Origin of the sequence: Microbacterium alkaliflavum (assembly GCF_044325405.1) — a bacterium.
Classification (GTDB): Bacteria; Actinomycetota; Actinomycetes; order Actinomycetales; family Microbacteriaceae; genus Microbacterium; species Microbacterium alkaliflavum.
In genome coordinates this window covers 207,243-264,913 of record NZ_JBIQWL010000001.1, presented here as the reverse complement: position 1 = coordinate 264,913, position 57,671 = coordinate 207,243, and the positions used below count along the sequence as shown (strand labels likewise).

The following is a 57,671-nucleotide window of genomic DNA, read 5'->3' as shown; positions in this document are numbered from 1 at the left end:
CCTCCACTTTCGTCGACCACCGGCAGACGTCTGCGCGCGACCGATCGCGGCCGGTCGCGCACAGACGGGTGGAGGGGGTCCTAGACCACCGGAAGGCGGGTGACGGCTGCACCGGGGTCTCCCGCGTACGCCCCGGCCTCGAGCGTGGCGACGCGGGCGGCGGGTGCGAAGCCGTTCGCGGTCCATCGCTGCAGAGGTCGGGTCGACCCGTGCACGGTCACCTCAGCGGTCTCGCCCGCCGCGAGGGCCACCGGCTCGAAGCCCAGCAGCACACGACGCGGGAAGTCAGGCGCATCCACGGTGCCGTAGAGCTGCACGACGTGGCGACCCGCCCGGCCGCCGGTGTTCGTGACCGTGACGCAGGCGGTGAACGCCTCCCCCGCGAGCGTCGACAACTCGACCGACTCGATCTCGAACGACGTGTACGACAGCCCGAACCCGAGCGGGAACGCAGCCGCGTGACCGTCGCGGTCGAGCAGGCGCTGACCGAACCACCGGTCGTACACGATGCTCGTCGCGGTCCGGTCGAAGAAGGGCAGGTGCTCCTCGGCCATCGGGATCGAGTAGGGCAGCCGGCCCGCCGCATCCGTCTTCCCGAGCAGCACATCGGCGAGCGCGTGCCCGCCCTCCGCACCGCTGTACCAGCCGATCGCGAGGGCGGGCACCGCGTGGCGCCACTCCTCCGTGATGACGGCGCCGGCGGTCACGACCACGACGACGGTCCGCGGGTTCGCGGCGACGGTGCTCCGGATGATGTCGACGTCGACCGGTCGCAGGCGCAGGCTCGCGCGGTCGCCGCCCATCGCAGTGCCCATGGCACCCGCGGCCTGCGAGAGGTCGAAAGCCGGCGCGCCCTCGGGCAGCGGCGGGAACAGCTGTAGCAAGGCGGGATCGGCCATCGAGTCCGCCCCCATGTACTCTCCCTCGTCCGCCGCGGTGTACCCGACGACGACGATCGCGACATCCGCGGATGCCGCGGCGGCGGCCGCGGCATCCGGATCGTCGTCGAGCACGCTCGTGATCCGCGCGTCCGGCAGGGCGGCGGTGAGGCCCTCCAGCGCGGTCACGACGTGCGGCGACCGCACGTCGGACGAGCCGTGGTCGCCCGTGTTGGCGAGGTCCGCGAGGCGTCCGATGAGGGCGAGCGAACGCAGCGTGTCCGAGAGGGGCAGCAGCGGCGCGCCCTCGACGGGCTCGTTCTGCAGCAGGACGATGCTCGCGCGAGACGCCTCGCGAGCCAGGGCGCGATGCTCGTCGCTGAACACGACGTCAAGGCCCGGCTCGGCATCCCGTTCCCGCGAATAGTGCGCCAGCTGGGTGCGGAGGATGCGGCGGACCGCACGGTCGACGTGCTCCCACGAGACCTCTCCCGCATCGAGCGCCGCAGGGAGCCGGTGCGCGCGCTGCTGGCGGAACGGCTCCTCCACGTCGAGACCCGCCTTCAGCGACAGCCCCGCGTCGCGCAGCCCGAAGATGAAGTCGGACACCGTGACGCCCTCGAAGCCCCACTCGCCGCGGAGCACGCCCTCCATGAGCAGCTCGTTCTGCCCGGCCCACTCCCCGTTCACCGAGTTGTACGACGTCATGATGCCGTCCACGCCCTCCTCCACGGCACGGCGGAAGTGCGGCAGGAAGACTTCGTGCAGTGTCGCGTCGTCCACCTGCACGTCGACCTGGAAGCGGGCGTTCTCCATCGAATTGAGCGCGAAGTGCTTGGCTACGGCCATGGCGTTGCGATGGATGCCGCGCACGAGGGCGGCGCCGAACTCACCGAGGAGGAGCGGATCCTCGCCGTAGGTCTCCTGCGCGCGCCCCCACGCGGGGTGCCGAGGGAGGTTGATGCAGACGCCGCCGAAGAAGTTCGCCCCGTGCGCGCGCAGTTCGCGGCCGATGGCGATGCCGATGCGCTCCTCGAGGTCGAGGTCCCATGTCGCTCCCCGCGCCATGGCGACGGGGAAGGCGGTGGATCTGCCGACGACGGCTCCGCGCGGGCCGTCGCTGAAGCGCAGGCCGGGGATGCCGAGACGATCCACGCGACCCATCTCGATGGGCCGGACGTTGTAGCCGTCCTGCATCATGGCGCCCATCGAGGACCAGAACTCCCCGTCGCCGTCCAGGAGCCAGAGCTTCTCGTCGGGCGTCAGCTCGGACAGGAGCCGCTCGGTCTCGGCGGCGAGATCACCGCCTCGGCTGAGCCGCTCCACGGCGGCATCGAAGATCTGCGTCTCGGTCGTCATCGACATGTCGTCTCCTCCTGAACAGGGCTGTCGGATCGGTGCTGGTGTGTCTCGGGGGTGAACGTGAGTGCGGCGACATCGCCCAGCTCTCCGCGGTCCGGGTGGAAGCGGAGATAGACGGCCTGGACACCGTCCACTGATGCCACGACCGGTGCGTGCAGGTCGATCCAACCGCGGCCGACATGCGGCGTGGCGACGACCACGGTCGCCACGGGAGCCGCATCCGGATCGCCGACGCAGACCTCGATCCGGCCGGTGCTGCGCGGATCGACGCTGAGAGTCACCGTCTGCGCTGCGCCCGCGCGGAAGTCGAGGTACTTGAAGCCCACGACGGACCCGGCGCGGGTGTCGGACACGACCTGTGTGAGTGGGCGACCGGTCTCCGGATCCACGGGAGCGGACGGATGCTCGCGCAGCACGATCGCCGGACGCCGGCGTCCGCGGCCCACGAGGTGGCACGCGATGTACGCAGGCCAGGTGCGGAAGGCGTCCAGGGGCGACGCGTCGAGGCCCTGCGAGGTGTACTCGGACTGCTCGAAGCCGCCGTCCGCACGCTGCCGCAGCGGCACCGCGCAGGCCTGACGGCCGTCGGCGGTGTGCCGGTGATAGACCTGGTACCAGGTGTCGCCGGCGCGGAACATCCCGCCGTGCGTGTTCCCCCGACGATCGGTGGCGCCGGGCTGCTCGTTCAGCCAGCCGTTGCCGAGGGCGACCAGCGGTCCCGCCGGTGTGAAGGGGCCGCTCGGGCTGACGGAGATCGCGTGGTACATGCCGGAGAACTCCTCGCCGCCCATGGCCCAGTACGAAAGGACGAAACGGCCGTCGACCTCGCGGATCGAGGGGCCGTTGACCATGACGGTCCTGCGCGCGCGACCGGAGCGCGCGGCGCGAATGGCGTCGAGCGGTGTCGCGCGCAGGATCGGGGTGATGAAGCGGCCGGTGTCGGGGTTGCGGATGACGGTGAGACCGTCTGCCGGGTCGAGCTCGATCACGGAGCAGTTCAGGAGGCCGAAGTAGAGGAACAGCCGGCCGTCGTGGTGAAGCATCGCCGGATCGTAGGGGTACTCCGCGATGCGCAGCCGGCCGCCGCTGAAGGCCCCCTTGCCGTCGCCGAAGACGCGCCCGTCCGGGTAGCGCAGCCGGCCCACGTACTCGAAGGGGCCGGTCGGCGACGGTGCGACGGCCAAGCCGAATCCGGATGCCGACAACCCGACGCCGTAGTACATGAGGTAGCGGCCGTCCACCTCGATCACATCGGGCGCGAAGAGGTGCGCGTTGATGCCGTCCTTGCCGCGGCCGACACGATCGGCGACGTAGGGATCCTGCATCCGCGGGTAGATCACACCGTCGAATCGCCATGCGGCCAGGTCGTCCACCGGAGCCGAGTAGCAGACGTAGTCGCCTGCGCAGACGCCCTTCGCACCGGCTCCCTCATCGTGCGACCCATAGAGGTAGACGCGGTCGCCGAAGACTCGCGGTTCGCCGTCCGGGATGAACTCGGTGGACGGCAGGAACGGGTTCACCGACCTCGTCTGGGTGCCGATCACATGCTCCATGTCGCTCCTTCGCGCTGGCTTCGGTACGGATGATCTTGTACCTACGCGCGTCAGTTACGCGCGTAAGTGATGATAGATTGACGAGGCCGCTGAGCGCAAACCGCGGCAGGACGGGAGGCCGCAGTGCCTGTTGCCAGTGTCGACAAGGTGACCAGTGCGGATGTCGCGCGCCTCGCAGGCGTCTCGCGGGCGACGGTCTCGTACGTCCTGAACGACAAGCCGGGCCAGACGATCTCGGAGTCGACGCGTGCGACAGTCCTCAAGGCCGCCGAGAAGCTCGGCTATCGCCCGAACACCGCCGCACGTCGCCTCGCCGGCGGCTCGGCCCGCCATGTCCTGCTGCTCGCTCCGCGCGTGCCCACCGCCGACCAGCTGAGCAAGCTCTCGTGGCTGCTCACCGACCTTCTGGCGGAGCACGGCATCGCGCTCTCGATCGCGTTCGACAGCGGGGATGCCGCATCCCTCGTCCGATCCGCGCGCGCGACGGGAGTGGATGCCATTCTCGCGATGCGGCCCTTCGAGCCTGGCGAGCAGGCCGCCCTCGAGGCCGTCGGGGTCAGCATCCTCTCCTCCACGGCCGCCGCCATGAGCGGGCAGGAGGTTCTCGCCGCCGCGCAGGTCGAGCACCTCGCGGCGCGCGGGCACACCCGCCTCGCGTTCGCGCGCCCTGCGGAGGAGGGGCTCGAGTTCTTCGTGTCCGGACGCGAGGCAGGCGCTCGCGCCGCGGCCGACGCGCATGGCGCCGAGATCGTGGACAGCGTCGCCTTCGAAATGGACGGGTCTGATGCGGCGACGATCATGACGACCTGGAAGGCTGCCGGCGTGACGGCGGTGGTCGCCTACAACGACGAGGTCGGGATGCGGGTCCTCCACGGAATCCGGATGGCCGGGCTGTCGTGCCCGGACGACTTCGCGGTCATCGGCGTCGACAACCTGCCGGTGAGCCAGGTGTCGGACCCTCCGCTCTCCAGCATCGAGATCCTTGCGGACCGTTACGCCGAGGCCATCGCCGCCGAAGTCGTGGGCGATGCACCGGTCGCCTCCGCGTCGGTCGACCCCGGTGATGTCCTGCGGGTCGTGGTGCGCGCATCCTCCTGATCTGCTGAGACGGCTTTGCACGATCGGCGATCGTGGCTTATGCTCACTTACGCGCGTCACTTACCCGCGTAAGGACTTGGGGTCCTTGAGTCACGCGGTCCGGTACCCGTCCGGGCTGGTCAGGGCATCCACGGCGGATGCCGAGAGGAACACTTCGACGATGACGTCTGACACTTCGGAACAGACCGACGACCCGATCGTCCCGATGACGGAGAACACCTTCGTCGCGGAGGCCGCGGGCCACGACGACCCGCCCGTACCCGTCAAGGGCCTGCGCCGCCTCATGTGGTGGATCATTCCGGGGAACCTCGGGATCTTCATGATCTGGGGCTCGTCGCTCTTCCTGCTGCTCCCGCAGCAGATCACCGAGCAGTTCGGCGACGCGAACAAGGTCGCGAACCTCGCGATCACCTCCACGATCGGCGCGTTCGTGGCGATGATCGCCCAGCCTGTGATCGGTCAGATCTCCGACCGCACCCGCTCCCGGCTCGGACGGCGCGCACCGTGGATCCTCATCGGCGGCCTCGCGGGCGCGCTGTGCCTCGTCGGCATGGCGTTCGCCACCTCGTTCGTCGGCCTCGTCATCGCGGCCACGCTGATGCAGATGTTCTACAACGTCGCGCAGGGACCGCTGAGCGCCGTGATGCCCGACCGCGTCCCGGTCAAGCGTCGCGGCACCTTCTCGGCGCTGACCGGCGTCGGCGCGATGCTCGGCGCCATCGGCGGCTCGATCCTCGGCTCGATGTTCTTCCACGACATCGCCGCCGGGTACATCACCTTCGCCGTCATCTCCGTCGTGCTGCTGAGCCTCTTCGTCATCTTCAACCCCGACTACTCCAGCCGCGACATCGAGGTCGAGCCGTTCAGGCTCCTCGACTTCCTCAAGACGTTCTGGGTCAACCCCGTCAAGTACCCGGACTTCTTCTGGGCTTTCACCGGTCGTCTGCTGCTGTACACGGGGTACTTCGTGGTCAGCGGCTACCAGCTGTTCCTCCTCACCGACTACTTCCACGTCGCGCACCCCGAGCAGGTGATCCCGCTCCTGAGCATGATCAACCTCGTCGGCATCGTCATCTCGACGGTCGTCTCGGGACCGCTGTCGGACCGCTTCGGACGCCGCAAGCCGTTCGTGTTCGTGTCGGCCGCCATCGTGGCGCTGGCCTTCGTGCTTCCGTGGATGTGGCAGGACCTGACCGCGTGGGTCATCATGACCGCCATCGCCGGCTTCGGCTTCGGCATGTTCCAGGCGGTGGACACCGCGATCATGAGCCAGGTGCTCCCGTCGGCCAAGTCGTTCGCGAAGGACCTCGGCGTCGTGAACATCGCCGCGACGCTCCCGCAGACCGTCGCCCCGGCCGTCGCCGGCGTCATCGTCCTGACGTTCGGCTACGCCGGGCTGTTCCCGGTCGCGATCGTGCTCGGCCTGCTCGGCGCCTTCGCGATCTGGCCCATCAAGTCCCTCCGCTGATCCGGCGGAACGGAGCGCCGCCGGCCGCGTGCCGGCGGCGCTCCGGCATCCGCTCGTTGATGACACCGGGGCCGGGCGCCGCAGCGCCGGGTCGTGGGCGATTCCGCGCCCGAACCCTCACTAACCTGAAATCGTGCGATTCGGAACCTTCATTCCCCAGGGCTGGCGATTCGACCTCGTGGGCATCGACCCCGCCGAGCACTGGGCAGTGATGAACCGCCTCGCGCAGCGCGCCGACGCCGGGCCGTGGGAGTCGCTCTGGGTCTACGACCACTTCCACACGACCCCCGTGCCGAGCGAGGAGGCGACCCACGAGGCGTGGACGCTCATGGCCGCGTTCGCAGCATCCACCAGCCGGATCCGGCTCGGGCAGATGTGCACGTGCATGGGATACCGCAACCCGGCCTACCTCGCCAAGGTCGCCGCGACCGTCGACATCGTGTCGGGCGGGCGTACCGAGATGGGCATCGGCGGCGGCTGGTACAAGCACGAGTGGGAGGCGTACGGATACGGCTTCCCCGAGATTCCGCAGCGACTCGGGATGCTGCGCGAGGGCGTCGACATCATGCATCAGGCGTGGACGACCGGGAGCGCGACGCTCGACGGCAAGCACTACCAGGTCGACGGCGCCCTCGTGCGCCCGCTGCCGCTCCAGGACGGCGGCATCCCGCTGTGGGTCGCCGGCGGTGGCGAGAAGGTGACGCTGAAGATCGCCGCGAAGTACGCGTCGTACACGAACTTCGCGGGGTCTCTCGACGAGATCGACCACAAGAGCGACGTGCTGCGCGGGCACTGCGACGCGCTCGGCCGCGACTTCGCCGAGATCACCCGGTCGTCGAATTTCAACACGATCGTGGGCGCCACCGAGGCGGAGGCCCACGACCGGCTCGCGGCCGTGAAGGCACGCCTGCTGCCGCACGTCGGGCAGGAGCGCGCCGACCACATCGAGCGCGACTACCTCGCCTCGCCCGCGTTCGGCTCGGTGGAGCAGGTCGCCGAGCGTCTGTCGGAGCGCGAGAGGCACGGCATCGCGTACGCGATCCACTACTTCCCCGAGGCCGCGTACGACCTCTCGGGCGTCGAGCTGTTCGAGCGCGAGGTCGTCGGCGCGCTCGGCTAGCGCTTCCCCCAGTCGGCGACCGGTCCGCCGTTCGGTCCGTGCGAGCGCACATAGGCGGCGTGGATGCGCTCGCACGCGACCTTGAGGCTCGTCGCCCAGCCGATCACCTCGCCGCGATAGACGGTCTTGTACCGGACGTCGGCCCCGTTCATGATGCGGCGGATCTCGACGGAGCCGTACATGCGGCCCTGCTCGTCGAGCATGCGCCACGTGCCCGTCGGGCCCTCGACGGCGCTCAGGATCGGGTGCCAGTCGGCCATCTGCGAGGGCGTTCCTTCCTCCGGCCGACAGGATCAGGCTAGGCCGATCCGCCGACATCCGGAAGGCTCCTCACCGCCCCTCGAGCGCTCCCCGGAGCACCCACCGCTCGAGCGCCGAGTAGGCCTCGTCGCGCGCGTCGGGGCGTGACAGGAACACGTCGTGGAGGGCGCCGTCGATGCGCGCGATCGTGACGCTCCGGCCGATGCGCGTCGCCGTGCGGGCGATGTCGTCGACGACGAGGACGGAGTCCGACGACGACATCGCAGCGGTCCACGTGAGCTGCAGCGACGACCGCGCCGACAGCAGCACGAGGGCGGGGCATCCCACCTCGATGCCGAACGCGACGCGGCGGTGGCCCTCGAGGACCGCGGCGAACCAGGCCGGATGCGTCGGGAAGCCGAACTCGGGCCGCCAGGTGTCTCGATACCCGTCGACGGGGAGCACGCCGACCTCGCGCTGCGCCCGCGTGTAGAACCCGAAGTCGACGGCGGCCTGCGTGCCGCGCGGATCCCAGCGGGCCCGTGCCTGCACGAGCGGCGCGAGCGCCTGGCGCCCCATCGCGCCGAGCTGCAGCTCGAGCCACGGACTGTTCAGCACGAGCGCCGCGACCTCGCCGTGGTGTCGCGCCGCCCACAGCGCGAGCGTGAGCCCGCCGGTCGAGTGCCCGAGCAGGACGAGGCGGCGTCCGCGCCGGTGACCGATGGCGTCGAGAGCCGCCGCGATGTCGGCGTCGTAGTCGTCGAGGTCGGTGATGAAGCCCGGCGTCTGGCCGTCGCGCAGGCTGCGCCCGTACTTGCGCAGGTCGAGCGCGAAGAACCGCGCCCCGAGGCCCGTCCAGAAGTGCGCCTGGGCGGGCTGGAAGAAGTAGTCCGACCAGCCGTGCACCGACAGCACGTCGACATCGTGCAGCGGACCCAGCACTCCGCGGAGAGGATTCGGGATGCTGCGCACCACCGTCGCGACGAGGTCGCCCTCGTCGTCCGCCCCCAGAGCCAGCGTCTGCTGCTCGAAGCCGTCGCCGAGGATGTCGGGCGCCCACTCGCCTGCCATGGGCCCAGCCTATGCAGACGCGCCGGGGCGCGGCATCCATCCCCTCTCGATCACGCCGTCGGACAATCGCGCCGATCTCGGCTCGATCCGGCGCAATCCTCCGACCTTCGCCGGATTCTCCGACGACGGCGGGCGTCAGTCGCGGGAGATGGTGACCATCTCCTGGCGCGGGACGACCTTGATGCGGGCCCGGCCGTGCGGCTGACCGAGGTCGATCTCGTGGTTGTCGAGGCGGTGCCAGCCGTCGAGGTCGGTCCAGAGCACGCCGCGCGAGGCGAGGAGCGCCGGGATCGCGTCCTCCGACGGGTCGACGGGCTGCCACCACGACCCCTGGTCGTTGATGAGGTGGCGGATCGTCTCCATCGCGTCGGACTTCGTGTGGCCGATGAGGCCGACCGGGCCCCGCTTGATCCAGCCGGTCGCGTAGACGCCCGGGACGCGCTGATTGGAGTCGGGATGCAGCGCCTGACCCTCGCGGTTGGGGATGACGCCGTGCCGCTCGTCGAACGGGACGCCGGGAAGCGCCGAGCCGAAGTAGCCGACGGCGCGATAGATCGCCTGGATCGGAAGCTCGCGGATCTCGCCCGTGCCGACGACGCCGCCCTCGCCGTCGGAGCGCGTGCGCTCCCATCGGAACGCGGCGACGCGGCCGTCGGCGTCCTTCACGACTTCGAGCGGCTTGGCGAAGAAGTGCAGGTGGAGGCGACGGGATGCCGTACCCCCGGCGTTGTTGACGGAGTCGCGCTTTCGCCACGACTGCAGCACGCGGTCGATGACCATGACCTGCTTGTTGCTCGCGATCGCGTCCTTGGAGGCCTCGTCGTAGTCGAAGTCCTCGTCATAGACGACGGTGTCGACGTCGTTCAGCTCGCCGAGCTCACGCAGCTCCAGGGGGGTGAACTTGACGTTCGCGGGACCGCGACGGCCGAAGACGTGCACGTCGGTGACGGGCGAGGCCTTGAGGCCTTCGTAGACGTTCGCCGGGATCTCGGTGGGCAGCAGGTCGTCGGCGTGCTTGGCGAGCATCCGTGAGATGTCGAGCGCGACGTTGCCGTTGCCGATGACGGCGACCGACTGGGCGTCGAGGGGCCATTCGCGCGGCACGTCGGGGTGGCCGTCGAACCAGCTCACGAAGTCGGCGGCGCCGTACGATCCCTCGGCGTCGATGCCCGGGATGTCGAGGTCGGAGTCGCGGATCGCACCGGTCGCGAAGATGACGGCGTTGTAGTGGTGCTTGAGGTCGTCGAGCGTGATGTCCTGACCGAAGCGCACATTGCCGAAGATGCGGATGTCGCCGCGGTCGAGCACTTCGCGCAGGGCCGTGATGATGCCCTTGATGCGGGGGTGGTCGGGCGCGACGCCGTAGCGCACGAGCCCGTAGGGCGCCGGAAGCTGCTCGAAGAGGTCGATCGAGACGTCGAACTTGCGCTCAGCCTTCAACAGGATGTCGGCGGCGTAGATCCCGGCCGGCCCTGCACCGACGATCGCGAGGCGGAGCTTGGTCATGGGGGTCCTTTCGGGGCTCGGCGCACCGCGCGCGTCAGCGCGCGATCGGGGCCGGGGTCAGCTGGAGCGGTCGGCGACGGCCTGCGCGAATCGCGTCAGGGCCTCGCGGACGGGTCCGTCGGGGATCGGGGCGAGCGCGTCGATCGCCTCCTGCGACCACCGGTGCGCGAGGTCGAGCGTGGCCCGCGTCGCCTCATGCTCGCGGAGGGCGGCGAGTGGCTCGTCGAGGAGCGCGGGGTCGCCCCCGTCGGCGATGCGCGCGACGCCGTCGTCGATGCGCTCGCGCAGCGAGGCGGACGACTCGTCGCCGAGCTGCCCGAGCAGCAGGTACGGCATCGTCGGCACGCCCGCGCGCAGATCGGTGCCGGGCACCTTGCCCGTCTCGTCGGGGTCGGCGGACAGGTCGATGACGTCGTCGAGCAGCTGGAAGGCGACACCGGACTTCTCGCCGAACGTCGCGAGAGGCTCTTCGAACTCGACGGGACCGCCGCCGAACGTCACGCCGACCTGCGCCGAGGCCGCGATGAGCGAACCGGTCTTGTCGGCGAGCACCTGCAGGTAGAACTCGACGGGGTCGTCGGAGTCCTGGGGTCCGACGGTCTCGTGCATCTGGCCGAGCACGAGCCGCTCGAAGGTGTCGGCCTGCAGCCGGATCGCCCGCTCGCCGTGGCGCGCCATGATCTGGCTCGCCCGCGAGAAGAGGAGGTCGCCCGTGAGGATCGCGATGCTGTTGCCCCACACCGCATGTGCGCTCGGGATGCCGCGCCGCTTGTCCGCGGCATCCATCACGTCGTCGTGGTAAAGCGAGCCGAGGTGCGTCAGTTCGAGCGCCGTGGCCCCCTCGACGACCTGGTCGGTCACGCCGTCGCCGAGCTGCGACGTGAGCAGGGCGAGCATGGGCCGCACCCGCTTGCCGCCGGCCTCGTAGAGGTAGCGGCTCGTCACATCGGCGAGCGGGTCGGTGATGTGGAGCTCTTGCCCGAGATTCTCGTCGACGCGGACCAGACCTGCCTCGACCGTCTTCAGCAGTCGACGAGACCTCGGTCCCGCGAAGACGCGGTCGGTGAGGCCCAGCTTGCTCGCGAGACGCGAGCCCGGCGCTGAGGGAGACACCCTGACAGCCTACCGGCCGCTCTTGCGGGCTCGGTGGAGCGCGACGATGCCGAACGACAGGTTGCGGTAGGCGACATCCGTCCAACCCGCCTCGCGCACCCATCCGGACAGCGTGCGCTGGTCGGGCCAGTCCTTGATCGACTCGTTGAGGTAGTCGTACGCCTCCGCGTTGGAGCTCACGGCCTTCGCGACGGTCGGGAGGATGCGGTCGTTGTAGAACCGGTAGAGCCCGTTGAACGCGCGCGACGGCGGGTGCGAGAACTCGCACACGACGATGCGGCCGCCGGGCTTGGTCACGCGCAGCAGCTCGCGCAGCGCCTTCTTGGGATCGTTGACGTTGCGCAGCCCGAACGACATCGTGACGGCGTCGAACTCCTCGTCGCCGAACGGCAGGGCCGTGGCATCCGCCTGCACGAACGTCAGATTCGGGATGCCGCCGTGCCGGCGCCGTCCCTCGGCGATCATGCCGGGCGAGAAGTCGGCCGCGACGACCTCGGCACCGCTCTTGGCGAGGCTCACGCTGGACGCGCCCGTCCCTGCAGCGAGGTCGAGGATGCGCTGTCCGGCGCGCGGCGCGACGGCCCTTGTCGTGGCGATGCGCCACAGCTGGTCGTTGCCGAGGCTGAGCACGGTGTTGGTGCGGTCGTACCCCGGCGCGACCTCGTCGAACATGCCGCTGACCCGCCCGGGGTCTTTGCCGAGGTCGGCGCGATGGGGCTCGTGGCCGGCGGAGCTGGAGGTCACCCGTCGAGTCTAGGCGTCCCCCGCTGCGAGCCCGAGGGCGTCGAGCCGTGCGAGCCAATGTCTGCGCGTCGTGTCGTCGAACGGCGCGTCGTGGGCGCGCACGCGCTTCTCGAGGTCGACGGCGAGCGCCTCGAGCGCATCGACGAGCCCCAGCGGGTAGCCGTACGCGACGCGGTGCTCGTCCCACTCGTCGCGGTCGTCGATCCAGATGCCGCGCCCGTCGCGCGTGTCGACGACGTCCAGGTCCATGTCGACGCCCGTCGGGTCGTCGCCGTCCCACCGCAGATCCCACGCGATGTCGATGTAGACGCGATATGTTCCGGGCGCCGCATTGAACGTGGCCGCGTAGTCGCCGCTCGGCGGAAGGAGTGTCACGTTGGGCACCTCGACGGCGAAGTCGCGCCCCGGGCGCCGGCTGCGCCATCCCGGAATCTGACCGAACCACTCGCCCCACCGGTCGGCGCCGAGGTAGACGCACTCGTGCACCCAGTGCTCGCCGCCGTCCCACTTGCGCCAGCGGAAGAGCACGCGCGTGCCCGGCTGGGGCCTGGCGGGGGGCGCATCTGCGGGCACGAATGCGAGTCTAGGCTTGAAGACGTGATCGACCCGTCCCGCCCGCCGCGACTGGTGGTCGAGACCCGGGAGGTCGATCCCGACCGCGACCTCCTGGCGTTCGCCGACCCGCGCTCGCCCCTCGCGTGGCTGCGCCGCGGCGACGGTGTCGTCGGGATCGGCGCGACGGTGGCCGGATACGAGGCCGGAGGCACCGGCACGCCGGGTCTCGAGGGCGCCGGCGACGACCGCTCCCCCGCCGACGCGTGGCGCACCATCGCCGCGGAAGCCGAGATCGACGATCCGCTCGGGCTCCCCGGCACAGGGCTCGTCGGGTTCGGCGCTCTCGCCTTCGATCCACGCTCGCGCTCCACGAGCCGTCTCCTCGTGCCCCAGGCCATCGTCGGCCGGCACGGCGGCCGCGCGTGGGTCACCCGCATCCGCTCGACGGTCGCGCACCTCGACGAGCCGGCCGTCCAGCCCCTCGGCTACGGCCCCTACTGGTCGGCGACGCTCGGACCCGGCGCCCTGAACCCCGCCGGATATCAGGCCGCCGTTCGGCTCGCCCTCGACGCGATCGGCCAGGGCGAGGTCGGCAAGGTCGTGATCGCGCGCGACCTCGTCGGCACGGTCCCGGCCGGCGCAGACCTCCGCCGCCTCGTCCGCGCGCTCTCGACGGGATACCCCGACACGTGGACGTTCGCCGTCGACGGACTCATCGGCGCGAGCCCCGAAACGCTCGTCACGGTGTCGGACGGAGCCGTCACGGCCCGGGTGCTCGCCGGGACGTTCCCGCGCGGAACCGACGCCGGGGGGGATGTCGAGGCATCCGTCGCCCTCGCCCACAGCGCGAAAGACCTCGACGAGCACCGCTACGCCGTGCAGAGCGTGCTCGACGCGCTCGGTCCGCACACGACGGAGCTGCGCGCCGACGAGGAGCCGTTCGCGCTCGAGCTGCCGAACCTCTGGCACCTGGCGACCGATGTCGCCGGCACATTGGCGGATCACGCCTCCGCCCTCGACCTCGTCGCGGCGCTGCACCCCACGGCCGCGGTCGCCGGAACGCCGACGGATGCCGCGATCGAGCTGATCCGCCGCCTCGAGCCCTTCGACCGCGGGCGCTACGCGGGCCCCGTCGGCTGGGTCGACGGGAACGGCAACGGCGAATGGGCGATCGCGCTGCGCTGCGCGCAGATCGGCGCCGCGCCGAGCAGCCGCTACGCCGAGTACAGCGACACGATCCCCGTCGTCGCGCACGCCGGCGCCGGGATCGTCGCCGGGAGCGACCCCGAGACCGAGCTGCTCGAGACCCGCGTGAAATTCCGGCCGATCGTCGACGCGCTGGCCTGAGCTCAGCGTCTGACGCGCTTCAGGCCTTTCCGGTCGCTGAGCCTGTCGAAGCGTCGAGACTGAGCGCGCGAGGAACTCCTCCGACGCACCTCGCGGGTGCGGGCTCGACCCCTCGACAAGCTCGGGGACCGGGTCAGACATCCCTCGCGGGTGCGGGCCCGACCCCTCGACAAGCTCGGGGACCGGGTCAGACATCCCTCGCGGGTGCGGGCTCGACCCCTCGACAAGCTCGGGGACCGGGTCAGACATCCCTCGCGGGTGCGGGCTCGACCCCTCGACAAGCTCGGGGACCGGATTTCGCAAGAAGTATTGCACAACAGTTCTTGCGAAACTACCATGGCGGCATGAGCGAGCGTCGCGTCATCCACGTCGAAGACCCGTCGGCACTCCGCGCCATCGCACATCCGCTGCGGCTCAAGATCATCGGAATGCTGCGCTCGGAGGGGCCACTGACGGTCGGGACCCTCGGCGAGCGCCTGGACGCGGCATCCGGCTCCATCAGCTACCACCTCGCGACGCTCGAGCGTCACGGGTTCGTGGAGAAGGCGCCCGAACTCGGCCGCGACGGACGCGAGCGGTGGTGGCGCGCATCGGCGGACTACACGACCATCGACGCGATGGAGCTGCAGGGCGACCCCGCCACCCGCGAGGCCGGTCTCGCGCTGCGCCGCACCATCGTCCAGGGGTACGCCGCCGAGACGATCGCGTACCTCGACGGCGAGGCCGACCTGGACCCGGAGTGGATCGAGGCCTCGACGCAGAGCGACGATCTGCTCTGGCTCACCGCCGACGAGCTCCGCCGGCTCAGTGCGGAGCTCGACGAGGTCGTGAGGCGCTGGCACGACCACAGCGACCGCGACCGCGAAGGCGCGCGTCCGGTGCGCGCCATCTACTCGGCGTTCCTGCGGCCATGAGCACCCGGGTAGCGGTCCGGCGCACGCCGCTCGTCGCGCTGCTCGCGGCCGACGGCGTCTCGCGCCTGGGCAACGCCATCACGACAGTGGCCATCCCGCTCGTCGCACTCGACATCGCCCACACACCCCTCGCCGCGGCCGCGGCGGGCATCGCGGCGACGCTGCCGCTCGTGATCGGCGGGGTCGTCGGTGGGTTCGTCGTCGACCGGCTCGGGTTCCGGCGGGCGAGCATCGTGGCGGATGCCGCGAGCGGCGCGACCGTGCTCGCCGTGCCGGTGCTCTGGGCCCTCGACGCGCTGCCCCTCTGGGCGCTCCTCGTGCTCGTGCTGCTCTCGAACCTGCTCGACGCACCGGGGGCCGCGGCCCGGTCGAGCCAACTGCCCGAGCTCGCCGAGCTCGCGGGCGTCGGGCTCCCCCGCGCCGCCGCCGCACAGGCGACCGTCGCGCGGACGGCGGTGATGCTCGGCGCAGCCGTGGCGGGCCTGCTCGTCGCGACCGTCGGCGCGGCACCCGCCATGATCGTCAACGGCGTCGCCTTCGCCGTCGCGATCCTGCTGACGCTGCTGTTCGTTCCGCGCATCGCGCTTCCCGAGCACGACCCCGAGCAGGCGGGAGGATGGCGCGACCTCACCGCCGGCATCCGCTTCCTGTGGAGCACTCCCCTCGTGCGCGCGGTCGTGCTGATGGTCGTGATCACGAACGCGATCGACGTCGCGGGGTACACGGTGCTCAAGCCGCTCTACGCGCAGGGGCTGGGGAACGACGGCGCCGCGCTGGGCATCATGATCGCGTGCATGTCGGGCGGAGCCCTCCTGGGTGCGGCCCTCTATGGGATCATCGGCGACCGCGTGCCGCGGCATCCCCTCTTCATCACGCTCTTCCTGCTCGCGGGGGTGCCGCCGTATCTCACGCTCGCGCTGCATCCGCCGTTCGTCGTCGTGGCGATCGTGCTCGTGCTGTCGGGGCTTGCGGCAGGACCGCTGAACCCGCTCATCGACTCGACGCTGTTCCGGCTCATCCCGGTCGGCATCCGCGCGCGCGTACTCGGGGCGATCACCGCGGGGGTGACGGCCGCGATGCCGCTCGGGAGCCTGCTGGCCGGCCTCGGCGTCGACGCGTTCGGCTTGACGGCGACGCTGCTGCTGGCATCCCTGTCCTATGCCGTGGCCGTGCTGTCGCTGGGCTTCGGGAAGCGCTGGAAGGGGTTCTGATTCCTCCCGCGAGCCGATACAGCGCGCGCGAGCCGATACAGCCCTGACCGTTCGTGCCGTATCGGCTCGTCAGAACCGTATCGGCTCGCGAAGAGGAGGCCGGAGCGGTCAGATCGAGCGCTGGTACGCCCGGATCGCACGCACCGACCAGAGGAAGGCGAGGGTGGCGAGCACCGCGAGCCCCGTGACCTGCCACCAGGCGTTCGACGGGTACGAGCCGTCGAGTCCCCCGCGTCCGACCTCGACGGCCCACGTCATGGGGTTCCAGCGCGAGACGTTCTGCACCCACTCGGGCATGAGGTCCTGGGGCATCATCGTCGTCGACAGGAACGTCGCCGGCAGCACGATGAGCTGCGACAGGCTGATGAGCGCGATCTGGTTGCGCGTCGTGAGCGCGATCGCCGTCGACATCGAGCAGAAGATCGTCGCGAGCAGCGTCGCGACGCCGAGCGCGACCGCCATCCCGACGATGCCGCCCGGGTAGCGGGCACCCGCGAGCCAGCCGATGCCGAGCACGACGAGCGACTGCAGCACGTTGACGATGAGCTGCTGCACGAGCTGCCCCGTGATGATCGCGGTGCGCGAGATGGGCGACGTGAGGTACTGGTCCATGACGCCCGAATTGATGTCGTCGATGTAGCCCGTGCCGGCCCACGCTCCCGAATAGAGCACAGTCATCATGAGGATGCCGGGCACAAGGTAGTCGATGTACCCCTCGCCCCCGAACTGCGGCAGGTCGCCGAGCGACGAGAAGACGGCGCCGAAGAGCGCGATCCAGATGATCGGCTGCACGAGCGACATGACGGGGCCCCACGCCTGGCGCCACGTCGAGATGAGCCAGCGCCGCAGCACCTGTCCCGTCTGGGTGAACCAGCCCGAACGGGCCGGTATCTGGGTCTGCAGCGGAACTGCGATGGCGGTCATGCTGCCGCTCCTGTCTGGATGGCGGCGGCCGTGGGCGCATCGCCGAACGTGTGGCCGACGAAGTGCAGGTACACGTCGTCGAGGGTGGGGTGGGATGCCGCGACCTGCCCGAAGCGGATGCCCGCGGCATCCAGCGCGGCGATCACGGCGCCGACGGCGGCCGACGCGTCGTCGGTGCGGGCGGCGAGGACTCCGTCCGTTCCGGATGCCTCGACCACGATGTCGCGCAGGCCTGCGACGCCGGCGACGGCGGCCCGCACGGCGGTCGGGTCGGGCTCGATGAGCGAGACGCGCAGCGAGTCGCCGTGGAGCGCGGCCTTGAGCTCGGCGGGCGTGCCCTGCACGACGGCGCGTCCGCCGTTGATGAGCAGCAGCTCGTCGGCGAGCCGATCGGCCTCCTCCATGTAGTGCGTCGTGAGCACGACCGTCAGCGCCTCCTCGCCCGACAGGCGCCGGATCTCGGCCCACATCGTGGCGCGCGCCTCGGGATCGAGGCCCGTCGTGGGCTCGTCGAGGAACAGCACGCGCGGGCGGTGGACGAGCGCTGCGGCGACGTCGAGGCGACGACGCATGCCGCCGGAGAACGTCGAGACGGGGCGACGGGATGCCTCGGCCAGGCCGAACTCGTCGAGCAGGCGCGCGGCCTGCTTCTTCGCGTCGACGGCGCCGATCCCCCGCAGCCGGGCGGAGATCTCGAGGTTCTCGGTCGCGGTGAGCAGCGGGTCGGTGCTCGACCCCTGCGACACGTAGCCGATCGAGGCGCGGACGGCGTCGGCACCGCGGAGCACGTCGTGTCCGCACACACGGGCTGTGCCGCTCGTGGGCTTCGACAGCGTCGTGAGGATCTTGGTCGTCGTCGACTTCCCGGCCCCGTTCGGGCCGAGCAGGCCGAACACGCGCCCCTCGGGAACGGTGAAGCCGAGTCCGTCGAGGGCGCGGACGGCGGGCTTGCGACCTCGGCCGGAATAGACCTTCCCGAGGTCTTCCGCGACGATCGCGGGTGTCTGGTTTTCGGGCATGGCGGGGCATCCCTTCTTTCTCTCCGAGGGTTGTGGTGGAGGGTTCTTGTCGAGGGCGCGTCGGCGCCGCGGGGTCAGCGTCTGCGGGGCGGGTACATCATCCGCGCCAGGACGAGCATCATCGTCGCGAAGCCCGCGACGAAGGCGAGGAGCGACCAGAGCCATCCGGCGACGAAGAACAGCACGGCCATGACGGCGAACGTGACGATCCAGATGACGGCCGTGTAGATGCCGAAGCGCGCCGCCGTTTCGGGCTCCTCCTCGAAGCGGTTGGGCGGGAAGTCGGCCGCCGCCTGGCGCGTCCAGGCCTTGTGACGGTTGGTCTGGGTCGCGCCGAGCCAGCTGAAGAGCGCGATGGATGCCGCGAGCAGCAGCACCGCGACGACGACGAGCCACAGCGACTCGAGGTCGGTCGCGAAGGCGGCGCCGAGCGCGACGGCCTCGAGCACGCCGAAGGTCGCAAGCCCGAACCCGATCGCGCGGCGGGGCGGGAGCGGGTGGTTGGTGGTCGTCTCCTGCCGGAGCGAGTCGCCGGTCACGAAGCCGAGCAGCACCGAGACGGCGAGGCCGAGGCCGATCAGGGCCGCGAGGCCGACCGGGACGACGCCGAACGCGCCGAGCACGAACAGGACGAAGGCGGTGGCGGCGACGAGGCTCAGGACGACGGTGCGCACGACGAAGCCGGGCTCGGGTCGCACGCGGTGCCGGCCCATCGCCTCGGCCGACGCCCACGGGGTCTTGCGCTGCGCCTCGGCATCGCTCGGAGCAGAGGTCTCCCCCAGCAGCTCGCGCACGTCGCCGAGCTCGGCGATCGCGCGCTGCGCGGCGTCGGCCGGCGCGACGCCGGACGCCTCGAGCTCGTCCACGCGGGCGACGAGGTTGGCGCGCACCTCCTCCTTGAGGTCCTGCGCGTCGGGGGTCATCTCCACGCCGCGGAACGCCTCATCGAGCAGGCGGTGGATGTCGGTGTTCATTGCTGTTCCTTCACGTCGAGGAGCGAGTCGATGATGCGGCGGGTGGCGACCCAGGCGCGGACGTTCTTCGCATAGACCGCGCGACCCGCGTCGGTGATGCGGTAGTACTTGCGCCGGCCGCCCTGCGTCTCGTCGCCCCAGTACGACTCGACGAGTCCGTCCTTCTCGAGACGGCGGTAGGTCGCGTAGAGCGTCGCCTCCTTGATCTCGTAGCCGCCGCCGGTGGCGTCGCGGATCGTCTTGTAGATCTCGAAGCCGTAGCGGTCGCCGCGCCGCAGCACACCGAGCACGATCGTGTCGGTGTGGCCGCGCAGCAGATCGGCCGCGAAGGCATCGTCCTGTGTCATGGCAAGTACTGTATCACATCAAGTACTTGTCGAGACAGAACTTCTTCCGAGTCCGGATGCCGCGCCCTACACTCGCGCGCATGACGTTCGACGTGCCGGCCGAGGCCTACGACGCGTTCATGGGCCGTTACTCGGTGCCGCTCGCCACGGTCTTCGCCGACTTCGCAGCACTGCCCGAGGGCGGCCGCGCTCTCGACGTGGGCTGCGGGACCGGTGCTCTGACGGCGGTGCTCGCCGAGCGATACGGCGAGAGCGAGGTCGCGGCGGTCGATCCGTCATCGAGCTTCGCGACCGCCGTCATGGCGCGCTTCCCCTGGGCCGACGTGCGCCACGGACACGCGGAGCAGCTGCCGTTCGACGACGGCGTCTTCGCTGCGACGCTCGCCGAGCTCGTCGTGCACTTCATGAGCGACCCCGTCGCGGGCCTGCAGGAGATGCGTCGCGTGACACACCCGGGAGGTGTCGTCGCCGTGTGCGTGTGGGACTTCGCCGGCGGACGGGCGCCTCAGTCGCGGTTCTTCCAGGCGCTCCGCGAAACGACCGGCGAGGCCGACGACGAGAGCGACCGGCCGGGCGCCGCGCAGGGGCAGCTCGCGGCTCTCCTCGACACGGCCGGGTGTACCGACGTGACGGAGGGCGAGATCGGCGTCGCCCAGTCGTTCGACGGCTTCGACGACTGGTGGGAGCCGTACACGCTCGGCGTCGCGCCCGCCGGCAGGCAGCTCGCCGCGCTCGACGAATCCACGCGTGTCGCCGTGCGCGAAGCCGCCCGCGCCCTCTTCCCGGCCGGCCCGTTCACGCTGGGCGTGACGGCCTGGGCCGCGCGCGGCCGCGCCTGACCGGATCAGGAGGCGGCGAGGCGGGCCTTCTCGGCCTCGACGTCGTAGGTCGCCGCCGGCCACTGCGGGTCGACGCGCTCGAGCGTCTCGAGCAGCAGCGCCTGCACGGCGAGGCGCGTGTACCACTTGTGGTTCGCGGGGACCACGTACCACGGCGCCCACGGCGTCGACGTGCGCTCGAACGCCACCTGGTAGGCATCCATGTACTTGGGCCACAGCAGGCGCTCGTCGGTGTCGCCCGGGTTGAACTTCCAGTGCTTGTCGGGCCGGTCGAGTCGCCTCATGAGCCGATCACGCTGCTCGTCCGAGGAGATGTGCAGCATGACCTTCAGCACTCGCGTGCCGGTGTCGCTCAGCTTCTTCTCGAAATCGTTGATCGCGCCGTATCGTCGCTCGATCTCGGCGGGTTCCGCGAGACCCCGCACGCGGGCGATGAGCACGTCCTCGTACTGCGACCGGTCGAACACCCCGATGTAGCCGGGCTGAGGCACGCGCTTCTCGATGCGCCAGAGGAAGTCGTGCGAGAGCTCGGCCTTCGTCGGCTTCTTGAAGGCGGTGAGCGTGATGCCCTGCGGGTCGACCGAACCCACGACGTGGCGGAGGATCCCGCCCTTGCCCGCCGAGTCCATCGCCTGCAGCACGAGGAGCACAGCCGCATTGCTGGCCTCGGTGCGGCTCTCGGCGTAGAGCCGCTCCTGCAGCTCGTCGAGCTCAGCGGCGCCGTCGTCGAGGTCTTCCTGCCCGTCCTTCTTGCCGCCCTCGTAGCCCGGCGTCGACGACGGGTCGACGTCGGCGAGCCGGAAGCCCTCCCCCACACGCAGCAGCTCGGAGGGGTCTCCCGTCCAGTTCTTCTGACTCTTCGCCGTCATGCCCTCATCTTGGCCGAGCAGACGGCTGCGGCACGAGAGGTTGCGCGTCGCGTCTTTCTGGTTCAGGATGCCGCGGGCCAGCGCGGCAGCGGCCGGGTCGGCGCGGCAGCGACCGGGTCAGCGCGGCAGCGGCCCCCGCTCAGCGCGGCAGCTTCCCCCGGCTCAGCGCGGCAGCGGCACTTCGATGAGCTGGCGGCCCGCGACCGGGGAGGTGAGGGCCTGATCGAGTTCGCTGCGGGTCGTCGCCAGCGTGTAGTGCCAGCCGTACGCGGCGGCCAGCTGCTCGAGCCCGACGGTGTGCGGCGTGTACAGCACACGGTCCATCGCGGCCCGCTCGGCGACGCCGGCCACCTCGAGGCCGTCGAAGATCGTTCCGCCGCCGTCGTTGCCCACGACGACCTGCAGCCTCGGCTCGCGCTCGCCGGGCGACAGGAGCAGCGCCCCGACGTCATGCAGGAAGGCGAGGTCGCCGAGCAGCACGCGCGTCACGCCGGGACGCCCCGTGGACTGACTGGCCAGCGCGATGCCGAAAGCCGTCGCGAGCGTGCCGTCGATCCCGGCGAGGCCGCGGTTGGCGTGGACGGGCACCTTCTTGCCGCCGAGCACGGTGTCGGCGACCCGGACGAGCCGCGACGACCCGAAGACGAGGCGGTCGTGCGGCCAGGTCGCGCGCCACACGGCGTCGACGACGGTCTCGCGGTCGAGAGAGGCGCGGATCGCGGCGAGCTCGGCCGAGATCGCGCCGAGTCGCTCGCTCGGCACGGCCGAGGAGAGGGCGTCGACATCGGGCGCTGCGGGCGAGAGATCGACGGATGCCTCGCGCGACGCCCGCAGCCACAGCCCGAGCCACTCGCGGTCGGGGTCACCGGCGGCCACGGCGACGGCGTCGAGCGGGATCGTGGCGCCGTTGAGGTTGAGGGGCTCGCCGGGCCCGCGGAGTGCGAGCACCTCGACGTCGGGATCGGACAGGAGCGCCGCCGTCTCGCGGCTGAGCGTGGGGTGGCCGAGCACGATGACGCGCTCGATGCGTCCGCCGAGCGCGGGGTCGGCGAGGAGGGCCCGGTAGCCGTGCACGAGGTTGCGCCCGAAGCGCGCGCCGCTGACGACCTCGGCGATGAGCGGCCAGCCGCCCTCGTGCGCGAGCGCCTCGGCATCGGCGCCGGCATCGGCACCCGCGAGCACGACCGTGCGGGGTCCGCGCGGAAGCAGGTGCGGGCGATCCTCGGGCTCGATCGGCACATCGGACTCGCCGATGCCGCCGCCGCCCTGGTACAGAGCACCCGACGGCTCGTCCGGCTCCTCGACGGCGAGCGGAGCCGCGTCGGGGTCTTCGTCGGGCTCGACCGAGAGTTCGGCGACGGGCACCATGAGCCACGACGGCAGGTCGCCCGCGAGGGGCTCGCGGAACGGAAGGTTGAGGTGCACGGGGCCCGGCGAGCGCGTGCCGGCGCCGAGCGCGGCGGCGACCGCCTGCTCGGCCACGTCGCGCAGCATGAGGCTCTGCTCTCCCCCTCCTTCGGGGTCGGTCGTCTCCGGCACGGGGAGGTCGGCCTCCCAGCGCACGCTCGGCGCGAACATGCCGGGCTGCCTCGTGGTCTGGTTGGCGCCGACGCCGCGCAGCTCGGGCGGCCGATCGGCGGTGAGCAGCAGCAGCGGGACGCCGGCGTGGTGCGCCTCCAGCGATGCCGGCAGGAGGTTGGCGGCGGCGGTGCCCGACGTGCAGATCACGGCCGCAGGCATCCGGGATTCGCGTCCGATGCCGAGGGCGGTGAAGCCGGCGACCCGCTCGTCGAGCCGCACATGCAGCGCGAGGGCGCCGCGCGCCTCGAGCTCGGCGGCCACGAGGGCGAGAGCCTGCGAGCGGGAGCCGGGGCTCAGGACGACGTGGCGCACACCCTGTTCGACGAGAGCGCCGAGCAGGGCCGCGGCGGCATCGGTTGCCGGAGACGGAAGGTGACGCTCGTCGGCGACGGGCTCGTCGTGGATCGCGGCGGCGCGCTCGCCGCCCGCTTCGGGATCCACGCTCAGCCGGCTACGCCGCGCTGACCGCGGGTGTCGTCGTCGTCGGGACTCGTGCGCCCCTTGGGCTCGGCGGGAGTGCCGGGGGTCGCCGCCTCTTCGGGCTTCGCGGGTCCAGGCGATCCGGTCGCAGGCGGCGCCGAAAGACGATTCCACTTCGGGTCGTCATCTTCGGCGTCGAGCTGCGCGAGCTCCTCTTCGAGCTTGCGGATGCGCTCGTCCTGGTCGCTCATCGTGCCGATGCGGCCGAGGAACTCGAGGTCGTCGTCAGGAGCGCTGTGCGTGCCCGCCGCGTTGGCGCGGGACCGGCCGAGGACCAGCCACATGACGCCGCCGATCACGGGGAGCAGGACGACGAGCAGGATCCAGATGGGCTTGCTGACGCCGCGGTGCCGGATAGCGGGCTGGACGGCGCAGTCGACGATGGTGAAGACCCAGAAGGCGACCGCCGCCAGGGCCAGAATGAGCAGCACCCTCGTCACAGCTCCATCCTAGGCGCGCGCGCTGGAGATGGCCTGGGCGTGACCGAACGGTGACCGGTGAGAGTCCTGACCGAATTACGATGATGTGGTGAAAGCCCGCTCCGCCATTCTCTATACGGTGCTGCGGCTCCTCGCGTTCATCGTGCCGTTCGCGATCCTCATGCTCTTCCCGGTCTTCCAGGAGTTGTACTGGCTCGCGGCGATCTTCGCCGCCCTCATCGGGCTGAGCCTCTCGCTGCTGTTCCTGCGCCGCCCCCTCGACGACGTCTCGACAGGCCTCTCCTACCGCCGCGAGCGCCGCAGGAAGGCCGATCGCGTGAGCGATGAGGACATCGAGGATGCCGCGGCCGACGCCGCGGGCGACGAAGACCGCTGACCCACCCTGGGCTCGTCGAATCGTCGCACCGAGGCTCCGCGGGAACCCCGGCCTCGACCCCTCGACAAGCTCGGGGACCCACCCGGAGCCGGTCGCTGAGCTTGTCGAAGCGTCGTAGCCGCACCCGCGAGGAGCGCTGGGTCAGCCGATGAAGGCCCAGAAGAGGAACGCGCCGTAGGCGATCGACGTCAGCGACGTCAGCGCGAGCGCGACGAGCAGCTCCTTCGGGAGCCGGTACGTCCAGACGATGAGGATCGCCGGAAGCGCGGCGAGGAGCGCGAGCAGCGTCAGCCATGCGATCGGGTAGAACAGCGCGATGAACACCGCGATGCCGAAGGCGAGCACGATGAAGATCGTGAAGAGCCACTGCGTCGCGCGGCGGCCGATGAGCACCGTGAGCGTGCGCTTGCGGGCTGCGCGGTCCTGGTCGATGTCGCGGAGGTTGTTGGCCAGCAGCACGCCGCACGCGAGCAGGCCCGCTCCCACGGCGCCGAGCCACGCCTCCTGCGTGACCGTGAACGCCTGCACGTACGTCGTACCCGCCGTCGCGACGAGACCGAAGAAGACGAAGACGAACAGCTCGCCGAGTCCGTAGTAGCCGTAAGGGCGCTTGCCGCCCGTGTAGAACCACGCCGCGACGATGCAGGCGGCGCCGACCAGCAGCATCCACCACTGCTGTGTGCGGATGACGATCGCGAGGCCCGCGAGGGCGGCAATGGCGAAGAACGCGAACGCGACGAGCAGCACGGTGCGGGGCTTGGCCTTGCGCGACGCCGTCAGCCGGGCGGGGCCGACGCGGTGGTCGTCGGTGCCGCGCACACCGTCGCTGTAGTCGTTCGCGTAGTTGACGCCGATCTGCAGGCTCACCGACACGACGAGGCAGAACAGGGCGATGACCCAGTGGAACTGCACGTCGACGAGGTGCGCGGCTCCCGTGCCGATGAGGATCGGCGTGACCGCGAGGGGAAGCGTGCGCAGGCGCGCGGCGCCGATCCAGTCACGCGCGGTCGCCTTCTCGATGTGACGAGGGTCGCGCGATTCGCCGGGCTTCTGCGGATTTCCGCGCGCGGACTGCTTCTTGGACGCGGGGCGCTTGCGGTTCTTGCTGGGGGTGCCTGCCACGAGGGGACATCATAGATCCCCCATCCATGAGCGCCGCGCAAGGGCCTGGGCGCGGCATCCCGGGTTCATCCATGATGGCGGCATGCTGATCGTGGGAACCGTCGTGCTGACCGTCGAAGACATCGCGCGCGCGGGCGCCTTCTGGCGCGGCGCGCTCGGGTATGTGAACCGTCGCGAGCCGAGCGACGACTGGGTGGTGCTCGACCCGCCCGACAAGGCCGACCAGTTCGCGCCGGGCGCGAGCATCGCGCTGTCGGTGACGGGGTACCCGCAGCACTATCCGCCCCGGATCCACTTCGACCTCTACGCCGAAGACCAGGCCGCCGAGGTGAAGCGCCTGCTCGGCCTCGGGGCGCGCGAGGTCGATTGGGACAAGTACCCCGACGACGCCGATTGGATCGTCCTGGAGGACACCGAGGGCAACCGCTTCTGCGTCGTCGACAAGTCCGAACAGGGCACGCGGCCCGGGAACTGACCCCGGCGATTCGGGTCGAGGCCTCGCGTGTGAATCGAGGCCTCGGGTTCGGGTCGAGCCGTCCGGCGCCTTGATCCAGACCCCAAGGCTCGACCGACGCCCCGCGGCTCGACCGACACCCCGGGACTCGACCGACGCCCCGGGACTCGACTCAGTGCAGCGACGCGACGGCGCGGCGGATCGCCTCGCGGTCGGGCTTGCCCGAGGGCAGGGTCGCGAGCTCGTCGACGAGCACGAGCCGCGCAGGGCGCGCATGCGCGCCGATCTCGGCGGCCACGGCGGCCCGTGCCTCTTCGAGCTGCACCGACTCCGAGCGGCGCAGGGCCTCACCACGCGAGGCGACGACGACGGATGCCTCGCCCCACCGCTCATCGGGGACCCCGATCACGACGGCACCCGACAGGCCCGGCACCGATCGCACGATGCGCTCGACGCGGTCGAGGGAGATGTTGATGCCACCCGACACGATGACGTTGTCGATGCGACCCTTGACGCGCAGCACCCCGTCTTCGAGCAGCCCCGCGTCGCCCGTGCGGTACCACCGGCGGCCTGCGCGGTCGGCGCGGAACGCGGCATCCGTCATCTCCGGCTGCCCGAGGTAGCCGTCGGCGAGCGTGGGCCCGGACAGTTGCACCTCGCCGTCGACGATGCGGATGCCGACACCGTCGAGCGGTCGCCCGTCGTAGACGCAGCCGCCGCTCGTCTCAGTCGACCCGTAGGTGCGGACGATGCGGGCACCGGCGGCCTGGGCGCGCTCGAGCACGACGGGAGGGAGCGCTTGACCCCCGACGAGGATGGCCTCGAACGAGCGGAGCGCCGCCGCGACGGAGCGATCCTCCTCGGCGGCCTCGAGCAGCCGTGACAGCTGCGCCGGCACGAGCGACGTGTAGGTCGGCACCCGCACGCCGTGCATGCTCGACGCCATCGTGAGCGCGGCGGCGGTGAACGACTGCGGGGTGAAGGACCCGCTGACGATGGCGGGCTCACGGTCGGCGACGATGGCGCGCACGAGCACCTGCAGGCCCGCGACGTAGCTCGCCGGGAGGGCGAGCAGCCACGCCCCCTCGCCGATGCGCGCGAAGGTCGCGAGCGCGCTCGCGGTGAGGGCGTCGCGGCTCAGGATGACGCTCTTCGGCACGCCCGTCGACCCCGACGTCGTCACGACGACGGCGGTGCCCGCGCGGACCGTGCCGGGGACGGCGCTGACCATGCCGAGCCCGAGGGCGGGTCCGGCGCCGTGGATCGCCGAGCGCAGCCCACGGAGGATGTCGCGCGGGTCGTCGCCGTCGACGGGCTCGAGCTTCATCCTGCCGCCGCCTGCGCCCGGGAGGTCATGCCCGCGCCTGCGCGGCGTGACATTCGCGAGCTCTCGCGGGGAATCAGTACTGCCATGGGTACGGGGCCCAATCGGGCTCGCGCTTCTCGAGGAACGCATCGCGGCCCTCGACGGCCTCGTCGGTGCCGTAGGCGAGGCGCGTCGCCTCGCCGGCGAACACCTGCTGGCCGACGAGCCCGTCGTCGACGGCGTTGAAGGCGTACTTGAGCATGCGGACCGCGGTCGGGCTCTTCGTGAGGATCGTCCGGGCCATCGCAACGGCGTCGCGCTCGAGATCGGCGTGCGGCACGACGCGGTTGACGGCACCCATCTCGTACGCGCGCTGCGCCGAGTACTCCTCGGCGAGGAAGAAGACCTCGCGCGCGAACTTCTGCCCGATCTGCCGGGCGAAGTACGCCGAGCCGTAGCCCGCGTCGAAGCTGCCCACGTCGGCGTCGGTCTGCTTGAAGCGGCCGTGCTCGGCGCTCGCGATCGTCAGGTCGCACACGACGTGCAGCGAGTGCCCGCCACCTGCGGCCCAGCCCGGCACGACGGCGATGACGACCTTGGGCATGAAGCGGATGAGGCGCTGCACCTCGAGGATGTGCAGTCGCCCGGCCCGAGCCGGATCCGTGACCGCATCGGTGTCCGAGTACTTGTAGCCGTCGCGGCCGCGGATGCGCTGATCACCGCCCGAGCAGAACGCCCAGCCGCCGTCCTTCGGGCTCGGGCCGTTGCCCGTGAGCAGCACGACGCCGATCTTCGGGTCCTGCCGCGCCTGGTCGAGCGCCCGGTACAGCTCGTCGACGGTGTGCGGGCGGAAGGCGTTGCGCACCTCGGGGCGGTCGAAGGCGATGCGGGCGATGCGTCCGTCGGTCGACACGTGCGCCGTGATGTCGGTGTATCCCTCGGCGCCGGGGGCCGGCCGCCACTCCGCCTCGTCGAACAGCTCGGAAACGCTCACCGCGCCAGCCTACGGCGAGCCGGTCGCGGCCGGGCGTCACAAGGCAGGCGCTCGACCGGACAGGACCCTAGCCTGGAGGGGTGACCTCACCGCTTCGCATCTTCGCCGCCAGCTCTGCCGCCGCCGTCCTCCTGCTCGCCCTCGCCGCGTGCTCGCAGACCCCGACCGAGTCGGCGTCGCCTTCCGCCGCGTCGAGCGGGTGCGCGGGCGTCACGGTCGTCGTGGACGCCAGCGCCCTCGACCTCGCCGATGACCCGTCGACCTCGACGTGCGTCGCGACCGACAAGACCATCGCCGCGACCGACGCGCTCGCCGAGGCCCACGTCACGACCGCAGGGACGACGCAGTACGGCGATCAGGTCGTGTGCCGCGTCAACGGCGTGCCCGCGGAGGACCAGGCTCTGAAGAACCCCGACGGCAGCGACTACTTCGAGAAGTGCGAGGGGATGCCGGCCGCGTTCGCGTACTGGTCGATGTGGGTGCAGCCGTCGGGCGGCGAGTGGGAATACGCCCAGGAGGGCCTCTCGACCCTCCAGCTGAAGCCGGGCGAGGGCCTCGCCCTGCTGTTCACCCTCAACGGCCTGCCCGCCTCCCCCACCGCGACACCGTGACTCTCAGACCCGGACCCCTGCGTGCCGCCGCGGCTCTCGCGGCGACGTTCGTGGCGGTCCGGGTCGTCTATCGCGTCCTCTTCCACGGCGCCGACGGGTCGGGAGCCCTGCTGCTCGACCTGCCATCGGTGCGGCTGCCTCCGCCGTTCGCGCACGTCGTGCTGTTCGGTCCCGTCACGACGGGAGGATTGTGGGATGCCGCGGCCAGCGCCTTCCCGATCGCGCTGACGATCCTCGCCTTCGGCGTCGTGAACGCGCTCGTCGATCTGCCGAGGCTGTTCGTGCGCGGCGCCCGACGCGGCCCGTTGAGCGGCGTCGCCCGGGCGGTCGCGATCGCGTGGGCGACGCTCCCGTCGCTGGCCGACGCGTCGCGGTCGGTGCGGTTCGCGCAGCGGCTCCGCGGCGAGCGAGGCGGGGTGCGGCTGCTCGCACCGCTCCTGCAGCGCACGCTGGAGCGGGCCGCAGGCGTCGCCGCGGCGCTCGAGCTGCGCGGACTCGCGGGACGGGCGCTCGACGGCGACTGCTTCGCACCCGTCTCGACGAAGGACGTCGCCGTGGGCTTCGGACCCGCCCTGCAGGTGGGGACCCTCGCGCTGGGCACGGGCTCCCTGACGCTCATCTCCGGGCCGACCGGCTCCGGCAAGTCGACGCTGCTCCGCGCGATCGCCGGCCTGCACACGCACGTCGACGGCGGCTGGATGACGGGCCGGATGCTCGTCGCCGGCCACGCGCGGGAGGCGGCGCCGCCGCGCGACCTGTCGCGGCTCGTCGGGTTCGTGCCGCAGCATCCCCGCGAGGCGTTCGCGACGGAGCTCGTGCGCGACGAGATCGGACTCGCCCTCGAGCTGCGCGGCGTCGCTCGCGTGATCGTCGCGGCGCGCGTTGCCGAGGTGGCCTCCCGGGTCGGCATCTCGGCGCTCCTCGACCGCCCCACGCGCGGGCTGTCGGCCGGCGAGGCGACGCTCGTCGCGATCGCGGCGGCGATCGTGGAGCAGCCGATCCTGCTGCTGGTCGACGAGCCGCTCGCCGACCTCGACACCGCTGCGCGCCTGCGCATCGCGGGGCTCCTCGACGCCCTGGCCCACGAGGCCGGCCTCTGCGTCGTCGTGGCCGAGCATCGCGTCGAGGCGCTCGCCAGCGTCGCCGACGTGCGGCTGCGGATCGTGGACGGCGAGGTGAGCGAGGGGCTCGGCGCGCCGCTGCCGATGCGCGGCCGGGTGCGGCGTGAGCCTCGCACCGATGGCCCGATCGTCCTGCTGGCGTCCGGCGTCACGGTGCAGCACCGCGGAGTCGTCGCCGTCGACGGCGCGAGCCTCGACCTGCGCGCCGGCGAGTTCGTCGCCCTCACAGGGCCCAACGGTGCAGGAAAGTCGAGCCTGCTCGCCGCGCTGGCCGTGCCGGGCTCCGCGGCGCGTGTCGAGGCCTCGGGACGCGTCGCCCTCGTGCCGGACGCCTCCGACGACCTCTTCGTCGCCGACACCGTGGCGGCGGAGTGCGCTCGAGCCGACCGCCGTGCGCGCGAGCCCGGCGCGACCGCATCGCGCTTCGCCCGGTTCCTCGGCCTCGAACCGGACAGTGCGGAGTTCGCGGCACGCCTGGCGCGGCATCCCCGCGACCTCTCGGCGGGCGAGCGGCGCTGCCTGGCCCTCGCGATCCAGCTCGCCGGTTCGCCTGCCGCGCTTCTCGTCGACGAGCCGACGCGCGGCCTCGACCCCGCGGCGCGGGAGCTGGTGTGGTCGGCCCTGACGTCGCTCGCCGATCACGGCGCCGCCGTGCTCGTCGCCTCGCACGAGCCCGAGATCGCGGCGGGTGCCGACCGGATCGTGTCGATGCGCTCGGGCGTGCTGTCCGCCGCGGCGGCAAGCCCCGCCGCGGCCGCTCCCGACGGCGCGGCCGCTCCCGACGCCGCAGCTGCTCCCGGCGCCGCCGTCGCTCCCGGCGCAGTCGCTCCCGGCGCAGTCGCTCCCGGCGCCGCCGTCGCTCCCGGCGCAGTCGCTCCCGACGCTCCTGTCGTCCAGAGCCCGTGCTGTGACCGAGCGCCCACGGAATGCACGTGCGCACCACAGGCTCTCGGCGAGAACACGGGCTATGGACAGCAAGAGACGCGCCCGATCCCGTCGGCGAGCGTGCCCTCGCCGCGGCGCCGCCGCGTCCCCGCGCTGGTCGCGCTCGTCGTGGCAAACGTCGTCGCGCTGACCGCGTTCTGCTGGCCGCTCGTCGCGAGCGCCGTGCCGGCGGAGGCCCAGGCCGCCGTGCCCGTCGCCGCGCTCGCACTCGCACCGCTCGCCGCCATCGTCGTCGTCGCGACGCTCGACGGCACGGTGCGGTCGGCGCACTTCCTCGCGCTGCTCGGCACGCTCGCCGCGATCGGCGCCGCCGTGCGCATCGCGAGCACGGGCGTCGGCGGAGTCGAGGCCGTGTTCATCCTGCTCATCCTCGCGGGGCGCGCGTTCGGCGCCCGGTTCGGGATGCTGCTGGGCATGGCCACGATCGCCCTCTCGACGCTCGTGACGGGAACGTTCGGACCGTGGACGCCGTTCCAGATGTTCGCGTGCGCGTGGGTCGGGGCCGGCGCAGGGCTCCTGCCCCGAGGCCTGTCGCGGCGCGCGGAACTCGCGATGCTGAGCGTCTACGGCGTGCTCGCGTCGTACGCGTTCGGGCTCGTCATGAACTTCTGGTACTGGCCGTTCGCGGTCGGCTTCGGCACGGACATCTCCTACGTCGCCGGCGGCCCGATCACGCTGAACCTGTCGAACTTCCTGCTGTACTCGCTCGTCACCTCGACGCTCAGCTGGGACACCCTCCGCGCCATCACGACGGTCGTCGGCATCGTGGTCATCGGCGGGCCCGTGCTGAGTGCGCTGCGCCGCGCGAAGCCGCTCCGCGCTGCGGCATCCATCCCTCCTCGGCGCCTTGCCGGAACAGGAGCATCCGCGACGACAGGACGTTCCCACGCCGAATCGGCTTGACTCGGCCGAACCTCCTGTTCTGGAGGGGATGCCTTGCGGCGGCGCCGGTCAGACCGAGAAGTACTTCGCCTCGGGGTGGTGGAAGACGAAGGCGTCGGTCGACTGCTCCGGGTGCAGCTGCAGCTCCTCGCTCAGCTCGACGCCCATGCGCTCGGGGCGCAGCAGCTCGACGACCTTGCGGCGGTCCTCCATGTCGGGGCACGCGGGGTAGCCGAGCGAGAAGCGCGCGCCGCGGTATTCGAGCTTGAACAGGCCCGCGGTGTCGGTCGGATCCTCGTCGGCGAAGCCGAGCTCGGAGCGGATGCGGGCGTGCCAGAACTCGGCGAGCGCCTCCGTCAGCTGCATCACGAGGCCGTTGAGCTCGTAGTAGTCGCGGTAGTGGTTGCCGGCGAAGAGCTCGGCCGTCACGGAGTCGATGTGGGCGCCGGCCGTCACGAGCTGGATCGGCAGGACGTCGACCTGCCCCGACTCGCGCGAGCGGACGAAGTCGGACAGGCACAGGTGCCGGTCGCGCCGCTGCCGCGGGAACGTGAAGCGCAGCCGCTCGGCGCCCACCTCGCCCGAGCCGCCGTCAGGGGCGAGCAGACCGGGCACGCCGAGCACGCCGGCAGGGTCGTCGCCGTGGTTCAGCACGACGAGGTCGTCGCCCTCGGACACGACCGGGAAGTAGCCGTACGCGATCGACGGGTCGAGCATGCCCTCGCCGAGGATGCGGTCGAGCCAGTAGCGCAGCCGCGGCCGGCCCTCGAGCTCGACGAGCTCCTCATAGGTCTTGCCGCCCTCGCCGCGTCCGGGCTTGAGACCCCACTGACCCATGAAGGTCGCGCGCTCGTCGAGGAACGCGGCGTAGTCGGCGAGCGCGACGCCGCGCACGATGCGCGTGCCCCAGAAGGGCGGTGCGGGTACGGGATTGTCGGATGCCACGTCCGAGCGCGCCGGCATCGCCTCGGGCTCGGTCAGCTGGAGCTTCGAATGCTTGTGATGGTGGCGCTTCTTCAGCGGCGGGAGGCCCACCTCGTCCACCGAGGCGCCCCGCGCGATCTTGACCAGCGGTTCCATGAGCGCAAGGCCTTCGAACGCGTCGCGGGCGTAGCGCACCTCGCCGTCGAACAGCGAGGCGAGGTCGTCTTCGACGTAGGCGCGCGTCAGGGCGGCGCCGCCGAGGATGACGGGCCACTTGGTGCCGAGACCCCGTGACCGCAGCTCCTCGAGGTTCTCCTTCATGACGACCGTCGATTTCACGAGCAGGCCCGACATGCCGATGACGTCGGCCTTGTGCTCCTCCGCCGCCGCGATGATGTCGGCGATCGGCTGTTTGATGCCGAGGTTGACGACGTCGTAGCCGTTGTTCGTGAGGATGATGTCGACGAGGTTCTTGCCGATGTCGTGCACATCGCCGCGGACGGTCGCCAGCACGATGCGGCCCTTGCCCGAGGCATCCGCCTTCTCCATGTACGGCTCGAGCAGGGCGACCGCCGTCTTCATCACCTCGGCGGACTGCAGCACGAACGGCAGCTGCATCTCGCCCGAGCCGAAGCGCTCGCCGACGACCTTCATGCCCTCGAGGAGGTGCACGTTGATGATGTCGAGGGCGGAAAGGCCCCCCTCGCGGGCGAGGTCGAGGTCGGCCTCGAGCCCCTTCGCCTCGCCGTCGATGATGCGCCGCTCGAGGCGCTCGCCCACCGGGAGCGCCGCCAGCTCGGCGGCGCGCTGGTCGCGCAGGGCCGCCGTGTCGACGCCCGCGAACAGGTCGAGCATCGTCGAGAGCGGGTCGTACGTCACGGCGCCGTCGGCGTCGTATTCGCGGCGGTCCCACACGAGGTCGAGAGCCACCTTGCGCTGCTCTTCGGGCACCGAGGCGAGCGGCACGATCTTGGCGGCGTCGATGATGCCGGAGTCCAGGCCCGCCTCTGCCGCCTCGTGCAGGAACACCGAGTTGAGCACCATGCGGGCAGCGGGATTGAGGCCGAACGACACGTTCGAGACACCGAGCGTCGTGTGGATGCCGGGATACTTCGCGTTGATCGCCCGGATCGCCTCGATCGTCTCGATCGCGTCACGGCGCGTCTCCTCCTGACCCGTCGCGATCGGGAAGGTGAGGCAGTCGACGATGATGTCCGAGACGCTCAGGCCCCACTCCCCGACGAGGGAGTCGATGAGGCGCGACGCGATGCGCACCTTGCCCTCGGTCGTGCGCGCCTGCCCGTGCTCGTCGATCGTGAGCGCGACGACGGCGGTGCCGTGCTCCTTGACGAGCGGCATGATGCGGCCGAAGCGCGATCTCGGGCCGTCGCCGTCTTCGTAGTTGACGGAGTTGACGACGGGCCGCCCGCCGATGAGCTCGAGCCCCGCCGCGATGACGGCGGGCTCCGTCGAGTCGATGACGAGCGGAAGAGTGGATGCCGAAGCGAAGCGCGACACGATCTCGCGCACGTCGGCGACGCCGTCCCGGCCCACGTAGTCGACGCACACGTCGAGCAGGTGCGCGCCGACGCGGATCTGGTTGCGGGCGATCTCGACGCAGTCGTCCCAGCGCTCCTCGAGCATCGCCTCGCGGAAGGCCTTCGAGCCGTTGGCGTTGGTGCGCTCGCCGATGGCGAGGTACGAGGCATCCTGATCGAAGGACACGTGCTGATACAGGGATGCCACACCCGGCTCCGCGACGGGCTGACGCGCGTCCGCGAGCGCGAGCGGCCGGAGCCGGTCGACGACGGCCTTCAGGTGCTCGGGGGTCGTGCCGCAGCATCCACCGACCAGGCCCAGCCCGAACTCGCGCACGAACTGCTCGTGCGCGTGTGCCAGCTCGTCGGGGGTCAGGGGGTAATGCGCGCCGTCGGCTGTGAGGATCGGCAGGCCCGCGTTGGGCATGCACGCGACGGGCACGGGCGAGTGCTTCGACAGGTGCCGGAGGTGCTCGCTCATCTCGGCGGGGCCGGTGGCGCAGTTGAGGCCGATCGCATCGACGCCGAGCGGCGCGAGGGCCGTGAGCGCCGCGCCGATCTCCGAGCCCATGAGCATCGTGCCGGTCGTCTCGACGGTGACCTCGACGAAGATCGGCAGCCGGGTGCCGCGGGCCACGATCGCCTGGCGGCATCCGTTGATCGCGGCCTTGGTCTGCAGGAGGTCCTGGCTCGTCTCCACCAGGAACGCGTCGGCGCCGCCGTCGATGAGGCCCTCGGCCTGCTCGGCGAAGGTCTGCTTGAGGTTGTCGTAGGTGGTGTGTCCGAGGCTCGGGAGCTTCGTGCCCGGGCCGATCGACCCGAGCACCCAGCGCATCCGTCCATCGGCGGCTTCGGCGGCCTCGACGCGCTCGCGCGCGATGCGGGCGCCGGCTTCGGCGAGCTCGGCGATGCGGTCCTCGATGCCGTAGTCGCCGAGGTTCGACCAGTTCGCGCCGAACGTGTTCGTCTCGACGGCGTCGATGCCGACAGCGAGGTAGTCGTCGTGGATCGCCGCGATCATGTCGGGGCGCGACACGTTGAGGATCTCGTTGCAGCCCTCGAGCTGCTGGTAGTCGTCGAGCGTGGGCTCGTACCGCTGCAGCATCGTGCCCATCGCGCCGTCGGCGATGACGACGCGCGTGGTGACGGCGTCGAGCAGCGCCTGCGCCCGCGCCGGGCGCGGCACGCCCTCGATGTCGAGGGCGAAGCGCGGGGCGGGGGCGGTGCTCATCCGAGCGATTTTACCGACGGTGGCGCGGGCCACCCCTTTTCATGACGCCCCGCGACCGCGGGCACGCTGAGCCTCCACGGGACTGCCGAGAACGCGGGTGGCACCCGCGCTCTGGGCAGTCCGGTGGAGGCTCACGGGTTGGGGGTCACGCGTTCTTGGCGTCGCGCCAGCGCAGCCACGCCCGCACGCGGTCGTAGTCGTAGTCGGGGCCGCCGAAGCCCAACGTGTACAGGCGCACGCCCGCGTCGTAGAGCTTGTCGGCGAATGCCTCGTCGCGGCGCTGGAGCTCGTTCGAGACGACGAGATCGGACGTGTCGCGCCCCTCCTGCTCGGCCCAGCGCTCGATGACCTCGAGCTTGGCGGGGAGGTGGTCGGGTCCGACGAAGCTGTGCCAGATGTCGGCGTGACGCGCGACGAGGCGCAGCGTCTTCTGCTCGCCCGAACCGCCGATGAGGATCGGGATGCGGCGGGTGGGCGCCGGGTTGAGCTTGTCCCAACGCCTTGTGATGCGGGCGAGCCCGTCGGCGAGGTCGTTCAGCCGCGTGCCGGGCGTGCCGAACTCGTAGCCGTACTCGTCGTAGTCGCGCTCGAACCAGCCGGCGCCCGTGCCGAAGATGAAGCGGCCCGCACCCCCGTTCTTCGCCGACATGTGGTCGATCGTGCGGGCCATGTCGGCCTGCAGGTCGGGGTTGCGGTAGCTGTTGCAGTTGACGAGCGCGCCGAACTCCACCCGCTCGGTCTGCTCGGCCCACGCGCCCAGCATCGTCCACGACTCGAAGTGCAGCCCGTCGCGGTCTCCCGACAGCGGGTAGAAGTGGTCCCAGTTGAACAGGATGTCGACGCCGAGGTCTTCCAGGCGGAGCACGGCGTCGCGGAGCTGCGGATAGGTCACGTGCTGCGGCTGGAGCTGGACGCCGAGCCGGACCGGGGTGTCGAGGAGAGGCATGCGGCTCAGCCTAAGGCGGGCGCGGGATGCCTCGGGTCGGACGCGAGACCTCGGCCTGTGGCGGGGCGGGTCCGCCGAATCGGCGGGTTCGGGGCGGACTCCAGCGACGACACGCCTCCGGCCGCGGCGTGTCGAACCCCAGACGCGCCCCAAACCCATCGGAGGCGGACACCTTGGGGACCCGAGCCGTGTTGCCGAGACCTCGGCGGCCCAGTCAGCGGGCGCGGCGGGCCTTGAGGAAGGCGTCGATCGAGCTCCAGATGGCGACGCCCCCGATGACGAAGCCGAGGATGATTCCCAGGATGCCGGCGACTTCGGCGGCATCCTCGGGGATGACGGTCGGGAAGAAGTCAGGGTTGACGAGCCGACCGCCGGCCAGCAGCCACAGCGCGGCGACCGCGAACACGACGTTGATCACGGCGTTGCCGGCCGCGAGGCCCATCGTCCAGCGTCCGCGAGCGTGGACCGTGACCGCGAGGATCGCCTCGAGCGCCATGACGACGAACAGGGCAGCGATCCACCAGGGCCAGAGGCCCGGATCGAGGAACGGCAGGCGTTCGCCGCCGCCGACCGGCCAGCCGACGAAGTGGTCCCACAGCACGGCGCCCACGCCGATCGCGAGGAACACGAGCGAAGCGATCATGTCGCCGAAGCCGGCACCCGAGGCCTTCGGCTCGGGGAGGCGATCGGGCGTCCAGGGCGCCGGGTCCATCGTCTCGTGGCCCGTCCGCTCGAGGATCACGAAGACGAGCGTCACCCAGAACGCCACGTGGACGATGACGGCGATGACGACGCCCACGACCGACCCGACGATCTCGCCGAAGCTCGCGCCGGCGAGCGTCTGACCGAGCGCGACGCCGAACGCCGCGCACACCGGGACGATGGCCCAGAGCAGCTTGAGCAACCGCCACCAGTCGAGGTAGTAGCGCGGGCCCACGAGCCACAGCGGGCGCTCGAGGTAGCCGGCCGCGAGCTTGTCGGGGTCGCCGAGTTCGATGAGCACTTCGCGCTCGGCCGATTGGGCGGGCTCCCCCGCCTCGATACGGGCGTCGATCTGATCGGCGATCGAGCCGCGCAGCTCGGCCGCGAGGTCGGCCCGCTGCTTCTCGGGAACGCCGCGCATCGCGGCGTCGACGTAGCGGTCGGTGAGGGTCGAGGTGGAGGTCATGACGGGTCCTTCGCGGGGAGTGCGTCGATCGCGGCGGCGATCGCGCGGAAGTCGGTGGTGAGGGCGGCGGCCAGGCGGGCTCCCGCGGTGCTCGTGCGGTAGAACTTGCGGGGCCGGGCCTCGTCGGTGTTCCACTCGCTCACGAGATGCCCCTGCTTCTCCAGACGGCGCAGCAGGGGGTACAGGGTGTTGGCGTCGGTGTCGAACCCGCGTGCGTCGAGCTCTTCGAGGAGGCCGTAGCCGTAGCCGGGCTGCTCGAGGAGGCGCAGGCACGCCAGGACGACGGTGCCGCGACGCAGCTCCTGGAGGTGCGTCTCGAGTGCTTCGGTCTCGGTCATGAATCACACTGTACTGTGTGTCACACACTATTGGCAAGAGCACATTATCGTGAGTCGACGCGCACCCTCGACAAACTCGGGGACCGGGTCCGGGGTGGCAGGATGGCCGGGTGGAGACACCCCCGCTGGTCGAGATCATGGCGTCGGCTCGCGTCGTCGCCCTTCCCCTGGCGACGCGGTTCCGCGGCGTCGACGTGCGCGAGGCCGTCCTGTTCGAGGGGCCGGAGGGATGGAGCGAGTTCTCCCCCTTCGCCGAGTACGACGACGCCGAGTCGGCGACCTGGCTCGCCGCGGCGATCGAGGACGCATGGATGCCGCGGCCCGAGCCCGTCCGCTCCGAGATCCACGTCAACGCGACCGTGCCGGCCGTGGCCGCGGCATCCGTCCCCCAGGTGCTCGCGCGCTTCGACGGCTGCCGGACCGCGAAGGTCAAGGTCGCCGAGCGCGGGCAGTCGCTCGCCGACGACATCGCGCGCGTGCGCGCCGTGCGCGAGGCGCTCGGGGCGGAAGGCCGCGTGCGCATCGACGCGAACGGCGCGTGGAACCTCGATGAGGCCGAGCACGCCGTGCACGCGCTCGCCGAGTTCGACCTGGAGTACGTCGAGCAGCCGTGCGCCGGCGTCGACGAGCTCGCCGAGCTGCGCCGGCGGGTGAAGTACATGGGCGTGCCGATCGCGGCAGACGAGAGCGTGCGCAAGGCGTCGGATCCCGTCGCCGTCGCACGCGCCGGCGCCGCCGACCTCCTGGTCGTCAAGGCGCAGCCCCTCGGCGGCGTGCGGCGAGCGCTCGAGATCGTCGCGGAGGCGGGCCTTCCCGCCGTCGTGTCGAGCGCCCTCGACACCTCGGTCGGGCTCGCGATGGGAGTCGCGCTGGCGGCCGCGCTCCCCGACCTCGACTACGACTGCGGCCTGGGGACGGCATCCCTCTTCACGGCGGATGTCGCCGTCCCGCCGCTGACACCGCGCGCGGGCCTGCTGCCCGTCGGCCGGATCAGCCCGGATCCCGCGCAGCTCGATGCGCTCGAGGCATCCGCCGATCGACAGGAATGGTGGCTCGACCGCCTCGCGCGGTGCCACGCCCTGCTCGAGGCGCGGGGCTGACCGGAGGCGCGGCGAGCTTCAGCGCGGCTCGATGATGAGCTGCGCGACGCGCGCGATCTCCTCGTTGGTGCGCCGGCACATCTCGTTGTAGTCGACCCCCGCCATGGCCGAGCGCACCGAAGCACCCTCCCACACGGTGATCATGAGGCGCGCCGCCTCCTCCGCATCGACCCGGAAGGTCAGCGCGCTCGTGCGGCCGATGTCGGCGATGATCTGCGCGACGCTGCTGATCATCTCCTGCTCCTGCGCGAGGTACGCGGTGGCGAGCTGCGCGTTGCGCAGCGCGTGGATGCGGATCTCGCTCATGAGGAGCACGCCGAGCCGGTCGTCGGAAGCGATGTCGAGCACCTTCTGGATGACCGAGAAGGCGTCGGTGGCGGCATCCGCGAACGCGCCTTGGCGTTCGAGCTCGTCGACGCGCGTGCGCACCGCCGCGACCCGCTCACGCGAGACGATGCCGGCGAGCTCGAGGAAGAGCTCCTCCTTCGTCTCGAAGTTGGAGTAGAACGCGCCGCGGGTGAAGCCCGCGCGCTCGCAGATGGCCTCGACGGATGCCGCGTCGAGGCCCACCTCGGCGAACACCTCCGCGGCGGCGTCCAGCAGACGCTGCCGCGTGACGTCTCTGCGCCGCGTCGTCACGACATCGGTCACGTCTTCTCCTCGCACTGATTCTCACACCGGACGTTCAGCCTTGCGTCCGCCTGCCTCCCTACGATACATCTATGTATCGGATACAGCGGCGTATCGAGACAGTCTGACCGTCAGTTCGGAGGCTCCGTGTCCACTCTCCTCTACGCGCTCGGGCGCTGGTCGTACCGTCATGGATGGCGCGTCCTCGTCGCGTGGCTGCTCCTGCTCGGCATCGCCGGCGGCAGCGCGGCGATCTTCATGAAGGGGACCGACAACTCATTCTCGATCCCGGGCACCGAGGCCCAGGCCGGTCTCGAGCAGCTCAGCCGGTCGTTCCCGCAGGCCAGCGGCACGAGCGCGCAGCTCGTGGTCGTGGCGGCCGACGGCGACAGCGTCGCCGACGACCCGTACAAGTCGGAGATCGAGAAGGCCGTCTCCGACCTCGAAGACCTCGACGGCGTACTGGCCGTGACCGACCCCTTCAACGAGATGGTGTCGGGTCTCGTCTCGGACGACGAGAGCGCCGCGATCATCCGCCTGCAGTTCGACGGGCAAGCCACCGACGTCACGCCCGAGACGAAGGACGAGCTGCACGCCATCAGCGCCGACCTCGAAAGCGCCCTGCCCGACGGCTCTCAGGTCGCCATCGGCGGCGACCTCTTCTCGCAGTCGGTGCCGGCGATCTCGATCATCGAGGCCGTCGGTGTGCTCGTCGCGCTGTTCGTGCTCATCGTCACGTTCCGCTCGCTCGTCGTCGCGTGGTTCCCCCTCGTGAGCGCCCTCATCGGCGTCGCCCTCGCGATCTCGCTCATCCTCGTCTCGACGGCGTTCGCGTCGATCTCGTCGACGACTCCCCTTCTCGCGATCATGCTCGGGCTCGCCGTCGGCATCGACTACGCGCTGTTCATCGTCGCGCGACATCAGGATCAAGTGCGCTCCGGCACGGAGCCGGAGGAGTCGGCGGCGCGCGCCACGGGCACGGCCGGGTCGGCCGTCGTCTTCGCGGGCGTCACGGTGCTCATCGCGCTCATCGGCCTCTCGTTCGCCGGCATCCCCTTCCTCACGACGATGGGCATCGCGGCCTCCGTCGCCGTCGCCATCGCGGTGCTCGTCGCGGTGACGCTGACGCCCGCGCTGCTGGGCTTCGCCAAGGGACGCGTCGTCGGGTGGAAGCGGAAGCGCCGGCACGATGCCAGGGCCGAGGCCGCTGCCGCCGAGGAAGGCGAGGCCGTCCCCTCGTCTCGCGCCGCACAGGCTGCACCCAAGGCCAGGCGCGGCTTCGCCGGCTGGTGGGTCGACGGCGTGACGCGGCATCCCATCGTCACGACCATCGCGGTCGTGCTCGGACTCGGCCTCCTCGCGATCCCGGCCGCGAGCCTGCGGCTCGCCCTGCCGAACGCGGGCATGCAGCCCACCACGAGCGAGGCGCGCCAGGCGTACGACCTCACGTCGGAGCACTTCGGCCCCGGCTTCAACGGACCGCTCATCCTGACGGGCACGATCGTCACCTCGACCGACCCGCTGGGCCTCATGGAAGACCTGGGCAAGGCTGTCGAGAAGATCGACGGTGTGAAGGCCGTCGCCCTCGCGACGCCCAACCAGACCGCCGACACCGGCATCGTGCAGCTCGTGCCCGAGACCGCCCCCGACGACCCCGCCACCGCCGACCTCGTGCGGGAGCTCCGCGCGCACCACGACGAGTGGCTCGACAAGTACGGCGTCGACCTCAAGGTGACCGGCTTCACCGCTGTCGCGATCGACATCTCCGACCGGCTCGGGGCGGCGCTGCTGCCCTTCGGCATCTTCGTCGTGGGCCTGTCGCTCGTGCTGCTCATGATCGTCTTCCGGTCGATCTGGGTGCCGATCAAGGCGGCCGTCGGCTACCTCCTCTCGGTCGCCGCGGCATTCGGCGTCATCGCGCTCGTCTTCGAGCACGGCGTCGGCGCCGACCTGCTCCACGTCGCCAAGACGGGGCCCGTCATCAGCTTCATGCCGATCATCCTCATGGGCGTGCTGTTCGGCCTCGCGATGGACTACGAGGTCTTCCTCGTCTCGCGGATGCGCGAAGACTACGTGCACAAGCGTCGCGCGCAGGGCGGCGTCGACGACCGCCCGACCGCCGTGGGTGCCGTGCGTTCCGGCTTCCGCGCCTCGGCGCGCGTCGTGACGGCCGCCGCCGTCATCATGTTCGCCGTGTTCGCGGCGTTCATCCCCGAGGGCGACACGTCGATCAAGCCCATCGCGCTCGGCCTCGCGGTCGGCATCGCGATCGACGCCTTCCTCGTGCGCATGACGCTCGTGCCCGCCGTCATGGCCCTGCTCGGCGCCAAGGCCTGGTGGTTCCCGAAGTGGCTCGATCGGGCACTCCCCCACTTCGACATCGAGGGCGAGGCGGTCGAGCGCGAGCTCGCGCTCGCCGACTGGCCCGGCGAGGACTCGACGGCCGTCGTCGTCGCGGAGGACCTCGAGATCGCGGCCGACGACCGTGCCCTCGTACGCGACGTCTCGCTCACGCTCGAGCCGCGCGAGTCGCTCATCGTGACCTCGCCCGTCGCGGCGGAGGGCCGAGCGCTGCTCCTCGCGATCGCGGGCCGCGTCGCCCCGACCGGCGGTCGCCTGCGCGTCGCGGGGCACCTGCTGCCCGAACGCTCCGCGTGGGTGCGCGCACACGTCGGCGTCGCCCTCCTCTGGGGTGCGCCCGACCCGCTCGACGAGCTGCGCCAGGCACTCAAGGGACGCACGTCGCTCGTCGTCGTCGACGGCGTCGACGTGCTGACGCTGGCGCAGCGCACTCAAGCCGCCGGGATGCTCCGGGATGCGGCATCCACTGCTCTGGTCATCGCGGCGATCGACGCCGCCACGGCGCAGAGCCTCCTGGCCGACGCGGGCAGGCCCCCGGCCACCGCGATCGACCTGACCCGACCTTCCACCCTCTCCCCCTCCGAGGTGACCCGATGAGCCTCCCCATCGAACGCGCGCGCTCGCGCCGTCCTGTCACGTGGCTGACGCTCATCGGCGTCCTGCTGCTTCCCGTCGTGATCGGCGGCATCCTCGTCGCGTCGCTCTACAATCCGGCCGAGCGGCTCGACTCGATCAACGCCGCCATCGTGAACGAGGACGAGCCCGTCACGATCAACGACCAGATGGTGCCCCTCGGCCGTCAGCTGACGGCAGGGCTCGTCGAAGGGTCCGACGACGTCGACAGCAACCTCACCTGGACGCTGTCGAACGCCGACGACGCCGCGGCGGGCCTCGCCGACGGCACCTACGACGCCGTCATCACGATCCCGTCGAACTTCTCGGCCGCCGCGACCTCGACGCAGCCTGGTGAGACGCCCGAGCAGGCGACGATCCAGGTCAAGACTGCGCCCGACTCGCTCGTCGTCGACGACGCCATCACCGCGCAGGTGACGCAGGCCGCCGCGAGCCTCATGGGGCAGCAGCTCTCGCAGGTCTACCTCGAGAACGTCTTCCTCGGGTTCACGACCCTGAACGACAAGCTCGGGGAGGCCGCCACCGGCGCGCAGCAGCTCGCGACGGGCGCGCAGCAGGCCGCCGACGGCGCTGCGCAGCTCCCGAGCGGGGCGACGCAGCTCGCCGACGGCGCGGGCTCGCTCTCGACGGGCGCGACGTCACTCGCGGGCGGACTCGACCAGATCGCGGCGGGCATCGGGGGCGCCGCGGGCGGAGCGCGTGAGATCGGCACGGGCCTCGACCAGGCCGCGGCGGGGGTGCAGAACCAGCAGCTGAAGGATGCCGCGAACGCCTCGGCGAGCTACGCCGCGACGGCGGCGAGCGACACAGAGAAGGTCGCCAAGGAGGTAGGCGGTGTCGCGCAGTCGGCCGGCGCTCTCGTGCAGACGATGGGCGGCCTCGCCGCGAGCTGCACCGCCTCCGGTGCGAGCCAGGCCTACTGCGACCAGGTGACTGCGGCTGCGGCGAGCGTGGGCTCGCTCGCACAGAGCGCAGGCACTGCTGCACAGGATGCCGTCACGGCCGCGACGAACGCCGGCTACGCCAACGGCTACGCGGCGCCCACCGCTAGCGGCATCGATGAGCTCATGACGAAGACCAGCGCGGGCCTCACGCAGGCCGCCGACGGGACCCGCGGCCTCGCCGACGGCCTCGACAAGCTCCAGTCGGGCACGGCCCAGTCGGCCGACGGCGCACGCCAGCTCGCGTCGGGTGCGTCGCAGCTGAGCGGCGGCGGCGACCAGCTCGCGACCGGCGCCCAGAGCCTCGCCGACGGCGTCGCACAGCTCGCGACGGGCACGAGCCAGCTCGCGACGGGCCTGGACACCGCGGTCGCGCAGATACCCACCTACACCGATGCGCAGGCCAAGAGCCTCGCCGACGTCGTGTCGGATCCCGTCGCGGCCGAAGGCACGGGCAACAGCCTGTTCGGGGCATCCGCGATTCCCCTCCTCGCGACGGCGGCGCTGTGGTTCGGCGGTCTCGCGACCTTCGTCGCGCTGCAGGCCGTCTCGCGGCGATCGCTGGCCTCGCGCGCCCCGTCGGCGGTGCTTGCGCTGCGCGCGTTCCTCCCCGCCGCCGCGCTCGGCGCGCTGCAGGGCCTGCTCGTCGCGGGCGTCGTGCAGATCGCCGCGGACTACGACTGGGGCCAGTGGTCGATCTTCGCGGTGCTGTGCATCGCGGCCGGCGTCGCCTTCGCCGCCGTCAACCAGGCGCTTGTGGCCGTCTTCGGCGGCGCGGGCCGGTGGATCGCGGCGCTCATCGGCGCGTTCGCGATCGCGACCGGCGTCGTGTCGACCGTGCCGGCGGCGCTGGCGTCGATCGCATCGATCCTGCCGACGGCGCCCGCGTACAACGGCATGGTCGCCGCGCTCACGACGGCGTCGGGCGTCGGAGCGGGCTTCGCGGGCCTCGCGATCTGGGGGGTGCTCGGCTTCGTCGCGACCGTCCTCGCCGTCGCCCGCCGCCGGACGGTCTCTGCCCGGTCGCTCATCGAGCCGGCGGCCGCGCCGGCCTGACCCCGCCCGCGCCGGCCTGCGCCGCGCCGGCCTGATCCCCCTCCGCGAGCCGATACGCCTCGCACGAGCCGATACGCCCCGCACCGCGCGAGACGTATCGGCTCGTCGCACCTGTATCGGCTCGCGAAAGGGGTCGTCGGGGGGCCCGATCACTCGTGGCATCCGTATCGGCTCGCGGAAGGGTCGGCGGAGGTACCCGATCACCCGCCGCAGCGCGAGGGCGAGGGGGGACGCGTCGTGTGCGGCGGATGAACGGGCGTCGAGGCGCCGGCGGGGCTGCGGACGAGCCCGCAGGGCCGGGCGAAGGCGGCGCGGGCGCTCAGTCGTCGTTCGTGATGGTCACGACACCCCCGGACCGCTGCAGGTTCGCGGCCGGGTTCGGCTGCAGGCGGACGACGAAGGACTCGTTGGGCTCGACCGTCGCATCCCCTTTGATGGTGAAGGTGATCGTCGCGGTCGTCTGGCCCGGCGCGAACGTGACGGTCATGACCACGGGGGCCGTGAAGTCGCTGCCCGCCGTCGCCGACGCTCCCGCGAGCGCCCCCTCGATCACGTAGCTGAGCGTCAGGGAGCCTTCGGACGACGACCGGGTCACGGTGAGCGAGACCGTCTTCGTCGTGCCGGCGGCGCCTTCGGCGACCGTGGCGTCGTTGATCGACACCGTCTGCAGGGCCGCGGGCGCGCCGGCGTACTTGGCCTCGTCGGTCTTCAGCCGGTAGTCGCCGACCGAGGCCACGGTGCCCGTCCCGAGGCCGAAGACTCCCTGTCTGCCGTCGGCGAGCTGCGAGTTGTAGATGACGGATGCCAGCACCTGGCCGTTGAGCGTCACCGTGACGACCGTCGCCTTGAGCACGATGTTGAGGAGGTAGTCGGTGCCGGCGACGAGGGTGCGGGCGATCGCCTGGTCGACGACGCGGCTGTTGCCCGAGACGTGCCCGACGATGATCCGTTGCCCGGCGACGTCGAGGGCGACGAACTTGTGGTCCTTCGCCGAGTACCAGTCGAAGACGAAGCCCGTCGTGCCGACGGCACGGAACGTCGCCTCGAGCTCGACGTAGGCCATCGGGTCGAACTGCGGCACGGCGCCGGCGGGCGTCGCGTTCGGCGATCCGAAGCCGACCAGGGTCGCCCCGATGCCGTTCGCCGCGGTCACGTCGAGCCGGCCCGCGCGCGTCTGGGCCGACGTGCCGCTCTGATCGGAGGTGATGGCCGTCCCGCTGCCCTCGAAGTAGTCGGTGCGGTCGATCGTGATCGCCGGCGCGATGATGGTGAGCGCGATGTTGTCGAACAGGCCGTGCGCCTGATCGGAGCCGAAGCCCACCATGCCGCGGTTGAGTGCGACCTGATCGCCATCGAGCATCCGCGGCGCGAAGGTGTACGTCAGCGCGTTCTTGCCGTCGACGGTGACCGTCACGACGAGGCCGTTGATGATGACGTTGAGGTTGTAGAACGTGCCCGCCTTCACGCCGCCCGGGACGCTTCCCTGCGCGAGGGCCGCCCAGCCCCAGCTCGCGCGGTAGCCGATCACGAGCTTGTTCGTCGACTGGTCGATGCCGGCGAACTTGAAGTCCATCGGCCCGAAGTAGTCGAAGATGACGTACGCGTTGGCCTTCCAGCCCCCCGTCGGCTTGTCCATCGAGATCTTCGCGGACAGCTCGTAGTAGACGGTCTGGTACGCGTCGTCGTACCAGACGGCGACGGCATCGCCCGTGTTGCTGGCGGCGGCGACGGTCAGCATGCCCTGCGAGACCGCGAAGACGCCGGAATCGGCGACGAACCCGCCGTTCGTGCCGTCGTTGAAGTCCACGCCGCGGAGCGTGTCGCGGCGACCGCCGGGGATGTTGCCGGCCTGCGGGTCCGTAGGACCGCCGGTCTGGGTCTGCCAGTAGCCGTGGTCGGACTGGCGGATGAGGCCGAGCTCGCCGAACGGCTCGCCGTTGCGGGCCGGGTCGCTGCCCTCGTCGCTCCAGCGGGTCAGGTCGACGCCCTGGCTGCGGCTCAGCGCGTACAGGAACTCGGGCAGCTGCGGCTCGTTCTGCCGGCTGACGGTCGCGATGCCGAACGGCGCGAACGGCACGAGGTAGGTGTTGAACTCGCCGACCCAGTCGATGAGGCGGTCGCCGCCGGTGTTGCCGATCAGGATGTCGAGCCCGGCACCGCCGTAGACACGGTCTTGGAAGCTCGAGTTCACACCGTCGGGCACGTCGTTGAGCCACGTGTCGCCGGCGAGCGTGCACGTTCCGTTGGGCTGCGCCGTGATGCATCCCGAGTGCAGGTCGTCGTCGGCGTTGGACAGGTCGTTGCCCCAGCCGCCCCACATCGTGTCCTGACCTGTGCCGCCGACCTGCCAGTCGTTGCCGAGGTCGCCGAAGATCACGTCGTTGCCGTCGGAGGCCTGCTTCGTGCCCGTTCCGGTGATGACGGTCTGGGCCGTGCAGTTGCCCTGGTTGTCGACCGCGATGCACGCGATGACGTAGTTGCCGGTCAGGTCTTCGTTGTTGAGGAAGAACTGGTTCGGGAAGAGGGATGCCGCGGGGCTGCCCGTGCAGACCTTGCCGTTGGGCGCGTAGGACGTGCAGCCCCACGTGTTGCCCGAGGAGTCGAAGCGGATCTCGCGACGCGGGTCGTACTCGTCGTAGAGGAGGAACTCGCCCAGGCGCGTCTCGTTGTGGTGGTTCGCGTGCCACGGGTTGGTGTCGGCGCCGAAGTGGAGCACGTCGCCGGGGTTCCACGGGTGGGCGAAGTCGATGTACTCGAGTCCGATCGGGGTGCCGGTCGCGTCGAAGTGCTGCGCGAAGCCGCCGTTCTGGTAGCCGGCTTGACCTGCGCCGATCGCCTCGGAGCCGCTGATCGCGTCGTCGCCCGCGCCGCCGTGGATCCAGTCGCTGCCCAGGCCGCCGAAGATGATGTCGTCGGAGTTGTTGGCGTCGTAGAGCGGCTGGTTGACGACCTTGTTGAGACCGGCGTTGACGTCGGGGCCGAGGTTGTAGACCGTGAGGTCGACCGACTTCAGCAGGGCGCCGCCCACGTTGATCGTCGCCGTCTGCACCTGGCCGGGGGTGTAGATGAACTCGTTGAGCACATTGCCCTGGCTGGTCTTCGTGTCGGGATCGGTCGGCAGGAGAGCCAGGATGCCGAACAGGCGCTCGCTGTAGCACGCGTTGCCCGAGTTGGCCGTGTTGGTGTTGCCCGTGCAGACCGCGCCCGCCGCCGTCACACCCGTCGAGCTGTTGCGGCTCGTGAAGATCCGGCCGTCGTCGCCGAGGATGCCGTCGTCGCCGGTGCCGCCCGAGATCCAGTCGTTGCCCCAGCCGCCGATGATGTCGTCGTTCTGCGCGTCGCCGTAGATGACGTCGTGGTCGGCGCCGCCGTACACGGTGTCGTCGCCGGTCTCGCCGTGCACCTCGTCGCGGCCGCCCGTCTGCCACGGCGTCGCGGAGGCGCCGCTGAGGAACGACGTGTTGCGCCACGTGCCCGTGTCGGTGTTGAGAACGAGCGAGCACAGCGGCTGCGTCGGCGAGCCGTTGCAGTCGGCGCCCGGGCCGCCCAGGCCGAAGTTCTGCGGCAGGTAGTCGGGACCGCCGACCGTGTAGTCGAGGAGCGTCACGCCGCGGACGACGAGGCGCTGCGTGCCGGGCGTGCCGTACGCGTCATAGACGAAGGTGACGTACGGGGTGGCGTTCGCGATCGGCGGGACGCCTGTCGTGCCGGGGGTCGCTGTGCCGCCGTCGACGTGGTTGATGCCGACGATGCGGATGATGCGGCCGTTGTCTCCGACGATCGTGTCGGCATCGCGGGCGTCGAGGTCGGCGGTGACTGTGGAGGTCAGCGCCGTCTGACCCGTCACCGTGCCCACGGTGGCCGAGCCGTCGGTTCCGAAGCTCTGGTCGTTGATGCCCGCGCGCTGGCCCGAGCCGCCGAAGATGATGTCGGCGCCGCGGTCGTGGCCTGTCCGGTAGTTGTAGGCCGGGTTGGCGAGGCCGTCAGGGCGCTGGTCCACGCCCATGAGGCTGAAGAAGTCGCTCGAGCCGCCGATGATGTCGTCCTGGCCGAGCCCGCCGAAGATGACGTCGTTGCCGGCGTTGCCCTCGAGGTAGTCCTGACCGTCGGTGGGCAGCTCGGTCGCGGCAACGACGACGAGGAGGCCGGTGTAGTCGCAGAGCATCGCTCCCGCGGCGCCGACGCAGCCGGTGGGCGTGCGGGAGGCTCCGACGTGGAACGTCGCCGTGGCGGTGTTGATCGAGTTCGTGCCCGTGATGATCGGGTGCTGGTCGATCCAGCGCGCGTAGGCGCGGTCGATGTCGCCGTCGCCCTGGATGACGTCGTCGCCCAGCTGGCCGAACACGAGGTCATTGGCCTGGCCGCCCGCGAGGTAGTCGTTGCCCCACGTGCCGGCCCACTTCGTGCCGGTGTCGGAAGCGAGGTCGTGGTACAGGTTCAGGACGTCGTACTCGGCCCACCACGGCGCGCCGTCGGGGTCGCGGAACGGCTGTGCGACGCCGTCGACGAGCAGAACGCCGGAGTTGTTCTCGTTCGGCGTGGAGTAGGCCGAGGGAAGTCCGCTGCACAGGTTGGCGAGGTTCGCGGCACCGAGGGTCATGTCGCTGCGGCTGTACATCAGCGTGCCGCAGAGGGCCTGGAAGCGGCCGTTGGTCCAGTCTCCCGGGGTGCGGCTGAACAGCACCGAGTCGCCGAAGACGATGTCGTCGGCCTCGTCGCCGTCGGCCATGTCGTTGCCCGCCCCGCCGATGAGCACGTCACGTCCGAGGCCGCCGAAGATGACGTCGTCGCCGCCCTTGTCGAGGTTGACGCTGCGGATCGCGATGATCGTCGAGAGTGCCGTCGTCTGGATCTTCTGGAGGCGCGTGTCGGGCTCGTTCGGGTCGGCGACGTTCTGGTCGATCGCGCCGTGGTCGCCGAAGATGACGTCGTCGTAGGCGGTGTCGGGTGCCGTACCGGCGTTGACGGTGAACGCACCGAGCCCGAGACCGGGGGCGCCTTCGCCGTAGATCAGGTCGGAGCCCGCGACGAGCAGGTCGTCGACGATGCCCGTGATGCCGCCCGCGACGGGGATGATCGTCGTGCCGTTCGCGATGACGCCGGCGCCTGTCACCGAGGGCAGGGGGCTGCGGTTGACCGTCGCGATGTCGAGCGCGCGCGTGAGGATGTCGACGTTGACGCCCGAGTCGCCGTAGATCGCATCGACGCCCCGCTCGCCGCGGATCTCGTCGTCGCCCGAGCCGCCGGCGAGGTGATCGCCCGCCTGGCTGCCGATGATGAGGTCGTCGCCCAGGCCGCCGTAGGCCGTGATGCCGACAGTGGGCAGGCTTCCCGGCGCCAGCTCGGCGAACAGGCCGGAGGCGTCGATGATGTCGTTGCCGCTGTAGTCGTAGGGGTTCGCGAGACCGAAGACCCACTCGTCGTCCTCGTTGTCGCCGTCCGCGAGGTAGGTGAACGGATCGAACGGCTTCGGACCGAACTCCATGCCCAGGTTGTCGCCCGGGTGACCCGAGTACCAGATGCCGTCCTGCGACGTGTCGCCGTAGACGACGAGCGGCGAGTTGGGACCGGCCGTGTGCGTCTGGTCGCACGTGACCGGGTCGTCGACGAGGCCGTCGGACTGACCGGCGATCTTGAACAGGAGGCTTCCGACCGACCGGTTGCAGACGGTGATGATGTCGCCGCCGATCATGGTGGCGCTCGCCTGGCGGAACTCGTCCCAGGCCGTCAGCGTCAGGCTCACGGCATCCCACACCGCCACGCCTGCGGCGTTCAGGTGCATGCTCGGCGCCCACGCGGTGTTCGCGAAGAACATCTCGCTGTTGTTGACGCCTCCGAACGAGGCGATCGTGAACGAGCCCGCGAAGCCGCTGACGTGCACCTGCATGCCGACCTTGTAGCCGGCCGTCTTCCAGCTGGCGCCGTCGATGCGGACGATGCTCGACGTCTTGACGTAGACGGGCGTCGTGACCTCGATCTTGACCGGCTGCGCGACGCGCACGTCGGTGAGCAGGTTGGATCCGAGCGGGAGCGCGACGGGACCGGCGACGGAGGCGTCCGGGCCGCCGAGGATCATGATCGAGCCCTTGCCGCAGCCGGGGAACGAGTCGGTGTACGGGCACGGCGCGTCGGCGAAGCCGAGGATCATGCGCGTGAAGTTCTCGCCCGCGAGCTGGATGTGCTGGAAGGCGTGCAGATACGGGTCGCCCGCGTAGTAGCCGCTGCCCGGCAGGACCCCGTTGAAGGCCCAGTTGAGCCCGTCGCGACGCGTGAGGGTGAGCTTCGCGACCCCGAGCGAGGCGACCTGGCTGATCTGCGCCGCCGTGGGCAGCGCCCGGTCCATCTCGAAGACGGTCTGGATGGGCGCGTTGCCCCCGCCGTGCACCGTCGTGAGGCCGCCGTGCGGGCCCGGGACGAAGACGGACGGGGTGCCCGTGACGGATGCCGCGATCTTGTCGCCGCGCTGCAGCGTCAGTGTCTTGCCGTCGGCCGAGACGGCCATGAGCCGCCACTTGCCGCTGAGCCCGTCGATCATGACGAGCTGTCCGACGATGAACCCGTCGGTCGCCCAGCTGCCGGTGGTGCGGGTGACCGTGCCGCCGTCGTTGCCGACCGGCGTGATCGTGATCGTGCCGGTCGCGTTGCCGGCCGCGACGCCGCCCTTGACCACGACGTCGGCCGCCGTGACGGTGCGCAGCACGGATCCGAGCACGGGCGCGCCGGAGACGAGCACGAGATAGACGATCGTGTTGTCTGTGGTGTCCTCGGGGTGGTCGTCGCCGAAGCCGACGATCTTGAACGTCGCGCCGCCGGTCATCGTGATCGTCTGGCCGACCAGGAAGCCCTGCGCCTTCCAGTCGAACGGCGTCGAGCGGGTGAGCCGGTACGTCGAGCCGAAAGGCCCTGCCGCCGCGGTCAGCGTCACCGTGCCGATGAGCTTGACCGGCACGTCGGGCTGCAGCGTGCCCTGGATGTCGAGGCGGTCGTTGCCCGAGCCGAGGAAGAGGTTGACGACCTCGATCGTCGAGACGGCCGTGTCGGGCTGGTATTGGCCGTCGACGAACGAGATGGAGCCGAAGCTGATGCCGCCGGGGAAGATCTGCGGCTCGCCGAACGTCTCGCCCTGCGCGCCGCCGTAGGAGGCGCCGAAGTCGAGGTCCTTCGCCATGCCGAGACCGCGGATCGAGGTCGAGGTCATGACGCCCCAGTTGTTCGCGACGCTGCCGTCGCCGTAGACGTTCAGGATGTCGATCTGCTTCGACTCGGGCGCCTGCGCCGCGATGCCGAAGAGCGGCTTGTCCTGCTCGCCGGGGAGCTTGAGGCCGAGCTCGAGCGACCGGTCGGCGCCCGTCACGCCGCCCTCGACGGCCAGCGGGCCGCGGAGGCGCGTCAGCAGATGCTGCGAGGCTGGGAACGTCTTGACGCCCGTGCGGATGATCGGCTGGTAGTAGCCGAGGTCGGCGCGCAGCTCGACGTACTGGTCGGTCATCCAGTTCAGCGAGGTGAACGTCGCCTGCGCCGCGATGCGCGTGACGGTGAACGTCGATCCCGTGAGGGTGGCGAAGTCGTCGTACGACACGGGGCGGAACTCGAGCTGCTCGTCGTGCGACGCGTTCAGGCCGCGGATGTTCTGGATCTTGGCGCGCACGCAGTGGTTGGCGGCGTCGCAGACCTCGACCCACTGGCCCTCGAGGAAGCCGTCGGCGAGCCAGCCGCCGCCAGGCCGCGTGAGGCGGTAGTGGCTGAGGAGGTCGTCGCCCGTGGCGGTCGCGATGCTCGCGCCCGTGCCGGTCCACAGGCCCTGGCGCGTCAGGACGTTGATCGATGTGCCGGTGACGGGCGTCGGGCTGCCGCAGCCGACGAGAGGCGTCGACACCGTGAACGACTTGCCGTCGAGCGCGACGCTCTGCACCGTGTACGTGCCCGTGCAGGCGGCGAACTGGATGCGCTGGCCGACGGCGAGACCGTCGTCGAGGAAGCTGCCCGTGTCGCTGCCGTTGGCACGCGTGACCGTCGAACCGGAGAAGAGCAGGTTGCCGAGGAAGACGCGCGAGGGGATGTCGCCGCCGATCTTGACGTACTGGCTCGGGCTGACGGCGACTCCGCCGATCGAGACGACGTCGACGAGGCCGTCGGGCGTGATGATCACGTGGACGTCGCCCGTCGGGGTCGTCGTCAGGCGGATCGTGTAGCCGTCGGTGAGGCCGGGCGTCGTGCACGCGGCGTTGCCGCACTTGACGACGACGGTGTCGGTGCCGGTCGGGGTCGTCACGACCTGCGCCGTCTCGTCGTCGTAGACGAGCACGTCGGCGCGCTGGTCGCCCGAGCGGAGGTTGGGGAACTTGTAGCTCGAGGTGATGAGGCCTGCCTGGCCGAACGAGATGACGGCGGTCGTGGGGTCGCCGGGGTCGGGGTTGTTGCGCGCCTGCACCGTGAGACGCACCGGCGTGTTCCAGTTCGAGTGGTCGAAGGTCAGCTCGTAGTGCGTGCCGCCGTCGGCGTCGTGGACGAGCGTCCAGCGCCCGCCTACCGCCGGCGTCAGGATCTGCAGGAGACGCTGCGAGTCGGCATCCATCGAGATCTTGACGGTCACCACCAGGCCGCAGCCCGGGTTCGCCGCGGGGCACGGGTCCTTCGCGAGCTGGACGAGGATGTCGTCGGTGCGCTGCGTCGTGACGCTGCCCTCGATGACGACGCCGCGGTCGTCGATCGTGCTCGTGCCCGGCTCGACCTGCGTCACGTAGACGCCCGGGGTGTCGTTGTCGTAGACCTTGACGTTCACCTGGCGGACGGCGGCGCCGTTGAACGAGGCGTCCGCGGAGATGACCGAGTGCTGCACGACGACGTTGCGGTCGCCCTCGGAGCGGTCGTCGTCGACAGCGCGGACGTAGACGCGCTGCGGCGAGTTCCAGTTGCCGGCGTTGAAGGTGAGCACGACGGCGCGTCCGGCTTCGTCGACGACGACGCCGTTGCGGATGTAGTGGCGCTGGAACTGCGAGATCGTCGAGCACTCGCCCGCGACCACGGGACCGGTCGCGACGCAGAGCCAGATCGTGTCGCCGATGCCGTCGCTCAGGCCGAACCCGGTCGGGTTGTGCAGCGTGTTGTTCGCCTCTTCGGAAGGCGATCCGGCGGCAGAGACCGTCACGTAGACGTTCGCGGTGGGCGCATGGCTCAGCTCAACCGTGTAGAAGGCGGTCTGCAGGATCGGACCCGCCGTCGAGCCCTCGCGCACGCTCGTGGAGGTGCCCTGCTCCTTGATCACGACGACGCCCGTGTCGGGGGTCGCGAGGTTGTACGGGATGCCGTCGACGACCGTGCCGTTGTAGCGCGGGTCGTCCGACAGGACGATGTGGTCCACGGCGCCGGAGATGCCCTCGAGCTCCCGCGTCACGATGTCGGAGGTGACGTCGCCCGCGACCGAGATCTGGTCGGAGCCGAGACCGCCGATGACGCGGTAGGCGACGCCGTAGGCCGTCGACAGGACGAAGAACTGGTCGTCGCCCTCGAGGCCGTCGATCTCGAGCACCTCGATCGTCGTGTACTTGACGGCGAGTCCGGCGCCGTAGACGGCCTTGTCGGTGATGGCGAAGTCGTCGGCGAACTCGGTGCCGAGCACGACGAGCTTGTCGAAGCCCGTGCCTCCGTCGACGTTGACGGGTGCGTTGACGTTGTACTGCACCTCGTCTTCGCCGCCACCGGCGCGGATGTCGAGCGGGCGGTTCGTCGAGAAGCCGAGTCCGATGACGGGCACCGCGACGCCGTTCCCATCGAGCGGGATGACGTCGTCCTGCCACTTGGTGTTGTCGAGGTCGACGTTGCTGCCCGCGTCGTGGTTGAACGTCATGTGCGCGTCGGCGTTGTTGCAGACGCCGTCGCCGTTGTTGTCGAAGCGGGTGTAGCCCGAGACGACCACGCCGGCGCGCGTCGTGTAGGTGCCGATGACGCACGAGCCGAACGGGGCAGTCGTCGGGAAGACGCCGCCGGCAGGACGGAAGTCGACGTCGTCGAGGCCGCAGCCGGCGAGGCTGTCGGCGTTCGTGTCGCACACGGCTGCGATCGCGAAGGCCCGGACGATGAACAGGTCGTTGTCGTCGTCGCCGTTGAGCTGGATCTCGGCCTGGTTGGAGTACACGACGAACCGGTCGTTGCCCGTGCCACCCGTCGCGAGCAGCGGGGCGTGGGTGCCGGGGCTGAGCCAGCCGCGCGTCGTGGCGACGAGCGCCGGGAAGGTGTCGGCCGGCAGGAGTGCGCCGCCGTCGGCGGGGAGCACGTCGCTGTCGCGCTGCGAGCCGAAGATCTGCCCGATCTGGAACGAGTCGTTGCCCGCGCCGCCGTCGAGGGTCATGATCGCTTGCGTGTCGTCGACGTAGAAGGCGTCGTTTCCGCCCTGGCCGTAGACCGTGATGCGTCCGTTGAGCGCGCGGTCGTAGTTGATGCGCTGCACCGAGGCGCTGGGCTCGTTGTTCTGCGTGCGGTCACGGTAGAGGCCCACACCGCCGTCGGGGTTGTTGTTGCCGGCGAGCAGGGCGATGAACGCCGGGTGGTCGGCCTGCTCGGTGGGCGTCCCGCACGTGGCCGGCACGCCGGAGACCGTGAACGGCGACTCGTTGTCGATGCAGGTGAGGGCACGCAGCAGCCAGATGTCGTCGGCGCCGCCGTTCGCCCCGTTGAAGGGCGCGTCGGCCGCGAGGTTCGGGTTGCTGTCGTAGCCGTAGACGTCGAGCTCGTCGACGCCCTGATCGGCGGGGCCGGAGTCGAGCACGTTGATGACGTAGTTGCGGACGCTGCCGTGGCTGCCGTTGGTGTAGATCGCGTAGTGGTCGGTCTCGCCCTGGCCGTCGAGGTTGAGGGTGTGGCCGGCTCCCGTGCCGGTCTGCAGTCCGGTCGGCGTCGTCACGACGTTCATCGACTGCAGGTACCAGACGGTGATCTCGTCCTCGCCGTCGGCGGTGTTGGAGGCCGCCGTCGCGTTGCCGTGCACCGTGGTCTTCGACCCGAGGAAGATGTAGCCCGCGCTCCCCCACGTCGTCTTGGTGCCCGGCTGGGAGTGGTCGAGACCCGACGGGTCGCCGAGCTGGATGACGTCGACCTCGGCGCCACCCCAGACGTTCGTCTGGCGTCCGCCGACCGGGTTCGCGGTCGACGGGTTGCAGATGCCCATCGGCTCGTCGCCGGGGCCGCCGGTCGTGACGTTGCAGTCGGCGATGATGCGACCGCGGAGGATCATCGACGTGCCGTACTCGCTCAGCGGCGATCCCTCGAGCCCGAACGTCGAGCCGATCGACTGGAAGAAGTCGCCGCGGATGTCGATCGACAGGTTCGCCAGGATCTGGCTGTTCTGGTGCAGCGTGACGTCGTCGCCGACCCGGAGCTCGACGCTGCCCACCTCGGCGAAGATCGTGCCGTTGGGGATGGACCGCGGAGCGTCGGCGTCGTTGTTGGGGCCGCGGTTCACGGATTCGGCGAACCGGGCGGAGCCGCTCGCGATGAGGTAGAGGTCCTCGTCGAGGTCGGCGGTCTCGCGGACCGTGAGGCGGATGTCACCCGTGAGAGAGTGCGCCAGCACGAGCCGGAGGGAGGAGTCGGTCTCGGTGTAGTAGATGCCGCCCGTGGCCTCGAGGCCCACGTCGTCGCCTGCGGCGGCGAGGGCGGGATCGGATGCCCCGGTGGCGGGGTTGTTGCCGCAGTTGAGGTACGTACACGCGAACGGGGGCGCGCGACCCGAGTCGACCATGACGTCCTTGGACTGCAGGCCGATGGAGCCGCCGTTTGCGTCCATGTCGACCGTGTCGCCGCGGACGTTGTCCTCGGTCGCGTTCGTCTTCGCGTTCAGGATGCTGCCGCCCGTCGTGCGCAGCGACACGTTGCCCGTCGCGGTCGAGGTGCTGCCGGCCGTGAAGATCTCCCACAGCGGCATGTCGCCGGTGAGCTCGTCGAGGTAGATGCCCGCCGTGAGGGCGTCGTCGGAGGCCGTGTCGTAGGCCTTCAGCACGCCGTCGCCGGTCTGCCAGGCGCCGGTGCCGCGCAGCACCGCCGTGTTGATCTCGAGGAAGTCGGTCGGCAGGCCGATGCCGCCGATGCCGCCGTCCTCGCCGGCGTACATGGTGATGTTGACACCCGTCACGTCGATCGTGGCCTTGCCGTCGGCATCCAGGATTCGCTGCGGCGAGTGCAGGATGACGTCGCCGTTCGTGGAGTGGATGTGGCCGACGAGCATGTCGCCGACGAGCTCGGTCGCGGTGATGTCGCCGTTCGTGCGGATGAAGATCTGCGGCACCTCGCCGGCCGCGCCGTCGTCGGCGGGGGCGCCCGCCGACCCGCCGGTCCACGCGACGTCGGTGTTGATGACGATGTCGATCGTCGTGTCGGGCGTGGTGTCGGCCGAGACGACGTGCGTGGCGCTGTCGATCGCCGTCGTGTAGCAGGTCTTGGGCTCTTCGCCGCCCGTCGTGACGTGGCAGATGTCGATGTCGTCGCCCGCGCGCACCTCGGTGAAGTCGTACGTCGAGTCGATCTCGCCGTCGTTGTCGGTGCCGAGCGCGCGGAGGATGTGCGCGAGGTTCGAGTCGGAGACGTCGGGACGGAAATGCGTCTCGTACTTGCCCGAGCCGGAGCCGCAGTCGCCGCCGGGGCACGGCGACAGCTTGCTGCCGTCGCTCAGCACCGGGTTGTACTGCTCGTAGTACGTGTAGTCGTAGTACGACGTGCCCGGGTTGTAGACGTCGACCTCGACGAGGCTCAGCGACGACGTGTCGTCACCGGCCTTGCTGTCGTTCAGCACGAGGTCGACGTCGTCGCCCGCGCGGATGCGGTCGATGACGACCGTGATGGCGTCGGTGAGCGTCTGGTCGGTGCGCCGGAAGACCGTGAAGTCGAGCACGGCATCCTTTCCGGCGTCCACCGTCACGACGACGTCGTGCAGGCAAGGCGCCGGGCCGTACGAACCGCCGCAGAACTCCGACGACGGGTGGATGTACTTCACCAGCTCGACGGCGATCGGGTTGCGCTCGGTGTCGGGGTTGGCGTGCGTCGGGCTCTGGTGGCCGACGTCGCCGTGCGGTGCGTCGATGTCGAGGATGTTCGTGCGGATGAGCTCGCCGCGGATGCCGCCGCCCACACCCGCGGGCCGCGCCGTGACGCCGCGCGCACCGGCGAGGATGTCGCCCGAGGCGTTCGTGATCTGCGTCGTGCCGAGCGGGTTCTCGATGTAATCGTCGAGGCGGATGAAGGGGTTGCGCGTCGGGCACGAGAAGGCGCACGAATTCTGCAGCAGGACGAGCGTCGGCACGAAGCGGTACTTGATGTCGAAGTCGAACGTCGTCGCGGGGCCGTTCTCGT

General features: G+C 70.9%; 38 protein-coding genes (1 of these 38 only partly in view). 14 read left to right on the top strand and 24 right to left on the bottom strand.

The window, feature by feature from the left end:
- Positions 1-80: 80 nt before the first annotated feature.
- Both ACH3VR_RS01095 and ACH3VR_RS01090 read right to left on the bottom strand, forming a co-directional pair.
- Complete coding sequence (locus tag ACH3VR_RS01095) at positions 81-2,243, bottom strand: beta-glucosidase family protein (RefSeq protein WP_396638902.1); 2,163 nt, start codon at positions 2,241-2,243, stop codon at positions 81-83.
- On the bottom strand, positions 2,234-3,793 hold the full coding sequence (locus tag ACH3VR_RS01090; RefSeq protein WP_396638901.1) for a family 43 glycosylhydrolase: 1,560 nt from the start codon (positions 3,791-3,793) through the stop codon (positions 2,234-2,236). The genes ACH3VR_RS01095 and ACH3VR_RS01090 overlap by 10 nt, the downstream gene beginning before the upstream one ends.
- A 123-nt stretch (positions 3,794-3,916) precedes the next feature.
- Here ACH3VR_RS01090 and ACH3VR_RS01085 point away from each other — a divergent pair, with 123 nt between their 5' ends.
- The 3 genes from ACH3VR_RS01085 (at position 3,917) to ACH3VR_RS01075 (ending at position 7,479) form a co-directional block, all read left to right on the top strand.
- Entirely contained in the window at positions 3,917-4,891 is a 975-nt protein-coding gene (locus tag ACH3VR_RS01085; RefSeq protein ID WP_396638900.1) for a LacI family DNA-binding transcriptional regulator, read from the top strand.
- Between the two features lie 160 nt (positions 4,892-5,051).
- A complete protein-coding gene (locus tag ACH3VR_RS01080) occupies positions 5,052-6,359 on the top strand; it encodes an MFS transporter (protein ID WP_396638899.1) in 1,308 nt (435 codons plus the stop codon).
- A 133-nt stretch (positions 6,360-6,492) separates the two neighbouring features.
- Complete coding sequence (locus tag ACH3VR_RS01075; protein WP_396638898.1) at positions 6,493-7,479, top strand: LLM class F420-dependent oxidoreductase; 987 nt, start codon at positions 6,493-6,495, stop codon at positions 7,477-7,479.
- On the opposite strand, the gene ACH3VR_RS01070 is transcribed toward ACH3VR_RS01075, so the two are convergent.
- The 6 genes from ACH3VR_RS01070 to ACH3VR_RS01045 form a co-directional block, all read right to left on the bottom strand.
- Positions 7,476-7,739: a hypothetical protein gene (locus ACH3VR_RS01070; protein ID WP_396638897.1), complete on the bottom strand. Its 264-nt coding sequence runs from the start codon at positions 7,737-7,739 to the stop codon at positions 7,476-7,478. The genes ACH3VR_RS01075 and ACH3VR_RS01070 overlap by 4 nt on opposite strands.
- A gap of 70 nt (positions 7,740-7,809) precedes the next feature.
- Positions 7,810-8,790, bottom strand: coding sequence for an alpha/beta hydrolase (locus tag ACH3VR_RS01065; protein WP_396638896.1), 981 nt, complete (start codon positions 8,788-8,790; stop codon positions 7,810-7,812).
- 135 nt (positions 8,791-8,925) lie between these two features.
- Entirely contained in the window at positions 8,926-10,296 is a 1,371-nt protein-coding gene (locus tag ACH3VR_RS01060; RefSeq protein WP_396638895.1) for an FAD-dependent oxidoreductase, read from the bottom strand.
- A 57-nt stretch (positions 10,297-10,353) separates the two neighbouring features.
- Positions 10,354-11,409: a polyprenyl synthetase family protein gene (locus ACH3VR_RS01055; protein WP_396638894.1), complete on the bottom strand. Its 1,056-nt coding sequence runs from the start codon at positions 11,407-11,409 to the stop codon at positions 10,354-10,356.
- Positions 11,410-11,418: 9 nt separating this feature from the next.
- The gene (gene ubiE, locus ACH3VR_RS01050) at positions 11,419-12,081 is read right to left on the bottom strand and encodes a bifunctional demethylmenaquinone methyltransferase/2-methoxy-6-polyprenyl-1,4-benzoquinol methylase UbiE (RefSeq protein WP_396639635.1); all 663 of its coding nucleotides are present in this window, start codon (positions 12,079-12,081) and stop codon (positions 11,419-11,421) included.
- Between the two features lie 81 nt (positions 12,082-12,162).
- Complete coding sequence (locus tag ACH3VR_RS01045; protein ID WP_396638893.1) at positions 12,163-12,726, bottom strand: hypothetical protein; 564 nt, start codon at positions 12,724-12,726, stop codon at positions 12,163-12,165.
- A 24-nt stretch (positions 12,727-12,750) separates the two neighbouring features.
- On the opposite strand from ACH3VR_RS01045, the gene ACH3VR_RS01040 reads away from it, so the two are divergent.
- From ACH3VR_RS01040 to ACH3VR_RS01030, 3 genes are all read left to right on the top strand, one after another.
- A complete protein-coding gene (locus tag ACH3VR_RS01040; RefSeq protein WP_396638892.1) occupies positions 12,751-14,055 on the top strand; it encodes an isochorismate synthase in 1,305 nt (434 codons plus the stop codon).
- Positions 14,056-14,399: 344 nt separating this feature from the next.
- Positions 14,400-14,969, top strand: a complete 570-nt coding sequence (locus ACH3VR_RS01035) for an ArsR/SmtB family transcription factor (RefSeq protein ID WP_396638891.1) — start codon at positions 14,400-14,402, stop codon at positions 14,967-14,969.
- Complete coding sequence (locus ACH3VR_RS01030; RefSeq protein ID WP_396638890.1) at positions 14,966-16,180, top strand: MFS transporter; 1,215 nt, start codon at positions 14,966-14,968, stop codon at positions 16,178-16,180. Before ACH3VR_RS01035 ends, ACH3VR_RS01030 begins: the two co-directional genes overlap by 4 nt.
- A 108-nt stretch (positions 16,181-16,288) precedes the next feature.
- Here ACH3VR_RS01030 and ACH3VR_RS01025 read toward each other — a convergent pair whose 3' ends face one another.
- From ACH3VR_RS01025 to ACH3VR_RS01010, 4 genes are all read right to left on the bottom strand, one after another.
- Positions 16,289-17,104: an ABC transporter permease gene (locus ACH3VR_RS01025; protein ID WP_396638889.1), complete on the bottom strand. Its 816-nt coding sequence runs from the start codon at positions 17,102-17,104 to the stop codon at positions 16,289-16,291.
- Positions 17,101-18,123 (bottom strand): ABC transporter ATP-binding protein, encoded by a 1,023-nt coding sequence (locus ACH3VR_RS01020; RefSeq protein ID WP_396638888.1) that lies wholly within the window; start codon positions 18,121-18,123, stop codon positions 17,101-17,103. The genes ACH3VR_RS01025 and ACH3VR_RS01020 overlap by 4 nt, the downstream gene beginning before the upstream one ends.
- Positions 18,124-18,197: 74 nt before the next feature.
- On the bottom strand, positions 18,198-19,097 hold the full coding sequence (locus tag ACH3VR_RS01015) for a permease prefix domain 1-containing protein (RefSeq protein WP_396638887.1): 900 nt from the start codon (positions 19,095-19,097) through the stop codon (positions 18,198-18,200).
- A complete protein-coding gene (locus ACH3VR_RS01010; protein ID WP_396638886.1) occupies positions 19,094-19,444 on the bottom strand; it encodes a PadR family transcriptional regulator in 351 nt (116 codons plus the stop codon). The genes ACH3VR_RS01015 and ACH3VR_RS01010 overlap by 4 nt, the downstream gene beginning before the upstream one ends.
- Before the next feature lie 80 nt (positions 19,445-19,524).
- On the opposite strand from ACH3VR_RS01010, the gene ACH3VR_RS01005 reads away from it, so the two are divergent.
- Positions 19,525-20,283 (top strand): class I SAM-dependent methyltransferase, encoded by a 759-nt coding sequence (locus tag ACH3VR_RS01005; RefSeq protein WP_396638885.1) that lies wholly within the window; start codon positions 19,525-19,527, stop codon positions 20,281-20,283.
- A 5-nt stretch (positions 20,284-20,288) separates the two neighbouring features.
- On the opposite strand, the gene ACH3VR_RS01000 is transcribed toward ACH3VR_RS01005, so the two are convergent.
- The 3 genes from ACH3VR_RS01000 to ACH3VR_RS00990 form a co-directional block, all read right to left on the bottom strand.
- Complete coding sequence (locus ACH3VR_RS01000; RefSeq protein ID WP_396638884.1) at positions 20,289-21,152, bottom strand: PPK2 family polyphosphate kinase; 864 nt, start codon at positions 21,150-21,152, stop codon at positions 20,289-20,291.
- A 162-nt stretch (positions 21,153-21,314) separates the two neighbouring features.
- The gene (gene menD, locus ACH3VR_RS00995) at positions 21,315-23,138 is read right to left on the bottom strand and encodes a 2-succinyl-5-enolpyruvyl-6-hydroxy-3-cyclohexene-1-carboxylic-acid synthase (protein ID WP_396639634.1); all 1,824 of its coding nucleotides are present in this window, start codon (positions 23,136-23,138) and stop codon (positions 21,315-21,317) included.
- Between the two features lie 38 nt (positions 23,139-23,176).
- Positions 23,177-23,653, bottom strand: a complete 477-nt coding sequence (locus ACH3VR_RS00990) for a PLD nuclease N-terminal domain-containing protein (RefSeq protein ID WP_396638883.1) — start codon at positions 23,651-23,653, stop codon at positions 23,177-23,179.
- 88 nt (positions 23,654-23,741) lie between these two features.
- Between ACH3VR_RS00990 and ACH3VR_RS00985 the strand changes: the two genes are divergently transcribed.
- Positions 23,742-24,029 (top strand): DUF4229 domain-containing protein, encoded by a 288-nt coding sequence (locus tag ACH3VR_RS00985; protein WP_396638882.1) that lies wholly within the window; start codon positions 23,742-23,744, stop codon positions 24,027-24,029.
- A gap of 141 nt (positions 24,030-24,170) precedes the next feature.
- Here the strand turns inward: ACH3VR_RS00985 and ACH3VR_RS00980 are convergent, their stop codons facing one another.
- Positions 24,171-25,151, bottom strand: a complete 981-nt coding sequence (locus ACH3VR_RS00980; protein ID WP_396638881.1) for a 1,4-dihydroxy-2-naphthoate polyprenyltransferase — start codon at positions 25,149-25,151, stop codon at positions 24,171-24,173.
- 82 nt (positions 25,152-25,233) lie between these two features.
- Here ACH3VR_RS00980 and ACH3VR_RS00975 point away from each other — a divergent pair, with 82 nt between their 5' ends.
- A complete protein-coding gene (locus tag ACH3VR_RS00975; RefSeq protein ID WP_396638880.1) occupies positions 25,234-25,626 on the top strand; it encodes a VOC family protein in 393 nt (130 codons plus the stop codon).
- 151 nt (positions 25,627-25,777) lie between these two features.
- On the opposite strand, the gene ACH3VR_RS00970 is transcribed toward ACH3VR_RS00975, so the two are convergent.
- Together ACH3VR_RS00970 and ACH3VR_RS00965 are read right to left on the bottom strand one after the other, a co-directional pair.
- Complete coding sequence (locus tag ACH3VR_RS00970) at positions 25,778-26,932, bottom strand: AMP-binding protein (RefSeq protein WP_396638879.1); 1,155 nt, start codon at positions 26,930-26,932, stop codon at positions 25,778-25,780.
- 73 nt (positions 26,933-27,005) lie between these two features.
- A complete protein-coding gene (locus tag ACH3VR_RS00965; protein WP_396638878.1) occupies positions 27,006-27,905 on the bottom strand; it encodes a 1,4-dihydroxy-2-naphthoyl-CoA synthase in 900 nt (299 codons plus the stop codon).
- An 80-nt stretch (positions 27,906-27,985) separates the two neighbouring features.
- Between ACH3VR_RS00965 and ACH3VR_RS00960 the strand changes: the two genes are divergently transcribed.
- Both ACH3VR_RS00960 and ACH3VR_RS00955 read left to right on the top strand, forming a co-directional pair.
- The gene (locus ACH3VR_RS00960; protein ID WP_396638877.1) at positions 27,986-28,516 is read left to right on the top strand and encodes a hypothetical protein; all 531 of its coding nucleotides are present in this window, start codon (positions 27,986-27,988) and stop codon (positions 28,514-28,516) included.
- A complete protein-coding gene (locus ACH3VR_RS00955) occupies positions 28,513-31,485 on the top strand; it encodes an ATP-binding cassette domain-containing protein (protein WP_396638876.1) in 2,973 nt (990 codons plus the stop codon). The genes ACH3VR_RS00960 and ACH3VR_RS00955 overlap by 4 nt, the downstream gene beginning before the upstream one ends.
- Before the next feature lie 48 nt (positions 31,486-31,533).
- On the opposite strand, the gene metH is transcribed toward ACH3VR_RS00955, so the two are convergent.
- From metH to ACH3VR_RS00935, 4 genes are all read right to left on the bottom strand, one after another.
- Positions 31,534-35,157 (bottom strand): methionine synthase, encoded by a 3,624-nt coding sequence (gene metH, locus ACH3VR_RS00950; protein ID WP_396638875.1) that lies wholly within the window; start codon positions 35,155-35,157, stop codon positions 31,534-31,536.
- 145 nt (positions 35,158-35,302) lie between these two features.
- Positions 35,303-36,103: an LLM class F420-dependent oxidoreductase gene (locus ACH3VR_RS00945; protein WP_396638874.1), complete on the bottom strand. Its 801-nt coding sequence runs from the start codon at positions 36,101-36,103 to the stop codon at positions 35,303-35,305.
- Between the two features lie 214 nt (positions 36,104-36,317).
- Positions 36,318-37,271 carry a permease prefix domain 1-containing protein gene (locus ACH3VR_RS00940; protein WP_396638873.1) on the bottom strand — a complete coding sequence of 318 codons (954 nt, stop codon included), beginning with the start codon at positions 37,269-37,271 and terminating at the stop codon, positions 36,318-36,320.
- Positions 37,268-37,609, bottom strand: a complete 342-nt coding sequence (locus ACH3VR_RS00935; RefSeq protein ID WP_396638872.1) for a PadR family transcriptional regulator — start codon at positions 37,607-37,609, stop codon at positions 37,268-37,270. Before ACH3VR_RS00935 ends, ACH3VR_RS00940 begins: the two co-directional genes overlap by 4 nt.
- A gap of 110 nt (positions 37,610-37,719) precedes the next feature.
- On the opposite strand from ACH3VR_RS00935, the gene ACH3VR_RS00930 reads away from it, so the two are divergent.
- Entirely contained in the window at positions 37,720-38,709 is a 990-nt protein-coding gene (locus tag ACH3VR_RS00930; protein ID WP_396638871.1) for an o-succinylbenzoate synthase, read from the top strand.
- Positions 38,710-38,727: 18 nt separating this feature from the next.
- On the opposite strand, the gene ACH3VR_RS00925 is transcribed toward ACH3VR_RS00930, so the two are convergent.
- The gene (locus tag ACH3VR_RS00925) at positions 38,728-39,360 is read right to left on the bottom strand and encodes a TetR/AcrR family transcriptional regulator (protein ID WP_396638870.1); all 633 of its coding nucleotides are present in this window, start codon (positions 39,358-39,360) and stop codon (positions 38,728-38,730) included.
- A 126-nt stretch (positions 39,361-39,486) separates the two neighbouring features.
- Between ACH3VR_RS00925 and ACH3VR_RS00920 the strand changes: the two genes are divergently transcribed.
- Entirely contained in the window at positions 39,487-42,297 is a 2,811-nt protein-coding gene (locus ACH3VR_RS00920; RefSeq protein WP_396638869.1) for an efflux RND transporter permease subunit, read from the top strand.
- Positions 42,294-44,330 (top strand): YhgE/Pip family protein, encoded by a 2,037-nt coding sequence (locus ACH3VR_RS00915; protein WP_396638868.1) that lies wholly within the window; start codon positions 42,294-42,296, stop codon positions 44,328-44,330. Before ACH3VR_RS00920 ends, ACH3VR_RS00915 begins: the two co-directional genes overlap by 4 nt.
- Positions 44,331-44,649: 319 nt before the next feature.
- Here the strand turns inward: ACH3VR_RS00915 and ACH3VR_RS00910 are convergent, their stop codons facing one another.
- Positions 44,650-57,671, bottom strand: partial view of a Calx-beta domain-containing protein gene (locus ACH3VR_RS00910; protein ID WP_396638867.1) — the 3' portion only. Its footprint extends 19,048 nt past the window's final position; 13,022 of the gene's 32,070 nt are visible here — the last part of the coding sequence; its start codon lies off the right edge, out of view; its stop codon occupies positions 44,650-44,652.

Coding starts and splice junctions, on each gene's coding strand:
- ACH3VR_RS01095 (WP_396638902.1), bottom strand. CDS start 2,243: ATGTCGATGACGACCGAGACGCAGATCTTCGATGCCGCCGTGGAGCGG.
- ACH3VR_RS01090 (WP_396638901.1), bottom strand. CDS start 3,793: ATGGAGCATGTGATCGGCACCCAGACGAGGTCGGTGAACCCGTTCCTG.
- ACH3VR_RS01080 (WP_396638899.1), top strand. CDS start 5,052: ATGACGTCTGACACTTCGGAACAGACCGACGACCCGATCGTCCCGATG.
- ACH3VR_RS01070 (WP_396638897.1), bottom strand. CDS start 7,739: ATGGCCGACTGGCACCCGATCCTGAGCGCCGTCGAGGGCCCGACGGGC.
- ACH3VR_RS01065 (WP_396638896.1), bottom strand. CDS start 8,790: ATGGCAGGCGAGTGGGCGCCCGACATCCTCGGCGACGGCTTCGAGCAG.
- ACH3VR_RS01060 (WP_396638895.1), bottom strand. CDS start 10,296: ATGACCAAGCTCCGCCTCGCGATCGTCGGTGCAGGGCCGGCCGGGATC.
- ubiE (WP_396639635.1), bottom strand. CDS start 12,081: ATGTTCGACGAGGTCGCGCCGGGGTACGACCGCACCAACACCGTGCTC.
- ACH3VR_RS01035 (WP_396638891.1), top strand. CDS start 14,400: ATGAGCGAGCGTCGCGTCATCCACGTCGAAGACCCGTCGGCACTCCGC.
- ACH3VR_RS01030 (WP_396638890.1), top strand. CDS start 14,966: ATGAGCACCCGGGTAGCGGTCCGGCGCACGCCGCTCGTCGCGCTGCTC.
- ACH3VR_RS01025 (WP_396638889.1), bottom strand. CDS start 17,104: ATGACCGCCATCGCAGTTCCGCTGCAGACCCAGATACCGGCCCGTTCG.
- ACH3VR_RS01020 (WP_396638888.1), bottom strand. CDS start 18,123: ATGCCCGAAAACCAGACACCCGCGATCGTCGCGGAAGACCTCGGGAAG.
- ACH3VR_RS01015 (WP_396638887.1), bottom strand. CDS start 19,097: ATGAACACCGACATCCACCGCCTGCTCGATGAGGCGTTCCGCGGCGTG.
- ACH3VR_RS01010 (WP_396638886.1), bottom strand. CDS start 19,444: ATGACACAGGACGATGCCTTCGCGGCCGATCTGCTGCGCGGCCACACC.
- ACH3VR_RS01005 (WP_396638885.1), top strand. CDS start 19,525: ATGACGTTCGACGTGCCGGCCGAGGCCTACGACGCGTTCATGGGCCGT.
- ACH3VR_RS01000 (WP_396638884.1), bottom strand. CDS start 21,152: ATGACGGCGAAGAGTCAGAAGAACTGGACGGGAGACCCCTCCGAGCTG.
- ACH3VR_RS00975 (WP_396638880.1), top strand. CDS start 25,234: ATGCTGATCGTGGGAACCGTCGTGCTGACCGTCGAAGACATCGCGCGC.
- ACH3VR_RS00970 (WP_396638879.1), bottom strand. CDS start 26,932: ATGAAGCTCGAGCCCGTCGACGGCGACGACCCGCGCGACATCCTCCGT.
- metH (WP_396638875.1), bottom strand. CDS start 35,157: ATGAGCACCGCCCCCGCCCCGCGCTTCGCCCTCGACATCGAGGGCGTG.
- ACH3VR_RS00945 (WP_396638874.1), bottom strand. CDS start 36,103: ATGCCTCTCCTCGACACCCCGGTCCGGCTCGGCGTCCAGCTCCAGCCG.
- ACH3VR_RS00940 (WP_396638873.1), bottom strand. CDS start 37,271: ATGACCTCCACCTCGACCCTCACCGACCGCTACGTCGACGCCGCGATG.
- ACH3VR_RS00935 (WP_396638872.1), bottom strand. CDS start 37,609: ATGACCGAGACCGAAGCACTCGAGACGCACCTCCAGGAGCTGCGTCGC.
- ACH3VR_RS00915 (WP_396638868.1), top strand. CDS start 42,294: ATGAGCCTCCCCATCGAACGCGCGCGCTCGCGCCGTCCTGTCACGTGG.